This is a genomic window from Actinoplanes sp. KI2 (assembly GCF_025630775.1).
Lineage (GTDB): Bacteria > Actinomycetota > Actinomycetes > Mycobacteriales > Micromonosporaceae > Actinoplanes.
The window spans coordinates 222,525-280,195 of sequence record NZ_JAOSZE010000004.1 but is presented as its reverse complement, the minus strand read 5'-3'; the positions used below and the strand labels follow the sequence as shown (position 1 = coordinate 280,195).

Genomic DNA, 57,671 nt, shown 5'->3' with positions numbered 1-57,671 from the left:
GGATGGCGCCGCTCACCGTGATCCTGCTGGGTGCGGCCGCGGTGATCTCGTTCGGCTTCATCGTGCACGACGGGATGCGGGCCAGCCTGCTGGCCGCCGCGGTGATCGTCGGCGCGGTCCTGCTGATCAAGCGCAACAACGGGAGCTCCACGGCGCCGCCCGACCCCGGGCAGGCCGCCACATTTCCGCCACCGCCCGGCCAGGTTCCGCCCCCGGGTGCGCCCACCGCGCCGACGGCCGCGTTCCCGGCGCCGGGCGCCGGCGCCCCGGCGGCCGAGGAGCCGGTGACCGCGCCGATGCCCCCGGTCTCCCCGATGCCGCCGATGCCGGCCGCGCCCGGCGGGTACCGGCCGCCGTTCGCGCCGCACGGCCCCTGGGCCAGCAGCAACCTGCCGCCGGCCTACCAGCCGCCGCAGCCGCAGCCCCGGACGCCCAAGCCGCCGAAGCCGCCGCGCGAGCGCTCCAAGCTCGGCCGCCTCACGTTCTTCGCGGTGCTCCTGGTGATGGGCGTGATGGCGGTGCTCGGCATGGCCGGGGCGCACCTCACCGTCTCCGCCTACTTCGCGGCCGCGCTGGTCACGATCGCGCTCGGCCTGATCGTCGGCGCGTGGTTCGGCCGGGCCCGCGGGCTGATCGCGCTGGCCATCCTCGCCTCGATCGGCCTGGGCATCTCGACCGGCGTCGAGCGCTGGGGCGGCCAGGTGGGCAACAGCGTCTACCGCCCGCAGACCGTCGCCGCGATCGCCGACCGGTACGACTTCACCGCCGGCAACGCGACGCTCGACCTGCGCGACGTCGACTTCACCGGCCAGTCGCAGGCGGTCACCCTGACCATGAAGGTGGGCCAGCTGCGAGTCCTGCTCCCGGCCAAGGTCGACACGACCGCTTCGCTGTCGCTGGACACCGGGCGGGCGCTGATCCTGGGCAAGGAGTACGACGGGGGGACCGTGCACAACGAGACCGTCACCGACCTCGGCTCGGACGGCACCGGTGGCGGCACCCTCAAGCTCGACCTGCAGATGGACACCGGGAACGTGGAGGTCCTCCGATGAAGCCGCACCGTACCGACGGCGTCTCGCTGAGCTTCGGTCTGATCTTCCTGATGGTCGCCCTGTGGTGGGCGGTCTCCCGGGCGGTCGACATCCACCTGCCGGCCGTCGGCTGGCTGGTGGCCGGCGCCCTGATCATGTTCGGCGTGATCGGGCTGCTCGGGGCGATCCGCTCCGGGCGCACCCCGGCCCCGCAGCCCGTGCCGGTCGCCGCGCCGCCGGCCGAGCCCGAGATCCCCGGCGGGCTGCCGCCCGAGATGCATGCCTCGATCGTCCGCGAGCTGCTCGAGGAGCCCGGCGAGCGGTTCCGCAAGGAGCACCCCGAGGCCACGACGGAGCGGCCTCACCAGGACTGACGCCGGAGGTCAGGAGGCCGGGCAATATGCTCGGCCTCATGACCCCGTTTCCGTCCGTGTCCAAGGCACCCATCGTCGGCGTCGGCGCCACGGCCGCCCGCGCCCTCACCGCCGAGTTCGCCCGGCACAACGCGTCCACGTCGGCGCTGCTGATCGGCGCCGACCAGGCGTCGCTCACGGTGGCCTGCGCGGTCGAGGCGCTGCTGCCCGGCGACACGCTGACCCTGGTCGCCGGCGAGCGCAGCACCGCCGACCTGCTGCGCGACCACATCGCCGGCCTGGGCAGCTGGATCGCCGACCGGGTCCGGGTGGTGGACGCGCTCGACGAGGCGCAGCCGGCCGACGTGGTGATCCTCGGCGAGCCGGTCACCGGCACCGCCCAGGAGGTGCGGGTCCTGCTGGACAAGCTCGGGAAGTACCTGAACGACGGCGCGGTGATCACGCTCGCCACGCCGGCGGTGCCGGGGCGTACCGGCGGGGCGGCGGCCGAGTTGTTCCGGCAGAGCGCGCTGTTCGGGGTCGGGTCCGACCTGGTGGTGCGCAACTCGCCGCCACTGCGGGTGCACAGGCTGCGGTTCACCCCGGCCGACCCGAAGGTGGCGGCCACCCTCGCCCCCGCGTACCGGCCGTCGAGCGTGCCGGTGACCCGCGGGATGCACATCGACTCGAACGGCGTGGCGGCCGGTGGCATCGCGCTCGGCCTCGCCCTGCTGGCCCGCGCGGCCCGGCCGAAATCGAAGCTGTGGCTGGTCCCGGCGCTGGCCGCGGGCCCGGTGGCGGCGTTCTTCCGAGACCCGGAGCGCGAGGTGCCGACCGATCCGGCCGCGGTCGTGGCGGCGGCGGACGGCAAGGTGCTCTCGGTCGAGCGGATGACCGACTCGCGCTTCGGCGACGGCGAGTTCCTGCGGATCGCGGTGTTCCTGTCGGTGCTCGACGTGCACGTGAACCGGGTGCCGGTGGCCGGCCGGGTCGCCGACTACTTCGTCGAGGACGGCGGGTACGCGAACGCGATGACCGCGGCGGCCGAGCACAACGTGGCCGCGTACACGGTGCTGGACACCGAGCACGGGACGGTCGTGGTCGCCCAGCGCACCGGGCTGATCGCGCGGCGGATCGTGCAGCGGACGCCGGTCGGCACCCTGGTGGCCCGGGGCGAGCGGATGGGCCTGATCCGGTTCGGCTCGCGCACCGACGTCTACCTGCCCGCGGACCGCGCCGAGCCGCTGGTCACGGTCGGCGAGAAGGTGGTCGGCGGCGCCTCGGTGATCGCCCGCTGGCTCTAGCCGGACAGCAAAAGGGCCGCCCCCACGCGGGGGCGGCCCTTTTCGGGTATCTCAGGCGCGCTTGGCGCGGGCCCACATCACCGGGCCGCTGACCAGGTACGCCATCACCACGGCCGCGAAGGTGAGCCGCGGGTCGACCAGGGCGCCCACCGCGGGGAGCAGCCAGAGCCACGGCGGCAGCTTCACCAGGCGGGCCAGCTTCGCGTACGGGAAGCTGGAGACCATCGCGAACGCCAGCACCGCGACACCGCCGAGCAGCACCGGGCCGGGCAACGGCAGGTCGATCAACACCGTCACGGCCAGCACCGCGGCGGCCATCGTGGTGGGGACGCCGCAGAAGAACTTGCCGTCCTTCGGCGAGACGTTGAAGCGGGCCAGCCGGATCGCCGCGCAGCCGGCCACCAGCACGCAGGCCACGGCCGCGGCGGCGGTGGGCACGGTGTGCGCCAGCGACGCGTAGACCACGACCGGGGCGGCCAGGCCGAACGAGCACATGTCGGCCAGCGAGTCCATCTGGGCGCCGAACGGGCTCGCCACGCCCAGCTTGCGGGCCAGGGCGCCGTCGAGGCCGTCGAACGTCACGCAGGCCACCAGGCAGGCGGCCGCCTGCCGGACGTCGCCCTGCATGGCCAGGAAGATGGCCAGCAGACCGAGGGCCAGGCTGGCCAGGGTGCAGGCGTTGACGAGGGCGAAGCGCAGTTTGCGGGCCGCGGTCTGCTCGCCGGGAAGCAGGGGTACGGTGGTCGCGACCGGCTCGCCGGGCTCGATCGGGACGAGCACATCGGCAAGCTCGGGGTAGGACAGAACCGAGATGGGCTGGACGGGCTCCGGCCCGGTGTAGATCACCTCGGCCCGGGTGGCGGTGGCGGCGCGCCCGGAATCTCCGGTACGGCGGCTCACGCGCACCAGCAGGGCTTGCCGGGCGAGAGTGCCGCCGCGGCGTAAACGGCCTGCCCAACGGCGACCGGCGGGACGGGGACTATCCGTCGTGCGACGCCGGCGCCAAGGGGTACTCGGCACGTGTTTCCTCCATGGGATCGGTATGCCTACCAGCACTTTCGGCAGTAGGTAGTGGCCCCCTTACCCACCGCTCTCCGTCGTCACCGGATCGCGGGGGTTACACCATTGCACAGCCAAGCGATCTTGGCGAGAGACCAATCGACTGGCCCTTACTACGAGCGCTCGCAGGGGATCGGGTCATTCCGCCCGTTCCCTGTGAGGATTTTAACTCCTGAGCTCCTGGTCGATTCGGTCCACGGCCTCGCGGGCCAGCTCGGTCAGGTCGATCTTGTCGATCGCCGCCCGCGGGAACCACGCCGCCTCGGCGGTGGACCCGCCGGCGTCCTCGGTCACCACGGGCTCCGTCGGCCCGTCCACCCGGACCCGGAACAGCACCCGGATGACGTGCCAATCGACCGGCCTGCCCTCCGGCCCCACGGCCGCAGGGTCGTACCGGTGCGAAATGCCCAGCAAGCCGGTCACCCGCCCGTGTTGCGACGTCTCCTCGTACAGCTCGCGGGCCAGGGCCTGCTCGGGGGTCTCGCCGTGGTCGGTGCCGCCGCCGGGCAGGTGCCAGCGGCCCGCGCCGGGGTATCCGCCGGAGATCTTGGCGAGCAGGATTCGCCCGTCCGGGTCGGTGGCGGCCGCGTACGCCCCGAAACGCTGCACCCGCTCCGGCCGGAAGATTTCCTCGTTTTTATCGGTTATGTCGTGGAATGCGCCCGGACGGCCGAGCTGGGCCGCCGTGAACGGCATGAGCGGCCGGTCCCCCAGCTCCGCCGGGCCGGCCCAGTCGACCAGGTCGGTCGTGCCGTCGGTCTCGGCGCGCAGGTTGCCGCCCACCACCGAAACGTCATAGATGATCCGGTCGGTGTGCTCGAGGTCGCCGCCCGGCAGCCGGGCGAGGTCGGCGGTCACCGCGCGCAGACCCTCCCGGCGCACCATGAAGCCGGTCTCCTCGGCGAACTCGCGCACCACGGCGTCGTCCGGGTGCTCGCCCTGCTCGACACCGCCGCCCGGCAGCGTCCAGAGGCCCGGGAACTCGCTGGCATCCGAGTTCCGGGCGAGCAGCACCCGCCCGGCCTCGTCACGACAGATTCCGTACGCGCCGACTCGCCTGATCTTCACCCGACTAGGTTAGTCGCGCTTTCCCGAGCGCCTCGGCGGTCACCTCGGTGAGCTGGTCGTCGCCGAGCGCGGCCACCTCGGTGAGCGGCATCCAGCGCGCCTCGGAGGTCGAGCCGCCGACATCCTTGACGGTCACCTCGGTCGGCGCGTCGACGATCACCCGATAGAAGGCGCGAACGCCGTGCCAGTCGATCGGGTAACCCTCCGGGCCCAGCGAGGCCGCGTCGCGGTGGCTCGCCACGCCCATCAGCTCGATCAGCCGGCCCAGCTGGCCGGTCTCCTCGACCAGCTCCCGGATCAGTGCGGTGCCCGGCTGCTCGCCGTAGTCGGTGCCGCCGCCGGGCAGGTGCCAGCGGCCCTCGCCCGGGTAACCGGGGGCGATCCGGGTGAGCAGCAGGCTGGTCGCATCGGCGTCGGTGGCGATCGCGTACGCCGCGAAGCGCTGCGCGCGGTGCAGACCGTCCGGGCCGGGGTAGGCGTAGAACGACGGGAAGTCGGGCGCCTCCTCCGGCCGCAGGTCGGCGCTGGCCGCGCCCAGGCCCAGGGCGGCCGCGGTGAACTGGCGGAGCTTGAGCTTGGCCGCCTCGGCCGGCGTGTGCCAGCGGGCCAGGTCGGTGGGGTGGCCGACCCGGTCGACCAGCGTGCCGCCGCGGATCGAGACCGAGTAGATGAGGCGATCGGTGTGGATGGTGACGCCGCGATGGGGCATGGACCGCATGTCGGCCAGCACGTCGCGCAGCCCGGTGACGGCGACGGACAGGCCGGTCTCGGCCGCGGTCTCGCGGACGACGGTGTGGTTGGGATCTTCACCATGATCGACTGCGCCGCCGGGGAGCGACCAGACACCGGGGGTACCGGAGCGGCTCGAGGCACGGACGAGCAGCACGCGACCGTCGTCGTCGGTGGCGACGGCGTACGCGGCGATTCGCCGAAGTGGTTCCAGTGCGGGGGTCACGGGCCGCAATTCTGCCCGGAGTCGGTTACCCGCAGAAAACGTCTGTCGGATTCCTGACAGCGTGAACGCGCTGCGTAATAGCAGGTAGCGAGCTTGCTGATCACTCTTCGTGCCCGGAAACGCACCCCTGGTGTCGGGAATTTCCCACCTTGGTGGCGCCAGATTTCAGGGTTGTTATCGGGGCAGTCACCGAGGTTGCGGCGTGGTTCCGCGGCCAGCATGGAGGCATGACTGACGCACCGTACCGCCGCCTCCTCCGCCCCCTGGACGACCGGATTGTCGCCGGCGTCTGCAGCGGCATCGGGCGGTATTTCCGAGTCGACCCGGTGCTGGTCCGGGTCGCCTTCGTCATCTTCGCCGCCGTCACCTGGGGTGCGGCGCTGCTCGCCTACCCGGTGGCCTGGTTCCTCATGCCGGAGGAGCAGCCGGTCGTGCCCGCCCCCACCACCTGGCGCGACCCCTCCGACCCGACCTGGGGCCGGCCGGCCGCATAGCCGGCGGCCCGGGGCCGGGTCACTCCCACTCGATGGTGCCCGGCGGCTTGCTGGTGACGTCGAGGACCACCCGGTTCACCTCACGCACCTCGTTGGTGATCCGGGTGGAGATCCGGGCGATCAGGTCGTACGGGAGGCGGGACCAGTCGGCGGTCATCGCGTCCTCGCTGGAGACCGGGCGCAGCACCACCGGGTGGCCGTAGGTGCGGCCGTCGCCCTGGACGCCGACGCTGCGGACGTCGGCCAGCAGGACCACCGGGAACTGCCACACCTCCCGGTCGAGGCCGGAGGCGGTGAGCTCCTCGCGGGCGATCAGGTCGGCGGCCCGCAGGATGTCGAGGCGATCCCGGTCGACCGCGCCGATGATCCGGATCGCCAGGCCCGGGCCCGGGAACGGATGCCGGTGCACCATCTCGTCGGGGAGCCCGAGCTCCTTGCCCAGGGCGCGCACCTCGTCCTTGAACAGCGTGCGCAGCGGCTCGATCAGGGCGAACTGCAGGTCGTCGGGGAGGCCGCCGACGTTGTGGTGGGACTTGATGTTGGCGGTGCCGGTGCCGCCGCCGGACTCCACCACGTCGGGGTAGAGCGTGCCCTGCACCAGGAACTCGATGTGCCGCTCGGCATCCAGCTCGCGGGCCGCGGCCTCGAAGGTGCGGATGAACTCCCGGCCGATGATCTTGCGCTTCTGCTCGGGGTCGGTCACCCCGGCGAGGTGGCCGAGGAAGACGTCGGCGGCGTCGACGACCTTGAGCCGGATGCCGGTGGCGGCCACGTAGTCCTTCTCCACCTGCTCGGCCTCGCCCGCGCGCAGCAGGCCGTGGTCGACGAAGACGCAGGTCAGCTGGTCGCCGATGGCCCTGTGCACGAGCGCCGCGGCGACCGCCGAGTCGACACCGCCGGAGAGCGCGCAGAGCACCTGCTTGTCGCCGACCTGCTCGCGGATCGAGGCCACCTGGTCGTCGATGATGTTGCTGGCGGTCCAGGTCGGCTCGAGACCGGCGATGTCGTACAGGAAGCGCCGGAGCATCTCCTGGCCCTGCTCGGTGTGCGCCACCTCGGGGTGGAACTGCACGCCGGCCCGCTTGGCGGAAAGATCCTCGAAGGCGGCGACCGGCGCGCCCGGCGAGGAAGCGGTGACCGTGAAGCCCGAAGGGGCGACCGAGACGCTGTCGCCGTGACTCATCCAGACCGGAAGGCCGGCCGGCAGGTCGCGCAGCAGGCTGCCGCCCTGGGCGGTGAGCAGGGTGCGACCGTACTCCCGGGCGCCGGTGTGCGCGACCGTGCCGCCCAGCGCCTGGGCCATCGCCTGGAAGCCGTAGCAGATGCCGAAGACCGGCACCTCGTTGTCGAACAGCGCCGGGTCGAGTGACGGGGCGCCGGCCTCGTACACGCTGGACGGGCCGCCGGACAGGATGATCGCGGCGGGGTTCTTGGCGAGCATCTCCGCGACCGGCATCGAGTGCGGCACGATCTCGGAGTAGACCCGCGCCTCACGGACGCGGCGGGCGATCAACTGGGCGTACTGGGCGCCGAAGTCGACGACGAGGACGGGACGCGGGGTGCTCACCCGGCGAGCTTACCGGCGCACCCCGGCCACCCGGACGTTGCCCGCCTTGTCGTACGCGCGGACCTGCACGTTCTTGGCGCGGGCCGGAACGGAGAACTTGCGCACGGATCCGCTGTACCGGCTGGTGACCTTGCCGTTGACCACGAGCTCCAGCCGGGCGATGCCGGACGCGTCGGTGGCGCGGACGGTGACCGACGTCGCAGCCTTGGCGAGCTTGACCGCCGGCGCGAGGTTGTCGGCGCGGACGTAGCGGCGGGTCTGCGTCAGGTTGCCGGCCCGGTCATAGGCGCGCAGGTCGAGCGGGACCACGCCGTTGCGCGGGGCCGACTGCCAGCGGAACGTGTACGGGGCCGAGACGTCGGTGCCGATCAGCTTGCCCCCGGCGTACAGCTCGACCCGGGAAACGCCGTGCTGGTCCGCGGCGGCGGCGGTGACGGTGACCACGCCCCGAGCTTGCGCGGGGGTGGCCCCGAAGGCCAGGACGGGCTTGGTCTTGTCGCCCGCGTACGGCAGGGCCGCCAGCGAGCGCAGCGCGTCGAGCCGCCCCCCGGTCAGCGCGACCCGGATCTGCGCGGCCGTCGGGGCCGGGTCGGTGGACGCCAGCAGGCCCGCGACGCCCGCGACGAACGGGGTCGCCGAGGAGGTGCCGCAGTACTCGTCGGTCACGCCGTCGCGGCGCTGGGCGAGGTTGCAGCCGGGCGCGGTGACGTTCACCCAGCTGCCGTAGTTGGACCACGAGTAGCGGTGGTCCTGCTGGTCGACGCCGCCGACCGAGAGCACCGACGGGATCGCGGCCGGGTAGTGCGGCAGCGGCGAGCCCGCGTTGCCGGCCGCGGCCACGACGAGCGAGCCCTTCTGGTCGGCGTAGCTGACCGCGTCGCTGAGGATCTGGCTCTTCTCGGAGCCGCCCAGCGACAGGCTGATGATCGCCGCACCCTGGTCGGCCGCGTAGCGGATGCCCTCGGCGATGGTGTCGTACCCGCCGTCGCCCTTCGCGTTCAGGACCTTGACCGGCAGGATCTTGCAGCTCCAGCAGACACCGGCGACGCCGGTCTTGTTGTTGCCGGTGGCCGCGGCGACCCCGGCGGCCATCGTGCCGTGACCGTTGTCGTCGGCCGGGTCGTCGTCGTCGTTGACGAAGTCGTGGCCGGTGAGCATGCGCGGGGCCAGGTCGGGCAGGCGGTTCACGCCGGTGTCGACGATCGCGATCGTGACCCCCGAGCTGCCGCGGACCGTGGACCAGGCGTCGTTGACGTGGGTACGGGTGATGCCCCACTGGCGGGCGTACCCGGGGTCGTCGGGGCGGACGGCGTCGGTATGCGCTACGGGTTCGATGGCGGCCTGGGCGGGGACGGCGGGCAGCACGGCGCCACCGGCGAGCAGGAGACCAAGGAGTACACGCAAGTGACCGCCCCCGAACGTGAAGGAGCCGGCCACCGTTGGTCGGCTCCTTCATCTGTTCGGTCCGCTGGTAGGCATTTCGGGTTCGCCGAGGGTGCACCCCGGTTGCCCCCGGCGGTGGTACGCGGCTGATCTTCTTGCCCGCGCCACCCGGCCGACCTGCGGGGCGATCTTCATGCCATTGAGGGAAAGAATTCAGTCCTCTACTGTTCCGCTGTGCAAAACCGGAAGTTGGTGTGGTGGATCGTCGGCGCCCTGGTGGTCGTCCTGCTCAGCGGCGGCGGAATCGCCCTCGCGGTCTCCGGCGGCTCCGGGCCGAAGCCGCAGGCGGCCCCGATCGCGTCCGTCTCCGCACCGTCGTCGGCCGAGCCGACGCCGTCGGCCTCGCCGGCACCCTCCCCGGGGGCGGACATCGACGGCCCGCTCGACCTGGTGCTGCTCGGCGTCGACACCCGGGTGACCATCCCGGACTGGGAGCCGCACTCCGACACGATCATGTTGCTGCACGTCGAGCCGGGGCTGCGGAAGGCGTACCTCTACTCGCTTCCGCGTGACCTGCGGGTGACCATGCCGGCGTTCCCGAAGGCCGGGTTCGGCGGCGGGACGTACAAGCTGACCGAGGCGATGAGCCGCGGGTCGCGGGTGCCGGGCACCAAGAAGACCAACGTCGGCCAGGGGTATGAGCTGCTCACCAGGGTGCTCAGCGGGTACACCGGGATCAAACGGTTCCAGGCCGGCGCGATCCTCAACTTCGGCGGCCTGGCCCAGCTGGTCGAGCGGCTCGGCGGCGTCGACATGGTCGTCGACGAGAAGGTGAAGTCGCACCACCGCAAGCCGGACGGCTCGATGCGGCCGCTGGTGCCGGGCGGCGGCGACTACTCCGGGCCGCAGGCCGTGTACCTGCCGGGGCGGCGGCACTTCGTGGGCTGGCAGGCGATCGACTACGCACGGCAGCGGTACGGCCTGCCCAACGGCGACTACGACCGCACCCGCCACCAGCGGCAGCTGGTCCGGGCGATCCTCGGCAAGGCGCTCGACCAGGGGTTGGCCGCCGACCCGCAGAAGCTCCAGCAGGTGATCACGGCGCTCGGCAAGTCGCTGGTCTACGTGGGCGGCCGGACGCCGCTGGAGTACGCGTACGCGCTGCGCGATCTCACGCCGGCCGACCTCACGCTGGTCGGGCTGCCCGGCCACGGGGTGGGCAGCGGCGGCTCCTACAAGGGCGAGGCACTGACCCCCGAGGGCAGGGGTTTCCTCACCGCGGTCGCGAAGGATCAGATCGCGCCCTACCTGGCCGCGCACCCCAAACTGGTCAACAAGTAGGTCTCACGGCCGGGGCGGGGCGGTCTTGCCGTACAGCCAGTCCTGGAAGAATGTGCCGAGGTTCTTCCCGGACACCTGCTCGGCCATCTTGATCAGCTCGGCGGTGTCCGCGTTGCCGTCCCGGTACGTGCTGGTCCAGGTGGTGAGCAGCCTCGCGAAGGCGGCGTCGCCGATCGTCTCGCGCAGCGCGTACACGGTCATTCCGCCGCGGCTGTAGACCGCGTCGCCGAACAGGTGCTCCACCCCGGGGTTGCCGGGCGTCTGGCTCCAGTCGAAACCGTGGTACGTCCGGTCGAAGATCGCCTTCATCGTGTCGGTGCCGGCGTGCTCCTGCCACAGCCACTCGGCGTACGTGGCGAAGCCCTCGTTGAGCCAGATGTCCTGCCAGCGGTCGAGGGCCACGCTGTCGCCGAACCACTGGTGGGCGAGTTCGTGCGCGATCACCACCGAGTCCGGGTCGTCGGCGAAGAACGACTGGCTGTAGGTGGGGCGGGACTGGGTCTCCAGCGCGTACCGGATCCGGTCGTCGTTCACCACGATCCCGCCGTACGCGTCGAACGGGTACGGCCCGAACTGGGTGGCCAGAAAGTCGGCGATCTCCCCGGTGCGGGCCAGCGACTTGGCGGCCGGCCCGTCGGCGGGCAGCGAGTCGGGGACCGCGGTGATCATCGGCTTGCCGTCGTGCGTGGTCGTGCTCATCCGGTACTTCCCGATGATCACAGTGGACAGATAGCTGGCCAGCGGCGAGCTCTCCGTCCAGCGCCAGGTGGTCCAGCCGCCGGTGCTGGTCTTCGGGCCCGGCACGCCGATGCTGAGCACGGTCAGCCCGTCGGGCACGGTCATCGCGAGCTTGAAGGTGGCCTTGTCCGAGGGGTGGTCGTTGACCGGGAACCAGGTGCTGGCCGACTCGGGCTGGCCGAGGGCGATCGCGCCGTCGGCGGTGCTCAGCCAGCCGCCGTCGCCGAGGCTCTTGTTGGCCAACTGGGTCGGCGTACCGCCGTAGTCGATCACGGCGGTGAATGTCCGGTTCTTGCGGATGCCCGCGGTCGGAGTGATCACGAGCTCGTTGCCCTGGGCGGCCGAGGTCGCCACCGCACCGTCCACAGTGACTTTCGAGGCAGCGAGGTGGGCGAGATCGAGATCGAACCGGGACAGGTCCTGGGTCGCCGCCGCGGTGATCGTCGCCGTCCCGCGCAGGGCCTTCGTGCCCGGGTCGTATCGGAGATTCAGGTCATATCCGGCTACGTTGTAGCCGCCGTTGCCGTAGGTAGGGAAGTACGGATCGCCGGCGCCCGGGGCTCCGGGTTGGAAGTCGGCGCCACCGGGCGCGGACGGTGTGGAGCACGCGCCCAGCAGCACCACGGCCAAAGCCGCGAGCAACGGCCTACTTGTCCAGAACAAGCGCTACCTTCTGGAACTCCTTGACGTCGCGGTACCCGCACTTGGCCATCGCCCGTCGCAGGCCGCCGAACAGGTTGAGCTGCCCGTCGGGCCGGTCGGCCGGGCCGAACAGCAACTCCTCCAGCGTGCCGTCCGGCTCGCCGGCGATGCAGAAGCCGCCGCGCGGCAGGGACGGGTGACTCGCCGACGAGTGCCACCAGGCGCCCCCGGCCGGCGCGCCCTCGGCCAGCGACAGCGGCTCGCCGAGCATCACCGCGTCGGCGCCGCAGCCGATCGCCTTCGCGATGTCGCCCGACGTGCTGATCCCGCCGTCCGCGATCAGGTGGACGTAGCGGCCGCCGGTCTCGTCCAGGTAGTCGCGGCGGGCGGCCGCGGCGTCGGCGATCGCGGTGGCCATCGGCACCCGGATGCCCAGCACGGTGTCGGTGGTCGACCACTCGTCGGCACCGACGCCCACGATCACGCCGGCCGCCCCGGTCCGCATCAGGTGCAGCGCCGTCTTGTAGTCGGTGCAGCCGCCGACGATCACCGGCAGGTCGAGGTCGGCGATGAACTCCTTGAGGTTCAGCGGCTCGTCGGTCGTCGAGACGTGCTCGGCGCTGACCAGCGTGCCCTGGATGACCAGCAGGTCGACGCCGGCGTCCAGCACGACCGGGGCGAGCGCCAGCGTGTGCTGCGGCGACACCCGGACGGCGACGGTGACGCCGCCGTCCCGGATCGTCTTCACCCGCTCGGCGATCAGCTCCGGCTTGATCGGCTCGGCGTACACCTCCTGCAGGCGCTTGGTGGCGTCGGCGTCCTCGCCGAGCGACGCCAGCTCCTCAAGGATCTTGGTGGGGTCCTCGTACCGCGTCCACAGGCCCTCGGCGTTGAGCACGCCCAGGCCGCCGAGGCGGCCCAGGGAGATCGCCGACTGCGGGCTCATGGTCGCGTCGGACGGATGCGCGACGCAGGGGATCTTGAAGGGGTACGCGTCGACGCGCCACTCGGTGGACACGTCGTCCACGTCGCGGGTGCGCCGGCTCGGGACGATGGCGATGTCGTCCAGGTGGTAGCCGCGCTGGGCGGTCTTGCCGAGACCGATCTCCACGACGTCACGCATGATCTGTCCTCTTAGCGGGAGTGATAGTTCGGGGCTTCCACGGTCATCTGGATGTCGTGCGGGTGGCTCTCCTTCAGACCGGCAGCGGTAATCCTGATGAGCTGCCCACGCTCCTGCAAGTCGGTGATGGTCTCGGCGCCGGAGTAACCCATCGCCAGCCGCAGGCCGCCGACCAGCTGGGCGACCACCCGGGACAGCGGGCCGCGGTAGGGCACCTGACCCTCGACGCCCTCGGGCACCAGCTTCTCCTCCGGCACGTCGTGCTGGAAGTAGCGGTCCTTCGAGTACGACTTGGCCTGGCCACGGCTCTGCATCGCGCCCAGCGAGCCCATCCCCCGGTACGACTTGTACTGCTTGCCGTTCAAGAAGATCAGGTCGCCGGGGCTCTCCTCGGAGCCGGCCAGCAGGCCGCCCAGCATCACGGTCTCGGCGCCGGCCACGATCGCCTTGGCGATGTCGCCCGAGTATTGAATGCCGCCGTCGGCGATCACCGGGACGCCGGCCGGGCGGCAGGCGCGGGCCGCCTCCATGATCGCGGTGATCTGCGGGACGCCGACGCCCGCCACGATGCGCGTGGTGCAGATGGCGCCCGGGCCCACGCCGACCTTCACCGCGTCGGCGCCGGCCTCGACCATCGCCTTGGCGCCCGCGAAGGTCGCCACGTTGCCGCCGACGATGTCGGTGACCGTGTCTCGCTTGAGGCGGGCGATCATGTCGAGCACCTGGCGCTGGTGGCCGTGCGAGGTGTCCACAATGATCACGTCGACACCGGCCTCGATCAGGCCGCGGGCCCGCTTGTACGACTCGTCGCCGACGCCGATCGCGGCCGCGACCCGCAGCCGGCCCTGCTCGTCCTTGGTCGCCAGCGGGTACTGCTCCGACTTCGTGAAGTCCTTCACCGTGATCAGGCCGCGGAGCCGGCCGCTCTCGTCGACCAGCGGCAGCTTCTCGACCTTGTGCCGCTGCAGCAGCGCGAGCGCCTCGTCCTTGCTGACCCCGACCGGCGCGGTGTACAGCGGCGACCTGGTCATCACCTCGCGCACCTTGACCTCGTGGTCGGTGACGAAGCGCATGTCCCGGTTGGTCACGATGCCGACCAGGGTGCCGTCGCCGTCCACCACCGGGACGCCGGAGATGCGGTAGCGGGCGCAGAGCCCGTCGACCTCGCGCAGGGTGTCGTCGGGGCTGCAGGTGACCGGGTTGGTGATCATGCCGGACTCGGAGCGCTTCACGAGGTCGACCTGGGCGGCCTGGTCCTCGGCCGAGAGATTGCGGTGCAGCACGCCGATGCCGCCCTCGCGCGCCATCGCGATCGCCATGCGCGCCTCGGTCACCGTGTCCATCGCGGCGGACAGCACCGGGATGGTGAGGCCGATGTTCCGCGTGAGGCGGGTGTTGGTGTTGACCCGGCTGGGCACGATGTCCGATTCGCCGGGCTGGAGCAGCACGTCATCGAAGGTCAGACCGAGTGGAACCGTACGGGCCGAGTCGCTTTCCACGGAGCATCCTTAACTGCCGGAAGACGGATGGTTCATCGTACCCATCCGGCTGGAGCGCTCCCGTGGGACGGACAGGACGTGCGGGCCAGCACACATCCGTCCGAGGTGAGTACCGTAAGGGGGTGCAGGATGAGCCCATTGACCCGTTCAACGGTGACCCGACCGACCCGGCCGCCGGTCTCGAGGACATCGACGAGGACGCCGAGGCCGAGCCGCTGACCGAGGCCGAGCGGCAGGATGTCCTCGAGGACCTCTCCGACCTGGAGATCTACCAGGCGCTGCTGAGTCCTACCGGCATTCGTGGGCTGGTCATCGAGTGCGAGGACTGCCACGAGCCACACTACTTCGACTGGGACCTGCTGCGCGGCAACCTGCGTCATCTGCTCGAGAGCGGTCGCCCCCGGGTGCACGAGCCCGCCTACGACCCCGACCCCGATCACTACGTGACGTGGGAGTACGCGCGAGGCTACGCCGACGGCGTGCACGACACCTTGACCGAGGGGACCGACGACGAGGGTTAGGCAGAGCTGGCTGGCTCCGCTTCGCTCCGCGGCAATTGCCTTGTAACCGGTGACTTGGCAGGCGGTTTTCCGAACCCCGCAAACCCCGCGGGCTTCGAAAAACCGCGTGCCAAGTCACCGGCGGCAATTGCCGACCGTTCGGGTCAGGCCACTAACCCGGCCCGGAAGCCCGCCGCGACAGCGTGCGCCCGGTCGCGGGCGCCCAGCTTGCGGAACAACCGCCGGGCGTGAGTCTTGACCGTGTCCTCCGAGACGAACAGCTCGCGCCCGATCTCGGCGTTGCTCTTGCCGTCCGCCATTCCGCGCAGCACCTGCAGCTCGCGCTCGGTGAGCGTGAGCCGCCGCCCGGTGGGTGCCGCCTCGGCGACCCCGACCCCGGCCTCGTTGCCGGGCCAGGCCACCATCGGCCGGCCGGTGGCCGGGTCGATCGGGGCGTCGCCACGCTGTGACGGCACCATCGGCGAGCTCGGCAGCATGGCCGGCACCGCCGCGGAGTTCGGCGCGCCCACGCTCAGACCGTTCTGATAGGCGCGCGCGGCCGGGGAGTTGTTGTTCCGCGCGCCGCCGACGACCCCCGCCGGCTGCGCGTTCGTTCCGTTGATCGGCATGCCCTGCGGCCGGACCGGCAGCAGGAGGAGCAGTAGCGCCTTGGCAACGACGCTGACCAGGTCGTGCTCGACGCCACGGATGACGCCACGGGCGCCGGCCGCGACGGCCGCGGCGGCGACCCGCGGGTCTTCGGCGCCGAAGAGCACCACCTGCGCCTGCGGGGCGCGGGCGAGGACGCGCCGGGTGAAACCGACGCTGTCGGGACGGGTCACGGCGGTGTCGGCGAGGACCACTTCGGCCGGCCGTTCAGCCAGTCGGATCATGGCCTCGGTCTCGCTGACCGCGGTCCGGACGACGCCGGTCATGCCGAGCCGGGCCGCGGTGGACGCGACGGTCTGGGCCGCCAGCGGGGTACGGACGCACACGAGGACGGTACGCACAGCGATCCTCCTTCTCTCTCAGAGGAGATCACGCGAGGGCCGCAGCATTACGCGCTTTAGATGGAAAAAATGGGAAAGATCGGCATCAGTTGGTCGGCCGATGTCATGCGCTTCGAGAAGACATCGAAGATCCGGGTGTGAGCCGGGGATCACCGGGGTAACACCGCGACAGGCCTGAGCAAGGCCCCTCATGACGACACGCGGCGGCGCCGCGCGGGAGGAGGGTGTTTGATGTCGAACGTTCGCAGACTGCCCGGGCCCATCGCCGATCTGTGGGACTGGCAGCGACTCGGGTTGTGTCGAGGCCGCGACAGCTCGCAGTTCTTCCACCCCGACGGCGAGCGCGGATCGTCCCGCAATCGCCGCGAGGCGAAGGCCAAGGCCATGTGCGGCGCCTGCCCGGTCCGGGCCGAATGCGCCGCGCACGCGCTCGCGGTGCGTGAACCCTATGGCGTCTGGGGAGGCTTCAGCGAAGCGGAGCGGCTGCGGCTGCTCGCCGTCGGCTGGGAAGACCTCGCCGACCGCCATCACGGACGAGTCGACCTTGTTCGGCTCGAGGCGCGCCTGGGGCGGCCCCACAAGACGGCCGTGCCGGCACAGCGGCAGGCCCCGGCGGCCTGAGGCCGCCGGCCGGGAGGCGGCAACAGCACGCGGGTTCCAGGGTTGGACGGTTCTTCGACAACCGCATCGGTGGACATGCAAGCCACCGTATGAGCGACTTGCGCACCGGAGTCGGACCGGTAGTGCGTCCTTCAGCCAATGACACTCAGCCGACAGTGACCTGCACGGAGTGCCATCCGGTGGCACCGTTCGGGGCCGGATCGGCGGGGGTACTCGTCTGCGTCTGACCGGCGCCGTCGGTCGCACGTACCCGGATCGTGTGGTTTCCCGCGGTCGCCTGCCAGGGGTAACTCCACTGCCGCCAGGTGTCGCTGGAGACGGTATCGGCGAGCGTCGCCGCCACCCATGGCCCTTGATCGATCTGCACCTCGACCTTGCTGATCCCCCGATGCTGCGCCCAGGCCACCCCCGCCACCACGATCGTCCCCGGATCCCGCTGCGCACCGTCGCGCGGCGTGTCGATCCGCGACTCCGTCTTGATCGGCGCCTGCTGCGACCAGCCGCGCGGCACCCAATACGCGTCGAAATCGGCGAACCGCGACAGCTCGATCTCGGTGATCCATTTGCAGGCGCTCACGTAGCCGTAGAGGCCCGGCACCACCATGCGCACCGGAAAGCCGTGCTCGACCGGCAGCGCCTCGCCGTTCATCCCGACCGCGAGCAGCGCGTCCCGCCCGTCCCGCAGCGTCGCCGTCGGGCTGCCACAGGTCCAGCCGTCCACCGACCGCTGCACCACCTGATCGGCGCCGGGCAGCGGGTCCGCCTCGTCGAGCAGTTCCCTGATCGGCGTGCCCAGCCACAGCGCGTTCCCGACGAGATCTCCGCCCACCTCGTTCGAGACGCAGGTCAGCGTGACATATCGCTCGATCATCGGCCGCTGCAGCAGCTGCGCCCAGGTGATCGTGATCGGATTCCGCACCATCCCGTGGATCCGCAACTGCCAGGTCGAGGGATCCACCTGCGGCGGGTACAGCGACGTGTCGATCCGATAGAAGTCCTTGTTCGGCGAGACGTAGGGCGTCGCACCGGGCGCCTGCACCGTGGCCGGCAGCGGGGGCGGCGTCTGCCGCGGCGCCGGCAGCACCAGCGCCGCACGCGCCGCGGTGACCGCCTTCCGCGAGGTCAGCAACCGTCCGGCGACGCCGGAGACCAGAGCAACGCCGGCCGTGATCGCGAGGGCTTTGAGGAAGCGCCGCCGGCTTTCCGCATTGATCTCATCGTACGAGTGGGCACGAGTCCCCTGGTTTGAGGCGACGGCTGCGTCGTGGTCCGGGCCGTCTCCCGGCGCCGGGTTGTCCTGGGTGGTCACCCCCGCGGCCGAACCGCCGCCCGAATCGCCGGCCGCCGTGACCGCCCGCCCGCCGCCGGCACCGACCGCGGCCGGCACCGCTTTCGTTGCCGTCGTGCTCGTCGCGATCTCGGCGCCCGCCAGGTCGAGCAGATAGCGCAGGACCCAGACCGCCGCACCGGCCCCGATCAGCGTCGGCAGCGCCGCGAGCAGGCCCGCGTCGTGCCGGGTCAGCGCCGACGCCACCCCGACCGCCGCGAACAGCCCGATCCCCACCAGCGCCAGCCGCCACGACCGCACCGCCACCACGCCGAGCCCGAACGCGTAGACCGCCAGCAGGATCGCGGTGCCGGTGATCAGCGCGGTCTTGTCGTGCACCCCGAAGACCTGCACCCCGAAGTCCTTGACCGCCGGCGGCACGTGGTCGACCACCACGGAACCGACCGCGAGCAGCGGCGCCGACAGCGGCCCGGTGAAGACCGCCACCACCTCGGCGACCCCCACCGCCACCCCGGCGGCCGCCACGCCGGAGAGCCCGGCGCGCACCGAAAGATTCACCCCCTCATCGTGCTCCCCGAACGCCCCGGCGACGACTCCCGTCATCAGGCTGTAAGGAAGTCCTGAGGTCCGGCCCCTCGGGCCGCACGCACCGCCACCGACGGGATCGCTGCCATCGACGGCGACCTGCGTGAAGGCCGAGATCGGGGGCGAGGACCTCCGATCAAAACGACGCAGCCCCCATGGCCGGCTGGGGCCATGGGGGCTGCGACGCGCAACACGTCGGAAGGGTCAAGCGTGGCGCGAAGCAAAGGCAAAGTCGGACACTACGAACGGCCGCCGCCGGCGCGAATCTGCCTGGGCCGACATCATCGGAGTATCTCAGCGCGCCTTTTGCCGTTACTCGTGATCGATCGGCGCGCTACGTCAGCAAACGACGCTGTAGATAAGCACGCCGGAGGGGTTGGAAATCTTCACCCACAGCGGCGTTGAATTTCCCTTGTTGTTGTACACCTGGTTCGCCCCACCATTGTCAGACTCGGTGAGCACACAGCCGGCGTCGACCCGGAAAGCGTCAGTGTCGTAGTACTTGGGGTAGTTGTTCGTCGTGTCCGGGTGCCCCAGCGCGAAGTACGCGTTTGACGCGTAGGCAGACCACTGCGTGGCGCACGACGGGATATTCCCACGCCAGGTGCCGGGGTTGCTGCTCAGCCAGCAGTTGACAACATACACCAGCCGGGAACTGTGGTTGGTGACCTCCCCGCCGCAGCCCTTCGTCGAGCAGGTGCTGGCCATCGCCGGGCTCGACGGAGTCAAGCCGACCAAGCCGCTGAGCAGAACGACCGCGGCAGCGGTCCGCGCCAATAGTTTCTTCACGCAGGATCCCCCTTGAATGGACTGAACAAAATCGACACATTCCTATGCATGATAGGAATGGGTGCGGTGGACTCTACCGAAGTCCTGCCCCATTGTCCAGCGCCCGGCCAAGCAGCGGTCAACGGGGAATCGGGTCTGCAAAATTTGACGTCGGTGGGGGCGTCCGGTTGGCGCACCGTTCGGCGAAGAATGTAGTCAACCGATCGCAGCGAGCCATTCCGAGAAACGGTTTTCTGCCCGCGACAGGCAGGGTGTCCGGGAAGACCGAGAAGCGCCCGACGGGCACGGTCACGTAAAAGAGACGTAGAACACCGATAAACGGGTGGCCGCCCTCACATCTCGACTCTCAAAGGTTTGCGCGCAGACCATGAGTGAGCTGGTCCGAGTGACCACCCAAGGCGCAATGTCCGTCAGCCTGAGCCGAGCAGGGGGTCGTCCAGGAGGTGCTCGAAGGCCAGTTCGGCGGCGCCGATCAGGGCGGCGTCGTAGCCGAGTTCAGGCGTACGCAACCGGATGTGCTCGCGGCACGCCGGCAGCGCGATCGCGTTCAGCCGGCTGCGGATCTGCGCGGCCGCGACCAGGTAGACGTCCCGGAGCGTGCCGCCGAAGATGACGGCCTCGGGGTTGAAGATGTTGACCAGGTTGCCGACGCCGAAGCCGATCCACTCGCCGACCTGGCGCACCGCGAACTGGGCCTGGCTGTCTCCGCGCGTCGCCGCGTCGACCACCGCGAGCACCGCCTCGCGGCCCGCCTGCTCGGCGCGGCCGGCGTGTTTGAGCAGCGCGTACTCACCGATCTCGGTCTCCCAGCAGCCGCGCGAGCCGCAGCTGCACTCCCGGCCGTACGGGTTGACCACCATGTGGCCGACCTCGCCGCCGTACCCGCCGTGGCCGGCCACCCGGCGGCCGTCGGCGATGATGCCGGCGCCCACGCCGACGTCGCCGTATAGATAGACAACGTTGTCGCAACCGGCCGCTGCGCCCCGGCTGTGCTCGACCAGCGCCGACACGTCGGCGTGGTTGCCGACGGTCAGCTTGCCGGCGTCGCCCAGCTCGTCGCGCAGCGCGGCACCGACCGGCTCCTCGACCCAGCCGATCGTCGGCGCGAGGCGGACCATGCCGTCGACCCGGCGGACCATGCCGGCCACGGCCACGCCGGTGCCCACGTAGCGCGCGTCGTCCGGCACCTCGGCGCGCATCTCGCGGACGAAGCCGGCCAGCGGCTGCACCGCGTCGAGCACCTGCATGCCGCGCGGCCGGTCGGTCTCCCGCCGGTCAAGGATCTGACCGCCGAGCCCGACCCGCGCCGCGCGCAGCCGGTCCACCTCGATGCTCAGGGCGTACGCGTAAACCTTCGACGACTCGGGCCGGACGACCAGCGAGGGTCGTCCGGCTCCTCTCGTTTCTCGAGGCGCCGCCTCGCTGACCAACCCTGCCGTGGTCAGCTCGGCGGTAAGTGCCCCGATGGTGCTGCGGTTGAGCCCGAGCCGGCTGGTGAGTTCCGCCCGGGAGGTCGCACCGTGCACGTGCACGTAGCGCAGCAGGGTCCCGAGATTGTGCCGACGGACCTCCTCCTGGCTGGGGCCGGCCCGCATCAGCGTGCCGCCCCCGCGCCGAGGATCTCTCTCATCGGTTTCCGGTAGCCGCCGCTCTGCGCCGTGCCAGGGCATCGACGCTCGCGGCGATCAGCAGGATCAGACCGGTCACCATGTACTTGGTGCCCGCCGAGAAGCCCATCAGGCCCATGCCGTTGTCGATGACGGTGATCACCGCACCACCGATGACCGCGTTGATCGCCTTGCCCTTGCCGCCGAAGAGGCTCGTGCCGCCGATGACGGCCGCGCCGACGGAGTAGAGCAGGACGTTGCTGCCGCCGGTGTTCGGGTCGACCGAGTTGGCGCGGCTGACCGCGAGGATGCCGCCGACCGAGGCCATGAACGAACAGATGATGAAGACCGAGATGCGGATCCGGTCCACCGGGATACCGGCCCGGCGGGCCGCCTCGGTGTTGCCACCGACCGCGTAGATGTGCCGGCCGTAGGTGGTGCGGCCGAGCACGAACGTCCAGATCACCAGGAAGACAGCGATGATCGGGGCCACGATCGGGATGCCCTTCACCGAGGTGAGCACCGGGTTGATCGAACGCTCCTGGGTGAGCAGCGAGGTCGCCACGATCAGCACGACGGCGAGCCCGAGGATCCGCGCCGCGACGATGCCCATCGGGACGTTGACCAGGCCGCGGGCGGCTCGGCTACGGACCTGGTTGAGCTGGGCGAGTGCGTAGCCACCGATGGCGACGGCCGTGACGATCCAGCTGACGACCACCGAGAGGTTGCCGTTGGCCAGCTTCAGCACGAACGGGTCGGTGACCGAAATGTTCTTGCCGCCGCCGAGGAGGAGCAGCAGGATGCCCTGGAACGCGAGGAACGCCGCCAGGGTGACCACGAACGACGGGATGCCGAACTTCGCCACCAGGAAGCCGAGCACGAAGCCGATCACGATGCCGGTGAGCATGGCCGCCGGGATCGCGCCGTACCACGGCCAGCCGTACGTGGTCAGCAGGATCGCCATGATCGCGCCACAGACGCCGGACGCGAAGCCGGCGGAGAGGTCGATCTCGCCCAGCAGCAGGACGAAGACCAGGCCCATCGCGATGAAGACGTAGTGAGCGCCCTGCGAGAACATGTTCGCGAAGTTGAGCGAGCTGAAGAACGTGTCGCGCGCGACGCCGAAGATCAGGCTGAGGAGGACCAGACCCAGAACCGCAGGCAGGCTGCCGAGGTCACCGCCGCGCACCCGGCCCAAGTAGTCGTGGACGTAGCTGGACACGGTCGGCTTGACGACCTTGACGCCGCCGGCCGTGGTGGTCGTGGTTGTGCTCACAGGTCGCCTCCGGGCGTGATGTCGACGACGTCGCCGTTGAAGTCGGATGGCTTCTCGGGCGGCAGCCCGATGTTGCCGCTGCGGCCCGCGGTGATCAGCTCGACGACCTGGGAGTGCGTCACCTCGGTGGCCTTGACCTGGGCGGCCATCCGCCCGAGGTAGAGCGCGGCGATCCGGTCGGACACCGCAAAGACGTCGTTCATGTTGTGCGAGATCAGCACGACCCCGAGGCCGTTGTCCGCGAGGCGGCGGACCAGCTCCAGTACCTGGGCGGTCTGCGCGACGCCGAGCGCGGCGGTCGGCTCGTCAAGGATCACGATGCGGCTGTTCCAGAGGACCGCCTTGGCGATCGCCACGGTCTGCCGCTGGCCGCCGGAGAGGCTGGCCACGAGCTGCCGGAGCGACTTCACCGTACGGACCGAGAGGCTGGCCAGGGTGTCACCGGCCATCTGCTCCATGGTCGGCTCGTCGAGGACGATGCCGCGCTTCTTCTCCCGGCCGAGGAACATGTTCTGGACGATGTCCAGGTTGTCGCAGAGAGCGAGGTCCTGATACACGACCTCGATGCCCAGCGCGGACGCGTCGCGCGGGCTGTGGATCGCCACCGGGTTGCCTTCGAAGGCGATCGTGCCCGAGTCGATCGTGTAGATCCCACTGACGCACTTGACCAGCGTCGACTTGCCGGCGCCGTTGTCGCCGACCAGGGCCGTGACCTCGCCAGGGTAGACGCTCAGGCCGACGTCGTGCAGGACCTGAACAGGACCGAAGCTCTTGTCGATCCCGCTGAGCTCCAAGAGGGGTGTCGCGGCCACGATGGTTCTCCTTCGCTTAGTGACCGGGTGTCGTCGTCGTGGCTCCGCCAACGGCGATCGGGTTGGGGGGCGACCCGACTCCGGCGCCGCCCACCCCAGAGTGCCCAGGGGTGAGCGGCGCCGTCGTCAGCCGTTCGGGACTAGCCCGTCACTCCGGTCAGCTGATGCCCGCGGCGGCGCAAGCCTTGGCGTAGTCGGCGGTGCAGAGCTCGTCCTTGGTGACGAACCCGTCATCGACAACGTCCTTGACGTTGGCCTTGGTGATCGACTTCGGGGTCAGCAGCACGGCGGCAACCGTCTTCTTCGACTCCGGGTCGGTGACCGAGCCGGTCGCCGTGGTCGGCTTCTGGCCCTTCGCGATCGCGATCGCCAGCGCGGACGCCGCGTCGGCCTCCTGCTTGATCGCCTTGTAGACCGTCATGCACTGGTCGCCGGCGAGGATGTTCTGCAGGCCCTGGACGGTGGCGTCCTGGCCGGTGACCGGCACCTGGCCGTTGAGCTTGTTCTTCTTCAGCACCGAGATGGCCGCGTTGCCGAGGCCGTCGTTCGCCGCCAGAACACCCTTGATGTTCTTGTTCTCGGTCAGCATCTGCTCGAAGATCGTGCCGGCCTGCGCGTTGTCCCAGTCCGGAACGGGGTGGTTCGGGCCCTTGGTCAGGGTACCGTCCGCGTACAGCGGGTTCAGCACCGAGTCGTAGCCCTGGGCGAACAGGGTGGCGTTGTTGTCGGTCGGGGAACCGTTGAGCTCGGCGACGACCGGCTTGGTGTAGTTCTTGGCCTTCAGGCAGTCGACCAGACCCTGGCCCTGCAGCTCGCCGACCTTCACGTTGTCGAACGACACGTAGAAGTCCGCGCCACCGTTGAGGGTGAGACGGTCGTAGTCGATCGTGGCGATACCGGCGGCCTTGGCCTTGTCCAGCACGGCCTTGCCGGTGCCGGAGTCCAGGTTGACGATCATGAGGACCTTGACGCCGCTCGAGATCATGCCGTCGGCGATGGTCTGGAACTGGGTCTTGTCACCCTGCGCGTTCTGGATGTCGGCCTGGACGCCGGCCGCCTTGAAGGCGTCGGTCAGGTACTTCTGGTCGGCGGTGGCCCACCGGGCCGAGCTCTTGGTGTCGGGCAGAATGACACCGACCTTGCCAACGCTGGCGGTGCTTCCGCCGTTGCTGCCGGAGCCGCTGTCGTCCTTCTTGCCACACGCGGCCATGCTGCCGGTCGCCAGGAGGCCGACCGCAGCAAGGGCGAACAGTCCCTTACGCATTCCTTTGGTTCCTTTCGGGTAATCCGGGCCTTCGATCGGATTCGATGGTGTGCGTTGCCGGGAGTGTCGCTCCCCGAGACGCCGAATGATCAGTTTCTAGTTTGTTGTGCCCGGCAACGTATTCCGGTTGTGGCCCGTCGCACAAGCCGTGGGCCAGCACGATCTCGTAACCCGGCATAACAATCCGGCAACACGGCAGTGATACAGGGATTCCGGCGTCGCCGAAGACCCGGTACCGGTACCGGGTGATCACCCAACTCCCTCACATGGTGACGCTAGGTCACCTCAACGCCCGATCTCTCCCATTCTCGGGAGAAAGATCCCGGGCGACCAGTCACGTTGTCGTAACGGACCTGCGGTCGCCGGTAATTTCTGATCTTATGTCCGGATAGCAGCGGTAACGGCATCGGTCAGCCGAATCAGATCGGCAGGCGCGAGCGCCACCTGAAGGCCTCGGCGGCCCGCCGACACGTACATCCGGTCGAGGTCCAGCGCGGACGCGTCGACCACCGTCGGCAGGCGCCTGCGCTGCCCCAGCGGGCTGATCCCGCCACGGACGTAACCGCTGCTCCGCTCGGCCGCGGCCCGGTCGGCCAGGGTGGCCCGCTTGCCGCCGGCCGCGCCCGCGAGGGCCTTGAGGTCGAGGTCGCCGGTCACCGGCACCACCGCGACGACCAACCGGCTGTCCACCTCGGCGATCAGCGTCTTGAAGACCCGGGCCGGCTCGATCCCCAGCGCCTGCGCCACGAGCGCGCCGTAGTTCGGCGCGTCCGGGGAGACGTCGTACGGGTGCAGGGTGTGCTCGACGCGCTCCTGGGTCAGGACGGCGGTCGCCGGAGTCCCGGCCGCGGGCTTCTTCGCCATGTCAGCAAGCTACCGCCGGAGACGATCTCGTGAACCGGGTGATAACTGCCCGTTTGCGCACCTGCGCCTGCCCCGGCGCGCGCCTACACCGGCCGGCAGAGCAGCGCGGTCGGTGCGCCGGCCACCCGGGTGAGCACGAGCGACGCCGCCTCGGAGCCGGAGAGCCGCAGGTCACGGCGAAGCTGATCAGGCTCGAGCGCGGAGCCGCGCTTGCGGATCTCGAGGCGGCCGACGCCGCGCTCGCGGAGCAGGGCACGCAGCCGCTTCAGCGAGAACGGCAGCACATCGGTTATCTCCAGGCGGCGTCCGAAGGGCGTGTCGACCGGGTCGTCGGCGTAAACGTAGGCGATCGCCGGGTCGGCCAGGCGGCCGCCGACCGCCGCCGCGAACTCGGCGACCAGATGCGAGCGAACGACGGCCGGATCCGGATCGAAGAGGTACGCACCGACCGGGCCGACCGGCGCCGCCTCGACCCCGCTCCCGGTCAGCTCGTGTCCACCGGGGAGCAGCGTGGCCCGCCGCGGGACGGTCGCCAGCGGTCCACACCAGAAGGCCGCCTCGACCAGATCGCCGTCCACGCTCACCCACTCCCCCTCGGCGCCCGGCGGCAGCAGCTCGTGATCGACACCGGGGGCGAGCTTGAGCACGGTGCGCGGCACCCGCTCGGCCAGGCCGGCCACGAAATCCCAGGGCGGCGAGTACGACTTCGGGTCGAACACCCGGCCGCGCCCGGCCCGGCGGCGAGCCGGATCGGCGAAGACCGCGTCGTAGCCCTCGATCGGGATCGCCCGGGCGTCCGCACAGTCGACCTTGATCAGTTCACCGAGGCCCAGCGCAGTGGCGTTCGCGGCGGCCATCACTGCGGTCACCGGGTCGGCCTCTACGGCGTACACGAAAATGCCGCGGGAAGCCGCCGCCAGGGCATCGGAGCCCAGCCCGCATCCCAGATCGGCCAAGGTCTTGACCCCGGCGGCCGCGAGTCGCGCCGCGCGGCGCTCGGCCACCACCGCTCGCGTCGCCTGCTCGAGCCCGGCCCGGGTGAAGAACATCCGTTCGGCTGCCGGGCCGAACTTCGAGGCCGCGCGGCGGCGCAGATCGACCTGCGTCAGCGCGGCCGCCGCCAGCTCCGGGCCGACGCCGCGGGACCGCAGCGCCGAGGCTGCCGCCAGCGGGTCTCCGGTCGCCACCTCATCGGCCGCGGCCAGCGCATTCACCCCTTCGGGCGTACGCAGAAGGGCGAAAGTCTCGGGGGTCACGAAGGCATTCTCCCCGGCGTGACGACACTGGCACTCTGGTTGACGGAGTGCTAGTTCCGGCATAACCTCGCGGTTAGCACTCTCAACATGAGGGTGCCAGCCGTTCACCCGACGGGCGGACGGTTAGGCACCAGGCGGACCGGCACCCGCGACGACGGCCCCGCCCGGTGGCATGAGGCATGACCGGCCATTTCCTTGGCCGGCGAAACCTGTACCCAGGAGGGTATGCCCGTGACTACCGCGACCAAGGTTGCGATCAAGCCGCTCGAGGACCGCATCGTGGTCCAGGCGAACGAGGCGGAGACCACCACGGCGTCGGGCATCGTGATCCCCGACACCGCCAAGGAGAAGCCGCAGGAGGGCACCGTCCTCGCTGTGGGCCCGGGCCGTATCGACGACAAGGGCAACCGCGTTCCGATCGACGTGAAGGTCGGCGACACGGTTCTCTACTCGAAGTACGGCGGCACCGAGGTCAAGTACGCCGGCGAGGAGTACCTGGTGCTCTCCGCCCGTGACGTCCTCGCGGTCATCGAGAAGTGACCTACTGACAGTGCGCACCGCCCTGGCCCGTACGCATGGGTCAGGGCGGTGGTGCTTGAAAGGACCTAAAGATGGCGAAGATTCTCAGCTTCTCTGACGACGCCCGGCACCTGCTGGAGCACGGCGTCAACACGCTCGCCGACACGGTCAAGGTCACTCTCGGCCCGCGCGGCCGCAACGTCGTCCTGGACAAGAAGTTCGGCGCGCCCACGATCACCAACGACGGCGTCACCATCGCCAAGGAGATCGAGCTCACCGACCCGTACCAGAACCTCGGCGCCCAGCTGGTCAAGGAGGTGGCGACGAAGACCAACGACGTCGCCGGCGACGGGACCACCACCGCGACCGTGCTCGCCCAGGCGCTCGTGCGCGAGGGCCTGCGCAACGTCACCGCCGGGGCCAACCCGCTCGGCCTCAAGCGCGGCATGGACCAGGCGGCCGAGGCCGTCTCCAAGGCGCTGCTGGCCAAGGCGGTCGGGGTCGACGACCACAAGGCGATCGCCAACGTGGCCACCATCTCGGCCCAGGACGCCACCATCGGCGAGCTGATCGCCGAGGCGATGGACCGGGTCGGCCGCGACGGCGTCATCACCGTCGAGGAGGGCTCGGCGATGCTGACCGAGCTCGAGGTCACCGAGGGCCTGCAGTTCGACAAGGGCTTCATCTCACCGAACTTCGTGACCGACCCGGAGTCGCAGGAGGCCGTCCTCGAGGACGCCTACATCCTGCTGACCACGCAGAAGATCGCCAGCCTCGAGGAGCTCCTCCCGCTGCTGGAGAAGGTGCTGCAGGCCGGCAAGCCGCTGCTGATCATCGCGGAGGACGTCGAGGGCCAGGCCCTGTCCACCCTGGTGGTCAACGCGATCCGCAAGACCTTCAAGGTCGCCGCGGTGAAGGCGCCGGGCTTCGGCGACCGTCGCAAGGCGATGCTGCAGGACATGGCGATCGCCACCGGCGGCGAGCTGGTCGCTCCCGAGCTCGGCTACAAGCTCGACCAGGTCACCCTCGACATGCTGGGCACCGCCCGGCGGGTCGTGGTGGACAAGGAGAACACCACCATCGTCGACGGTGGCGGCAAGACCTCCGAGGTCACCGACCGGGTCGCGCAGATCCGCAAGGAGATCGAGGCGTCCGACTCCGACTGGGACCGCGAGAAGCTCGCCGAGCGCCTCGCGAAGCTCTCCGGCGGCGTCGCGGTGATCAAGGTCGGCGCGGCCACCGAGGTCGAGATGAAGGAGCGCAAGCACCGCATCGAGGACGCCATCGCGGCGACCAAGGCGGCGGTCGAGGAGGGCACCGTCCCCGGCGGCGGCGCGTCCCTCGCCCACGTCGCCAAGGAGCTCGACGGCAATCTCGGCCTCACCGGCGAGGAGGCGACCGGCGTCGGCATCGTCCGCAAGGCGCTGGTGGAGCCGCTGCGCTGGATCGCGCAGAACGCCGGCCACGACGGCTACGTCGTGGTGGGCAAGGTCAACGAGCTCGGCTGGGGCCACGGCCTCAACGCGGCCACCGACGAGTACGTCGACCTGGCCGCGGCCGGCATCATCGACCCGGTCAAGGTGACCCGCAACGCGGTCTCCAACGCCGTGTCGATCGCCGGCCTGCTGCTGACCACGGAGAGTCTCGTGGTCGACAAGCCGGCTGAGCCGGCGCCCGCCGCCGCCGGCGGCCACGGGCACAGCCACGGTGGCCACGGCCACCAGCACGGCCCGGGCTTCTGATCCGGTAGTTGTTCCATCGAAGGGCGCGCCGCACGGCGCGCCCTTCGCTTTTCGCGGCGCCTTCGCTTTCGCTCTCGCGGCCCTTCGCGTCGCGGCCCGTTCGCCTCGCGGCCCGGTTCGCGTCGCGGCCCGGTTCGCGTCGCGGCCCGGTTCGCGTCGCGGCCCGGTTCGCGTCGCGGTCCGGTTCGCGTTGCACCGTGGCGGCCCTCATCGTGGGCATCTTCATCGCCGTCACCCGTGGAACCCGCCGTCGATCGCGCGAAGCCGGCCCTCACCCACGAAGCCGGCCCTCACCCACGAAGCCAGCCCTCACCCGCGAAGCCGGCCCTCACCCGCGTAGGTCGCCGCCAGCCGCCGAGCCGCCATCACCCGCGCGGGCCGCCGTCAGCCGCGAACCCGGGCCAGCGGCTCGTCGGTGTCGTCCGGGGTGCGCTCGCCGTGCCAGGAGCGCCACAGCGACGCATACGGCCCGTTCGCCGCGACCAGCTCGTCGTGCGAACCAAGCTCGGTGATCCGCCCGTCCTCGACCACCGCGACCCGGTCGGCGTCGTGCGCCGAGAAGAGCCGATGCGCGATCGCCACCACGGTTCGCCCGTGCAGCACCGCCGCCAGCGACCGTTCCAGGTCGCGAGCCGCCCGCGGGTCGAGCAGCGATGTCGCCTCGTCCAGCACCAGCGTGTGCGGGTCGGCCAGGACGAGCCGGGCCAGAGCGACCTGCTGGGACTGCGCCGCGGAGAGTGCATGGCCCCCGGCACCCACCTCGGTCGCCAACCCGTCCGGCAGGGCCAGTGCCCAATCCAGCGCGTGCACCGCCGCCAGCGCCGAATGCACTTCCGCCTCGGCCGCGCCCGGCCGGACCATCGCGACGTTGTCCCGCACCGAGCCGATGAAGACGTGGTGCTCCTGGCTGACCAGCGCCACCTCGGTCCGCAACCGGTCCAGCGGCAGGTCGCCGAGCGGCGCCCCGCCCACCGTGATCGTCCCCGCGGTGGGCTGGTGCACGCCGGCCAGCAGCCGCCCGAGCGTGGACTTGCCCGCCCCGGACGGCCCGACGATCGCCAGCCGCTCCCCCGGCTCGAGAGTCAACTCGATCCCGTGCAGCACCTCGCGCCCCGGCTCATACCGGAAGCGCACCCCGCGCACCTCGATCCGCCCGTCGGCCGGCAGCAGCACAGCCCCGGTGGGACCCGGCTTCTCCCCGCCAGGCGCCGGCGACGACACCGCCCTCAAGGGGCCCGGGTTCTCCGCGCCGCCCGCAGGACCGGTCGCCCGCGACGGCACAGGTTCGGTACGGTCTGGGTCGCTTTCCGCCACGCCGAGCAGCCGGGCCAGCGACGCGGCGCCGATTTGAAGCTCGTCGAGCCAGCTGAGCAGCCGGTCGACCGGGTCGATCAGCATCTGCACGTAGACCACCGCCGCGGTCAACTGGCCGAGCGTGACCGCGCCGTTCAGGTAGAGCAGGCCGCCGACCAGCAGCGTCGACACCACCGGCAGCACGTAGCCGACCTCGACCATCGGGAACCAGACGGTCCGCAGGAATCGGGTGTACCGCTCGGCGAGCCAGGTGCGGTGCAGGTCGTGGTCGGTGCGCTCGATACGTACCCGCCGGCGGCGCAGCGCGTCCACGGTGCGCGCGCCGTCGACCGTCTCGGCGAGCCCGTCGGTGACCAGCGAATAGCGGGCGTTCTGCTCCAGGTACGCCTTCGGGGCGCGGCGGAGATACCACCGGGTGCCGCCGACCAGGATCGGGACGGCGACCAGCAGCGGCAGAGCCAGCAGCGGGGTCACCACGACCAGTGCGCCGACCACGAGCACCACCGTGATCAGCGCAATCGTCGTCTCCGGCACGGCCAGCCGCACGCATCGGGAGAGCGCGTCGACGTCCCTGGTCGTACGGGTCAACAGGTCGCCGCTGCCGGCGCGCTCCACGGTGGACAACGGCAGGGCGAGGACCCGCTCGACGAACTCCTCGCGCAGCCGGGCCAGCACCCCCTCGCCGAGCCGGGCCGACGCCAGGTACGCGAAGCGGGTGAGTATCGCCTGCACCAGCACGGATCCAGCGATCAGCAGCCCGAGCCGGTCGATCGCCGCGGCGCCGCGCTCGTACTGCAGGCTCTCCACCAGCTCGCCGAGCAGACGCGGCCCGACCAGCCCGGCGATCGCGGCGGCCACGTGCAGCGCGACCGCGCCGCCGAGCGCCCGCGGGTACCGCCGGAACAATTCCACCACGTACCGCCGGACCTGGGCGTTGTCGGCCACCGGCAACAGGCCGCTCACGGCTGCTCCGCCCGAAGCACCGCGCGGGCGCAACGCGGCTCGGTCGCCACCGGGCCGCTCACGTCCGCTCCACCCCAAGCACCGCGCGGGCGCAACCCGGCTCGGCCGCCACCAGGCCGGTCCCGGCCGCTCTGCCCGGAGCAGGGGCGCGGCCGCAACGCGGCCCGGCCGCCCGCAGGCCGCTCACGGCTGGTCCGCCCGGAGCACGGCGCGGGCATAGCGCGGCTCGGCCGTCAGCAGGCCGTGATGGGTGCCGGCCGCGACCAGCCGGCCCGCCTCGACGAAGCAGACCCGGTCGGTGCGGTCGAGCACCAGCGGGCTGGATGTGCAGATGACCGTGGTGCGCCCGGCCCGGGCGGTGATCAGCCGCTCGGCGATGCGGGCCTCGGTGTGCGCGTCGACCGCGCTGGTCGGCTCGACCAGGATCAGCGTGTCGGGATCGGCGACCAGCGCGCGGGCCAGCCGCAGCCGCTGCTGCTGACCGCCGGAGAACGACCGGCCGCGCTCGGCGACCTCGCTGTCCAGCCCGTCGGGCAGCGCCTCGACGATGTCGGTCGCCGCCGCGGTGTGCAGCGCGCCCGGCAGGCGGCCGCTGTCGAACGGGTCCAGATCGGAGCGCAGCGGACCGGAGAAGAGGTGCGCGTCGTTGTCCGCCACCAGGATCCGCTCGCGGACGGTGGCCATCGCGAACTCCGCCAGCGGGCGGCCGCCGATCGTGCCACCCTCCGCGTACCGTCCCAGGCGGTCGGAGATCAGCGCGGCCTCGGCGGGCTGCGCCGACACGATCGCGGTGATCTCACCGGGGCGAACGACCACACCGGACCGCGGGTCGGCCAGGTCGCCGGCGAAGCCCTCCGGGTCGGCCGGGTACGCCGGGTCGGGCAGGTCGGTCACCGCGTTCAGCATGGTCACCACGCGACGGCCGGCGACGTGCCCGCGGGTGAGCTTGTCGAGCGCCTCGGTGAGCTGGCGCAGCGGGGTGACCAGGAACGCCGCGTAGGCGTAGAACGAGACCAGCTGCCCCACGGTGATCTGCCCGGACAGCGCGAAGTGCGCCCCCAGCCAGGTGACCAGCACCAGAAAGATGCCGGGCAGCAGCACCTGGGCCGCCTCGAGCAGCGCCTCGACCCGGGCGGTGTGCACCCCCGCCGCCCGCAGCGACTGCGACTCGGCGCGATAGCGCTCGGCCAGCACCGCCTCGCCGCCCACCCCGCGCAGCACCCGCAGGCCGCGCACCAGGTCGGCGGCGCGGCCGGTCAGCAGACCCTGCTGCTCGCGGGAGGCCTGCTGGCGACGGTGCAACGGCTTGATCAGCAGGCCCACCACGGCCATCAGGATCGGCACGCCGAGCACCACGACCAGGCCGAGCGGCACCGAGGTGACCAGCAGAATCACGGTCACGGCGAGCACGGCGACCAGCGAGCCGGTGCCGCGGGCGGTGATGTCGAGGGCCGCGCCGAGCGCCCGGATGTCGGCGGTGCCGATCGCCACCACCTCGCCGGTGTCGAGCCGGCGCGACAGCGCCGAGCCGAGCCGGCCGGCCTGGCGCACCGTCACCTGCACGGTCACGAACATGGCGCTCAGGAAGTTGACCACCGCGAATCGGTGGCGGGACACGCCCGTCCAGGCCTGGCCGGCGCCGACCAGGAACAGCACGAGACACCAGCGCAGCAGGTCGTCGCGGTCGTGCCGGGTCGCGGCGTCGATCGCCTTGCCCACCACGGCGGGCACGAAGGCCTGCAGGAGCATCCAGAGGACGGCCAGCACGATCGCGGCGAACACGGTCACCCGGTATCGCCGGACCAGCCAGCCGAGGTAGCGGGTGGCGGACCGGTCGTCGGGAGCGCCGGGGTCGGCGTCGGGCAGGTTCGTCATCAGGGGCCCGACGTTACGGGCGGGGTACGACAGAACGCGACGCGTTTTCCCGGCCCGCGGTCAGCGGTCGACGGGGCTGAAATCCCAGACGTGCGGCGCCCGCGCGACCAGCTTGGCCGGCGGGGCGGGCAGGCTTTCCGGGCTGCTGCGCCACTTGGAGATGACCACGATCCGGCGGTCGGTCGACGAGAACACCTCGCTCGCCACGTGCTGCGGCAGCACCTCGATCCGGGGCACCGCCACGTCGCAGACCCAGGTCAGCAGCTCGTCGAAGCCGCTTGCCGAGGCCCGCACCTCCCACATCCGCGCGATCATGCTGGATTCCTATCCCGCCACACTGACCGAGGTCAATGCCATCGCGGAATCGGCAGGCAGATCGAGACGCGAGGGTGCGACGCCGGCCGCGACCAGCCGGGAGCCGAGGGCGGCCACCATCGCGCCGTTGTCCGTACACAGTGCGGGGCGCGGCACGCGTACGCGAATCCGGTGTTTTTCCGCTCTTTGCTCGGCCAGCACCCGCAACCGGGAGTTGGCCGCGACGCCCCCGCCGATCACCAGCGTCTGCACCCCGTTGGCCAGGCACGCATCGATCGCCTTGGCGGTGAGCACGTCGCAGACCGCCTCCTGGAAGCTCGCCGAGACGTCGGCCACCGGCACCGGCTCGCCGTCCCGCTCGCGCGCCTCCACCCAGCGGGCGACCGCGGTCTTCAGCCCGGAGAAGGAGAAGTCGAAGCGGTGCGCGGCGAGGTCCTTGGGTGCGGTCAGGCCACGCGGGAACGCGATCTTGCGAGGGTCGCCGTCGCGGGCCTGCCGATCGATCACCGGGCCGCCCGGGAAACCGAGCCCGAGCAGCCGGGCCACCTTGTCGAACGCCTCGCCGGCCGCGTCGTCGATGGTCGCGCCGAGCGGGGTCACGCCGTTGGTCAGGTCGTCGACCAGCAGCAGCGACGAGTGCCCGCCGGAGACCAGCATCGCGACCGCGGGCTCGGGCAGCGGGCCGTGCTCCAGCGTGTCCACCGCCACGTGCGCGGCGAGGTGGTTGACGCCGTAGATCGGCTTTTCCGCGGCCAGCGCGTACCCCTTGGCCGCGGCCACCCCCACCAGCAGCGCGCCGGCCAGCCCGGGCCCGCTGGTGACCGCGATCGCGTCGACGTCGGCCAGGGTCACCCCGGCCTCGTCGAGCGCGCGCCGCATGGTGGGCACGATCGCTTCGAGGTGGGCGCGGCTGGCCACCTCGGGCACCACGCCGCCGAACCGGGCGTGCTGCTCCACACTGGACGCGAGCGCGTCGGCGAGCAGCGTGTGCCCTCGTACGATGCCCACGCCGGTCTCGTCGCAGGAGGTCTCGATCCCGAGGACCAGGGGCTCGTCAGGCATCGCGCATCATCACCAGGGCGTCCGTGTTGCTGGGTTGGTAGTAGCCGCGCCGGATACCGACCGGCTCGAAGTCGTAGGTCGCGTAGAGCCGCTGGGCCGGCGCATTGTCCACCGCGACCTCGAGCAGCGTCTGCTTGATGCCGCGCCGCTCGGCCTCGGCCAGCAGCGCTTCGAGCATCAACCGGCCCACTCCGCGGCGCTGGGCCGTGCGGCGTACCGCGATGTTCTGCACCCAGGCCTCCTCGCCGGTGGCGGACAGGCCGGCGTAGCCGAGCAGTTCGTCGCCGTCGACCACGACGATGTAGAAGTTGCGCTGCGCCAGCTCGTTCCAGAACATCGCCGACGACCACTTCTCGGCGCCGAAGAGGTCTTCCTCGATCGGCAGCACCTCGGCGATGTGCCACCACCGAAAGCGTTGGATCTCCATCAGGTCAGCACGGACTTCCGGCTCGTCGGCTCGACCGCGTCGGGGCGCCGCAGGTAGAGCGGCGTGAGCGGTTCGCTCGGCGCGGCCTCGCGAATCCGCTCGGCCGCGAGGGCGACGAGGGCCGCGCCGGGTGGATAAAGCAGGTGCTCCTCCACGGGTACGCCGAAGACGTCGCCGTACTTGAGGCCGCCCTCGCCGACCACCCTCTCCTGGTCTTCTACGCGGAACGGCTTGCCCACCTCGGGGCCCGTGACGCGTACACCGTCCAGATAGGTCGCCCAGTAGACCTCGCGGCGGCGCGCGTCGGTGGCGACCAGTACCCGGCCCGGCCCGGCGGCCCGGCCCAGACCGTCCAGCGAGCACACCCCGTACGTCGGGATGCCCAGCGCCTGGGACATGCTCGCGGCGGTGGCCAGCCCGACCCGCAGACCGGTGAACGGGCCCGGCCCGGTGCCGGCCACGATCGCGGTCAGCTCCCGCGGCCGGACGTCGTGGTCGGCGAGGATCGCCGCGATCTCGGGCGCCAGTCTCTCCCCGTGCGCGCGGGGATCGACGGTACGGCGCTCGGCGAGCCCGCGCAGGCCGTCGGCGGTGACCTCCACCAGCGCGGCCGTCGACGCGGGGGTCGCGGTGTCCAGAGCGAGTACGAGCACGAGCCGACCCTAACGCGGATCCCAGTCGACCAGCGGGCGGCCGCCGTCGGCGAGGGCCTTGTTGGCCGCGCTGAACGGGCGGACCCCGCGGAAGCCCTCCCGGTTGAGCGGGCTCGGGTGGCCCGCCTCGAGCACCGCGTGCGCCGGATTGGTGACCAGGGCGGCCTTCTTCCGCGCGTACCCGCCCCAGAGCAGGAAGACGACCCGGTCGGTACGGGCGTTCAGCGCCCGGATGGTGGCGTCGGTGAACGCCTCCCAGCCCTTGCCGGCGTGCGAGGCGGCCGCACCGGCCCGGACGGTGAGGACCGCGTTGAGCAGCAGCACGCCCTGCCGGGCCCAGCCGGTGAGGTCGCCGGAGGCCGGCGGCGCGACCCCGGCGTCCTCGGCGAGCTCCTTGAAGATGTTGCGCAGCGACGGCGGGATCCGCACCCCGTCCCGGACGCTGAAGCTGAGCCCGTGCGCCTGGCCCGGCCCGTGGTACGGGTCCTGCCCCAGGATCAGCACCCGGGTCTCGGCCGGCGAGCACAGCCGGTACGCCGCGAACAGGTCCTCGATCGGGGGATAAATGGTGTGCGCCGCGTACTCGGCGGCCACGAACGTGCCCAGCGCCACGGTCGCCTCGGTGTCCAGGAACGGGGCCAGTTCGTCCCGCCACTCGGCCGGCAGCAGGTCAGGCAGGTTCACGTGGTCTCCAGTCGTCGTGTCCGGGCGGCCCAGTCGCCGCCGTGCGGCACCAGCTCCACCACCCGGGTGTCGTCGTCCAGCCGGTCGAGGCGTACCCGCAGATATTCGTCGTTGCCGAGCTCCTCGACCAGGCCCTCGCCCCACTCGACGACGGTGATCGAGTCTTCGATCGAGGCGTCCAGGTCAAGGTCGTCGATCTCGGCGCGGGGATCGGGCCGGTCGCCGAGACGGTACGCGTCGGCGTGCACCAGCGGCACCGGCCCTCGATGCACCCGGGCGATCACGAAGGTCGGCGAGGTGATCGCGCCCTCGACCCCGAGCCCGGCGCCGATGCCCTGCACCAGCGCGGTCTTGCCGGCCCCGAGCGGACCGGTGAGCAGCACGAGGTCGCCGGCCCGCAGAATGCCGGCCAGCCGCCGCCCGAAGGCCCGGGTGTCCTCCACCGTCGCGAGCTTCATGAGATCTTCTCGACGAACGGCAGGATGGCGGCATTGACCTCGGCCGCCTTCTCCAGCATCACGACGTGGCCGCTGTTCTCGATCTTGACCATCCGCGCGTCGGGCAGCCGCTTGATGATCTCCTCGGAGTGGCTCACCGGCGTCAGGTAGTCCGTGTCGCCGACGATGACCAGCACCGGCACGCCGCGCAGCGCCGCCAGCGCCGGGTAGCGGTTGTGGTTGTACAGGGTGTTCAGATACTTGGTCAGCGTCTCGACCGAGGTCTTGGAGTTCATCCCCTCCACGAAGGAGACCAACGACGGGCTCGGTTTCGCGTCGCCGAAGCCGTATCGCCGGGTGAGCAGCCAGGCCAGGTCGGAGGAGGCGAACCGGGCCCGCTCGATCACGTTGCCGCCCAGCTGCGCGGCAGTGCCCCAGAGCGGGAAGAACGGGGCGCTGGCCCGAGCGACCAGCGATGGGAGGGCCAGCTTGGCCCGATCGACCAGCCGGGCCGACGTGGAGATCAGCACCACGCCGGTGACTCGGTTGCCGAACCACTCCGGGTACTTCTCGGCGAACGACATGATGGTCATGCCGCCCATCGAGTGGCCGACCAGGATGATGTGACCGTCCGGCACGGTCGCGTTCAGCACCGCGGCCAGCGACTCGCCGAGCGTCGCGATGTCGTAGTTGCCGGACTTCAGTTTGCTGGACTTGCCGTGTCCGGGCTGGTCGTAGAAGACCAGCCGGTGGTCGCCGCGCTCGGTGAACATCTTGCGCTGGAAGTAGAAGGTGCCCATGTCCAGCGCGAAGCCGTGCACGAAGACGATCGTCGGCTTGCCGGTGGGCGCGGCCGGCTCGACGATCTCGACGTACAGCTCGGTGCCGTCGGCCGCGGTGACGGTCAGTTCCTCGTCGAACGGCTGGTCGGCGAACGGCTCGTCGACGTACGGGTCGCCGGGGGCGTTGACCGAGCGGCGCACCAGGGTGCGCTCGACCGCGAACGCCGTCGCCACCCCGGCCGCCACCACGCCGATCGCGGCGCCGGCGATGCCGACCTGCTTGGCCCGCCGCCGCGGGATCTTGGGGCTCATGCGGGCGCCTCGGCCGCCACGGCGCCGTCGTACCGCCGGGGCACCCGGGTGCTGCCGAACCGGGTGACGATCTCGTAGTTGATCGTGCCGGCCGCCTCGGCCCAGTCGTCGGCGGTCGGACCGCCGTCGTCGCCCGGCCCGAACAGCGTCGCCACGTCACCCGCCGACACCTCGTCGTCGCCGACGTCGAGCACGATCTGATCCATGCAGACCCGGCCGACCACCCGGCGCCGCTTGCCGCCCAGCTGCACCGGGCCGGCGTTCGAGGCGGCCCGCGGCACGCCGTCGGCATAGCCGAGCGGCACCAGGGCGAGCGTTGTCTCCCGCTCGGTGTGGTAGGCGTGGCCGTACGAGACGCCCTGCCCGGCCGGCACCCGCTTGGTCTGCGCGACCCGGGCGCGGGCGGTCATCGCCGGCCGGAGCCCGAACGTCTGACCCGCGACCGGCGACAGGCCGTAGACGGCGATGCCCGGCCGGACCAGGTCGTAGTGGGAATCCGGGCGGGTCAGCGTGGCCGCCGAGTTGGCGATGTGGCGATACCGCGGGCTGATGCCGTACCGCTCGGCCACGGCGAGCCCCTCGGCGAACGCGGCCAGCTGCTGGTCGATCGTCGGGTCGCCGGGGAGATCCGAGCTGATGAAATGGCTCCACACGCCGACCACGTCGACGTCGCCGTCGGCCTGCGCCTTCGCCGCCGCCTCCAGCACCGCGGGCCAGTCGCCCGCGGTGGCGCCGCCGCGGGCCAGCCCGGTGTCCAGCTTGAGGTGGACGCGGGCCTGCCGCTCGGCCCGGCGCGCCGCCGTGACCAGCTCACCGACCAGCCCGAGCGTGCTCGCCGACAGGTCGATGCCGGCCGCCACGCCCTCGTGCAACGCCAGCCCCGGCGAGTGCAGCCAGGCCAGCACCGGCACCTCGAAGCCGGCCCGGCGCAGCGCGAGCCCCTCGTCGAGGGTCGCCACGCCCAGCCAGGTCGCCCCGCCGGCCAGCGCCGCCCGGGCGGACGGCAGCATGCCATGCCCATAGCCGTCGCCCTTGACGACCGCCATCACCTCGGCGGTGGTGCCGGCGCGCATCAGCGCCACGTTGCCCCGAATGGCGTCCAGATCGATCCGGACCTCGGCCTGCCACATGATCCCAGCCTACTGATCGGTTTTTCCTTCAGCTCAGAGCAGCGCGGCGAGCGTCGGGCGCAACGCCGCGGCCACGTCGGGCGAGGTGACCGGCCCATCCTCGGCGGCCCACCGGCCGGCGAGACCGTGCACATACGCCGCCGCCACCGCCGCCCGCTCCGGCGGCAGACCGCCGGCCAGCAGCGAGCCGAGCAGCCCGGCCAGCACGTCGCCGCTGCCCGCGGTGGCCAGCGCCGGGCTGCCGGTCGGGTTGGCCCAGATGTCGCCGGCCGGGGTCGCCACGATCGTCCGGTCGCCCTTGAGCAGCACCACTGCGTTGATCCAGGCGGCCAGCCGGCAGGCGGCTCCCATCCGGTCGGCGCCCGGCGACTCCCCGGCGAGCCGCTTGAACTCGCCGTCGTGCGGCGTGATCACCAGCGGCGCGTCCCGGCGCAGGTCACTGGCGTGCCTGCCGTCCACCAGCAGGGTCAGCGCGTCGGCGTCGAGAACCACCGGCACGGCGGTGGCCAGCACGCTGCGCAGCGTGGTCCGGGACGCCTCGTCGGTGCCGAGCCCGGAGCCGCACACCCAGGCCTGCACCCGGCCGGCCGCGCCCACCTTGTTTACCGCGACGACCGAGGGGTGCGCCCGGACGACCTCGCCGTACGCGCTGCCGGCGTAGCGCACCATGCCGGTCGGGCCGGCCAGCGCGCCGCTCACCGAGAGCAGCGCGGCGCCCGGGTATTTCGCCGAGCCGGTCGCGATGCCGACGACACCGCGGGTGTACTTGTCGGACTGCGGACCGGGGACCGGCCACCAGCCGGCGATGTCCTCCGCATCCGGCACGTGCACCGCCGGGTCGGCCCGCAGCGCCGGCGCGAGACCGATGTCGACCAGCTCGACCTGGCCGCAGCGCACCGCGGCCGGCCCGGCCACGTGCGCCGGCTTGAGGCAGCCGAAGGTGACCGTGACGTCGGCGGTGACCGCCGCGCCCGGCACGTCGCCGGTGTCGACCGCGACCCCGCTCGGCACGTCGACGGCGACCACCGCGGGGCGTCGGCCGGAGCGCCCGCGCAGCTCACCCAGCCGGGCGACCAGCTCGACGGCCGGCCCGCGCAGGCCGCCGCTCGCACCGATACCAACGATGCCGTCGACCACCAGATCGGTCCGCTGCGGGAGGTCGCGCACGGTGAAGCCGCCGGCCGCGCGCAGCGCCGCCAGGCCGGCCAGGTGGACCCGATCGGGCCGCAGCAGGATCGCTCGCACCTGGGCGCCGCGCCGGGCCAGGGCGGCCCCGGCGTAGAGCGTGTCGCCGCCGTTGTCGCCGCTGCCGACCAGGAGCAGTACCCGGGCGCCGTAGACCCCGCCGTCGTCCGTCAGCAGCAACGCGCAGCGGCGGGCCAGACCGGCCGCGGCCCGCTGCATGAGCGTGCCCTCCGGCAGCGTCGCCATCAGCGCCTTCTCGGCCGCCCGTACGTCCGCGACCCGCCATGCCTGCCGCATCTGCCCTCCAAAGCCGTTCGTGTGTCGTCGGTTTTAGGCCGGGGGTACGACAGTTTCGCGTTCGCACTGGTCAGGACTCTGCTACGACCATCGCCGAGGCGATCCCGCCGTCGTGCGAGAGGGAGAGATGCCACCGCGAGATGCCACGCGCCGCCGCAGCCGCGGCGACCGTACCCGAGACGGTCAACCACGGACGGCCGTCCGGGTCGGCGACGATCTCGCAGTCGTGCCAGAGCAGCCCGGCCGGCGCGCCCAGCGCCTTCGCCACGGCCTCCTTCGCGGCGAACCGAGCGGCCAGCGACTCGGCCGACCGCGGGTTGCCGGAGCCGGTCACCCGCTCGCCCTCGGTGAAGAGGCGAACTCCCAGCAGCGGGGTCCGGTCGAGGGCTCGGGCGAAGCGGTCCACCAGGACGACATCGATGCCGACAGCCACGATCACGGCCCCACCCTATCCGTACGCCGTGGCGCAACGCCTGTGGAAAACCCGCTGCCGGAGCCCGCGCGGTTGTCCACAGGCGTCCCTGATCATGACCGCCGGCCCCTAACGTCGGCGCATCCGTTGCCCCGCTTGGAGGTTGCCGTGAATCCCGATCTCGAGGTCCACACCGAGGAACTGCGTCGCACCGCCTCCGCCCTGACCACCACGGCCGTCGAGACGGCCGCCACCGCGACGGCGACACCGCCGGCGGAGCGCACGCCGCGCTGGCGGACGACCGATGCCGCGGCCCTGGCCGTCGAGGCAGTCCAGCAGCAACTGCGACATCTCGGCGCCGGCGTCGAGGAGACGGCACGCCTGGTCACCGCCGCGGCGGCGGCATATGCGGAAGCCGACGCCCGGGCCGCCGTTCGCCTGCGGCTGACCCGATGAGCGCCGCCGTCTACGCCCGGCTGCGGGTCGCCGACCCGGCGCGCTGGCGGGCGATCGCCCGAGCTTGGCGGCGGTGGGCCACCCTGGCCGGCCGGCTTGCGGACCGTTTGACTGCCGATCTCGTACGCCTGGGCCAGGCCTGGTCCGGTGCGGCGGCATCGGCGGCCGCGGCCCGGGTGGCGACATTGCGCCGCGGTCTGATCGTCGTCCGCCTCCTGTGCTGGCAGGCCGACCAGACGGCGAGCGAGTTCGCGGCGGCCCTCGATCGGGCGAAACGGCTGCTCGCCCGCGCCCTGGCCGCCGCACACCGGGCCGGCCTGACCATCGACGACGACGGCCGGGTCCGGGCCAGCTCGGCGACGCTCGCCGTTCCGCAGGCGGCACACCTCGGCGCGGCGGCCACCGGCACGGCGGCAAGCGGCACGGCGGCAAGCGGCACGGCGGCAAGCGGCACGGTTCCAAGCCGGCCGACGGCAAGCAGCGGGGCCGCAAGCGGACCGGCGGCAAGCGGACCGGCAAGGGGTGGGATTCCGAGCGACGCGGCAAACGGCGTGGCTGCACACGGCGCGGCAATCTCCGCCGAGCTGAGTGTGGCGCTCGCCATCGCGGCCCGGGCCGACGAGGTGGCGGCCGAGCGGCTGGCCGGCATCGAGGCCGCCGTCCGGCTGCCGCCCACCGCGCCCGGACCGGAGCGGCCGGCCTGCACGGCCACCCCGGCCGAGGTGCGCCGCTGGTGGGCGGCCCTGACCCCGGCCGAGCGCCAGTGGTTGCTGGTCACCGAGCCGGGCTGGCTGGCCCCGCTGGACGGCCTTCCGGTCGCCGACCGGGACGCGGCCAACCGCCTGCTGCTCGACGATCGGCGGACCGAGCTCGATCAGGCCCTGGCCACCGCCGCCGCCGGCGACCGGCGCCGGTTGCGGGAGCTGCGGCACGGGCTGGACGCGCTGGCCGACCGGCTGGACGACGACCACGGTCCGCGTGCCTACCTGCTCCGGCTCGACCTGCACGAGGAGGGCCGGGTGGTGATCGCGCTCGGCGACCCCGACCACGCCGACAACGTGGTCACCCACGTGCCCGGGATGACCGCCGAGCTGGCGAGGTTCGACGGCGAGCTGACCCGGGCCGAGCGGGTCGCCGACCGCGCGACCGAGATCTCCCCGGCGGCTTCGACCAGCGCGGTGCTCTGGCTCGACTACGACGCCCCCGACTTCCTCGACGAGGCGGCGAGCGCACGCCGCGCCGAGGCGGGCGCGCCGGCGCTACGGCGGTTCCAGGACGGGCTGCGAGCGGCCGGGCCCGCACGACAGACCGTGATCGGTCACAGCTACGGCTCGCTCGTCGTCGGCAAGGCGGCGGCCGGCGGCTTCGTCGCCGACAACGTGGTGTTCGTCGGCTCGCCGGGCGTCGGCGTCGACTCGGCGCGCGACCTGACCGGCCGGGTCTGGTCGACGACCTCGGGCAGCGACGTCATTCAGTACGCGGCGCCCGCGCCCGCCGCTCTCGCCCGCGACCTGGTGGTGGGCCCCGTCTTCCCGGTCGTCGGGCTGCCGGAGAAGGACCTGTGGTTCGGCCACAACCCGAGCGATCCGGCTTTCGGCGCGCACACCTTCGCGAGCAGTCCCGGCGCGGGCCACCTCGGCTACTGGGACCGAGGCAGCCCGTCGCTGGAGACGATGGCGGCCATCACGCTGGGCACCGCCCGATGAGCGCTTGCCGCCGCCCGATGAGCGCTGGGCCGCCGCCCGACGAACGCTGGCCGCCACCCGACGAGCGCTGGCCGCCACCCGACGAGCGCTGGCCGCCACCCGACGAGCGCTGGGCACCCCCGACAAGCGCTGGGCAACGCCCAATGAGCCATGGACACCCCACGACGAGCGCTTGCCGCCGCCCGATGGGCCGTGGGCACCGCCCGGTGGGATTGCGGCGGCTACTCGACGGTGACCGACTTCGCCAGGTTGCGCGGCTGGTCCACGTCGAGGCCGCGGGCCGCCGCGATCTCGCAGGCGAGGATCTGCAGCGGGACCGTGGTCATCAGCGGCGCGAGCAGGGTCGGCGTGTGCGGGACCACGATCAAGTGGTCGGCGAAGGGTCGGACGCCCTCGTCGCCCTCCTCGGCGATCACGATGGTGCGGGCGCCGCGGGCGCGGACCTCCTGGATGTTGGAGACGACCTTGTCCCGCATGACGCCGCGGCCGGCCGGCGACGGCACCACGCAGACGACCGCGGTGCCCTGGTCGATGAGCGAGATCGGGCCGTGCTTGAGCTCGCCCGCCGCGAATCCCTCGGCGTGCATGTAGGCGAGCTCCTTCAGCTTGAGCGCGCCCTCCAGGGCCACCGGGAAGCCGACGTGCCGGCCGATGAACAGCACCGTGGAGGCCGTCTTCAGGTCGCGCGCCAGCTCGCGTACGTCCTCCATCTGGCCCAGCAGGTGGGTCAGGCTCTCCGGCGTGCTCTGCAGCTTTTCCACCACGGCGGCGACCTCGTCGGCGTACATGACGCCACGGATCTGGGCCAGGTGCAGGCCGATCAGGTAACAGGCGACCAACTGGGTGAGGAACGCCTTGGTGGACGCCACCGCGATCTCGGGGCCGCCGTGGGTGTAAAGCACCGCGTCCGACTCGCGCGGGATCGTCGAGCCGTTGGTGTTGGAGATGGCGAGCACCCGCGCCTTTTGCTCCTTGGCGTGACGCACGGCCATCAGGGTGTCCATGGTCTCGCCGCTCTGGCTGATCGCGATCACCAGCGTCGAGCGGTCGAGGATCGGGTCGCGGTAGCGGAACTCGCTGGCCAGCTCGACCTCGCAGGGGATGCGCACCCAGTGCTCGATGGCGTATTTCGCGACCATCCCCGCGTGGTAGGACGTGCCGCAGGCGATGATGAAGATCTTGTCGACGTCGCGGAGGTCCTGGTCGGTGAGGCGGACCTCGTCGAGGATGATGTCGCCGCGGTCGGAGAGCCGGCCGAGCAGGGTGTCGGCGATCGCCTGCGGCTGCTCGGCGATCTCCTTGAGCATGAAGTAGTCGTAACCGCCCTTCTCGGCGGCCGACGCGTCCCAGTCGATGTGGAACTCCTGGCCCTCGGCGGCGGCGCCGTCGAACCCGGTGATCTCGATGCCGTCCGGGGTGATCAGCACGACCTGGTCCTGGCCCAGCTCGATCGCGTCCCGGGTGTGCTCGATGAACGCGGAGACGTCGCTGGCCAGGAAGTTCTCCCCGTCGCCCCGGCCGACCACCAGCGGCGAGTTGCGCCGGGCGGCGACCACCGCGTCGGGCACCTCGGTGTCCACGGCGAGCAGCGTGAAGGCGCCCTCGAGCCGGCGGACCGTGCGGCGCATCGCCTCGGCGAGCAGCTGCGGCCCGGCGACCGTGCCGGCCTCGCGCAGCGTGCGGACCTCGGCGGCGAGCAGGTGGGCCGCGCACTCGGTGTCGGTGTCGCTGGCGAACTCGACGCCGGTCGCCTCGAGCTCGCTGCGCAGACGGGCGAAATTCTCCAGGATGCCGTTGTGGATGACGGCGACCCGGCCGTCGGCGGACAGATGTGGGTGGGCGTTGCGGTCGGTCGGGCCGCCGTGCGTGGCCCACCGGGTGTGCCCGATCGCGGTGCTGCCGGTGGCGATGCCGTCGTGGGCCCGCTCGGAGAGCGCCTTCTCCAGGTTGGCCAGCTTGCCGGCCTTCTTCTCGGTCAGGACGGTGCCGTCGTCGACGACGGCCACCCCCGCGGAGTCGTACCCGCGGTACTCGAGCCGGCGAAGGCCGTCGAGAACGATGCTGAGCGCCGGCCGACTGCCGACGTAACCCACGATGCCACACATGGGGGGCAGCCTAACCGACGACCGCTCACCTGGCATGCGCAAGAGGCACACTTTCAAGCAACGGATCTGCTCGAAAGAGTGTTCGGGTGGTGACCGAAGAGTGGATGCCCCGCGCTCCGGCGGTGGCGTAACAGGCGTACCGTCGGCTTGCGCGCCGAAGGGCTGCGCCGTACCGGGAGAGACGCGTGACCAACCAGCCCGACAACCCGCCGCCGGATCCGACCGCCGGCGCCCCGATCTCGGGGCAGCCCTGGCCGACCCCCTCCGGGGACGCGCTTTCGGAGCAGCCGCAGGCATATCAACCGCCCGCGTACGCGCCCGGGCAGGCCTCGATCCCCGAGCCGGACAATCCGCCGACCTCGCAGTTCCCGGCCCAGCCGCCGGTCGACTACCCGGCGCCGGGCCACACCCCCGACTACGGCGGCTACCCGGGCGGGCAAGGGCCGCAACCCGGGTACGCAGCGCAACCGGGGTACGCGCCACCACCGGGTTACCCGCCACAATCGGGTTACCCGCCGCCGGGATACGCGCCGCAACCCGGATACGCGCCGCCGGGATACGGACAACCGGGATATGGACAACCGGGATACGGGCGACCGCCTCGCAAGAGCAACACCCCGATCGTCGCCGTGATCCTGGCGGTCACCCTGCTGCTCTGCGGCGGCATCGTGACGGCCGGCGTGCTGATCGCCCACAACCTGGCCGAGAAGGCCAGGGAGACCGCCGAGGCCCCGTTCGACAACCTGCCGACCGCGGTGCCCACCCTGCCGGGCCTGCCCACCGACCTGCCGACCGACGGCACCGGCCGGACGATCACGGTGACCTACGAGGTCTCCGGCGACGGCCCGGTCTCGATCGTCTACCTGCAGAAGGTGGGCGACACCCCGGTCCGGCTCGACGACGTGCCGCTGCCCTGGAAGTTCAGCGCCCAGGTGCAGACCCCGGCTCTGCTCTCGGTGATCGTGGTACGGCTCGGCGCCAACGACGGCTCGGTCAAGTGCCGGGCGCTGATCGACGGCGCCGAGGTCAAGGCCAGCACCTCGGGCAGCTCCGCGTTCGCCACCGTCACCTGCACCCACCTGGCGCTGGCATGACCCGGGACCCGCTGGTCGAGCGCATGCGCGCGTTCGGCACGACGATCTTCACCGAGATGTCCGCGCTGGCCCTGAGCACCGGCTCGATCAACCTGGGCCAGGGCTTCCCGGACACCGACGGCCCCGCCGAGATGCTCGACGCGGTGGCCCGGCACGGCCTCGCCAACCAGTACCCGCCGCTCTACGGCATCCCGGCCCTGCGCACGGCCATCGTCGGCCACGAGCGCCGGTTCTGGGGCCTCGACCGGGACCCGGACGGCGAGGTCGTGGTCACCGCGGGCGCCACCGAGGCGGTCGCCGCCGCGATCCTCGGCCTCTGCGAGCCGGGCGACGAGGTGGTCTGCTTCGAGCCGTACTACGACTCGTATGCGGCCTCGATCACCCTGGCCGGCGCCGTACGACGGCCGGTCACCCTGCGCCCCGGCCCGGACGGCCGGTACCGGTTCGACGAGGACGAGCTGCGCGCCGCCTTCGGGCCGCGAACCCGGATGGTGTTGCTCAACTCGCCGCACAACCCGACCGGCAAGGTCTTCACCCGCGCCGAGCTCACCCTGATCGCCGAGCTCTGCCAGGAGAACGACGTGTACGCGGTGACCGACGAGGTCTACGAGCACCTGGTCTTCACCGACGCCGCCGAGCCGCACGTCCCGCTGGCGAGCCTGCCCGGCATGGGCGAGCGCACGCTGCGGATCTCGTCGGCCGGCAAGACCTTCTCGTGTACGGGCTGGAAGGTCGGCTGGGCGACCGGCCCGGCCGCCCTGGTCGCCACGGTCGCCCGGGTGAAGCAGTTCCTGACCTTCGTCAACGCCGGCCCGCTCCAGCCGGCCGTCGCGGTCGCCCTCGGGCTGCCCGACGAGTACTTCAGCGGCTTCCGGGCGGGCTTGCAGGCTCGCCGCGACCGCCTGGTCGGTGGCCTGACCGAGGCGGGCTTCGCCGTGCTGCCCTCGGAGGGCACCTATTTCGTGACTGCCGACATAACGCCGCTGGGCGGAACCGACGGCGCCGACTTCTGCCGCGGCCTGCCCGCCCGGTGTGGCGTGGTGGCGGTGCCCACCCAGGTCTTCTACGACCATCAGGAGGCCGGCCGGCACCTGATCCGCTTCGCCTTCTGCAAGCGCGAGGAGGTCATCGACGAAGCGGCCCAGCGGCTGACGAAACTGAGCCGCTAGGAGTGCCTCGTCAGAAGGCCTTGACCTCGTCGGCGATCCGGGTGGCGACCGCGCGAGCCTGCTCCTCCGTGGCGGCCTCGACCATCACGCGGACGAGCGGCTCGGTCCCCGACGGGCGCAGCAGCACCCGCCCGGTCTCGCCCAGCTCCGCCTCGGCCGCCGACACCGCGGCCAGCACGGCCGGCGCGGTGGCACCGGCCTCGCGGTTGGCGACTCGCACGTTGATCAGCACCTGGGGCAGCTTGTGCACCACCGCGGCCAGGTCGGCCAGCGACTTGCCGGAGGCCGCCAGCTGCGCCATCAGGTGCAGCCCGGTCAGCACGCCGTCCCCGGTGGTCGCGAACGCCGGCATCACGATGTGCCCGCTCTGCTCGCCGCCGAGCGCCAGCCCGCCGGAGTTCAGCTCCTCGAGCACGTACCGGTCGCCGACCTTCGCCTCGATCAGCTTGATGCCGGAGTGCTTCATCGCGATCCGCAGGCCCAGGTTGCTCATCACCGTGGCCACCAGCGTGTCCTCGGTCAGCGTCCCGGCGTCACGCATGGCCAGCGCCAGGATCGCCATGATCTGGTCGCCGTCGACGATGTCACCCGATGCGGTGACCGCGAGGCACCGGTCGGCGTCGCCGTCGTGCGCGATGCCCAGGTCGGCGCCCTCGGCGATGACCCGCTCGCGCACCTTGTCCATGTGCGTCGAGCCGCAGTCCTCGTTGATGTTGAGGCCGTCCGGCTCGGCGTGGATCGCGATGACCTCGGCGCCGGCCTCCTCGTACGCGGTCGGCCCGACCTCGCTGGCCGCCCCGTTCGCGCAGTCGACCACGACCTTGAGGCCGTTGAGGGTGTGTGGAACGGACCCGACCAGGTGCTTGACGTAGTGCTCGGCCCCGTCCAGCAGGTCGTGCACCCGGCCGATGCCGGCGCCGGTGGGGCGGCCGATCAGCCCGTGCCCGTCCTCGATCGCCTGCTCGATGCGTGCCTCGAGCTCGTCCGGCAGCTTGGTGCCGCCGGCCGCGAACAGCTTGATCCCGTTGTCCGGCATCGCGTTGTGGGAGGCGGAGAGCATCACGCCGAGATCGGCGTTGGTCTGCGCGACCAGGTAGGCCACGGCCGGCGTGGGCAGCACCCCGACCCGGACGACGTTGGCTCCGGCGCTGGTCAGCCCGGCCACGACGGCGGCCTCGAGCATCTCGCCGCTGGCCCGCGGGTCCCGCCCGACGATCGCCAGCGGCCGGTGGCTGCTGTCGCTCTCGACGAGGACCCGGGCCGCCGCGACCGCGACGGAGAGGGCCAGTTCGGGGGTGAGGTCGCCGTTGGCGAGCCCGCGCACGCCGTCGGTACCGAACAGTCGCCCCATCGGCGCCGTCCTTTCAGAGAATCGCCAACGCTTTCAAGGAAAACGCAAAACGGCCGGACACGCCCCCGACTTGGAGGGGGCGAACCCGGCCGCCTGGCAAATGATCAGCGCTTCGAGTACTGCGGAGCCTTACGGGCCTTCTTGAGACCGTACTTCTTGCTCTCCTTGACCCGGGCGTCCCGGGTGAGGAAGCCGGCCTTCTTGAGGGCGGGACGATCGTCCGGGTCGCTGGTGATCAGCGCGCGGGCGATGCCGAGGCGGAGAGCGCCGGCCTGGCCGGTGATGCCGCCGCCGCGCAGGTTCGCGATCACGTCGAACTGCTCGGCCTTCTCGGCGGTGGTCAGCGGCTCGCGGATGAGCTGCTGGTGCACCTTGCTCGGGAAGTAGTTCTCCAGGTCACGGCCGTTGCAGACGATCTTGCCGGAGCCGGGGACGAGGCGCACCCGGACGATGGCCTCCTTGCGGCGGCCGACGGTCTGGATCGGACGGTCACCGGGACGCGGGGCGCGGACCGGGGCCGGCGCGGGCGTCTCGACCACGACGACCGTCTCAGCGGGCTCCTCGACGGTCTCGACGACCTCGGGCTCGATGATGTCGGACATGCTGCTGCCTTCTCCCGCGCTCACTGCGCGATCTGGGTGATTTCGAACGGCTTCGGCTGCTGAGCGGCGTGCGGGTGCTCGGCGCCCGGGTAGACCTTGAGCTTCTTGATGATCTGCCGCGCGAGCTTGTTGTGCGGGAGCATGCCCTTCACGGCGAGCTCGATCGCCTTCTCCGGGCGCTTGGTCAGCAGCTCCTCGTACCCGACCTGCTTGAGACCGCCGGGGTAACCGGAGTGGCGGTACGCCACCTTGGTCTGCCGCTTGTTGCCGGTGAGCGCCACCTTGCCCGCGTTGATGATCACCACGAAGTCGCCGGTGTCGACGTGCGGCGCGAAGGTCGGCTTGTGCTTGCCACGCAGAAGGTTGGCGGTGTGGGTAGCCAGGCGGCCCAGGACGACGTCAGAAGCGTCGATAATGTGCCACTGACGCTCGATCTCACCCGGCTTCGGGCTGTACGTACGCACAGAATTACCTTGTCTTGTCGTCGGTCTGGGGTCGCGCGCTGGTCGCGTCGAGCGCGAACGTCAAGCGTACCCGAGTGGGGACGCTCGCAGCTGTCACACAACAGCAGGCAACAATACCCGGCCGCGCGGCGCGTGGTCAAAACGATGGCGGCCCTGCCGGACCCCCAACAATATGCGCAACAAGCATACTCCGCGTCCCCGACGCACCCGACCCCGGGATCCGGAACTGCCGACCTCAGCTCTTAGCAGGTTCGAAACAAACGGGACGTCACGTCGAAATCCCCCACCGGCAGGCTTCGGTCATGGCCAATGGTGCGCACCCGTCGAGGACGGCGGCAGGGCATAGCCTCGGCGTGCCCCGACAGCGCACTATGGGAGGGCCACCGTCAGGGTTGAGGACGGACCTGACGGTGACCGCCGTTCCGGTACGCCGGTTCGGCGAAGAGGAGTCGCGGTGTGCGCCGGACGGAGGTACGGCGGAGATCGCAGGCGTGACATGGGAGCGGGTCGACGCTGAGGACGGCGAGCTCCGAGCGTGCCCTTCGGTGGACCGCCCGGCCACGCCGCGACTTCTGAATACCGGGATCTTCGATATCGGAGCCCCCGCCGGATGACCTACCGGACTCCGGGACCGCGACGGACGGTGATCAAGGCCGCCGCCCTGGCCGAGCCGACCGCCGCCCTGTCCGGTTACACGGTCGGCGTCACCGCCGACCGCCGGCGGGACGAGCTGGCCGGGTTGCTGGAGAGCCGCGGCGCCCGGGTGGTGCTGGCGCCGGCGCTGCGCATCGTCCCGATCGCCGACGACGCCGAGCTGCGCGCCGCCACCCGAGCCTGCCTCGACTCACCGCCCGACATCGTGCTGGTCAGCACCGGTATCGGCCTGCGCGGCTGGCTGGAGGCGGCCGAGGGCTGGGGCCTGGCGGAGCCGCTGCGGGCGGTGCTCGCCCGGGCGTACCTGATCAGTCGTGGCCCCAAGGCCCGGGCCGCCATCCGCTCGGCCGGCCTGCACGATCACTGGTCGCCCGAGGGCGAGAGCTACGAGGAGGTCGTCGACCACCTCACCGCCCGGGATGTGGCCGGACTCACCGTCGCGATGCAGCTGCACGGGGAGAGCCAGCCCGAGTACACCGAGGCGCTCGAGGCGGCCGGCGCCCGGGTGCTCGAGGTGCCGGTCTACCGGTGGGCGCCGCCCACCGACCCGGCGCCGCTGCACCGCCTGGTCGATCTGATCGCCGGTCACCTGGTCGACGCCGTGACGTTCACCTCGGCCGCGGCCGTCAACGCGCTGCTGCGGGCCGGGGAGCCCGCCGGGGAGGATCTGGTCGCGGCGCTGCGCACCGACGTCCTGGTGGCCTGCGTGGGCCCGGTCACCGCGGCTCCGCTGCGCCGGCTCGGCGTGCCGATCGTGGCGCCGGCCCGGGCCCGGCTCAGCGCCCTGGTCCGCACGATCGTGGAGGAGCTGCCGAAACGGGCGGTCTCGCTGGAGGTGGCCGGTCACTCGCTGACCCTGCGGGGACACGCCGCGATCGTCGACGGCGACCTGCGACCGCTCGCCCCGGCCCCGATGGCCGTGCTGCGCGCGCTGGCGGCCGCGCCCGGGCGGGTGCTCTCCCGGGCGGCCCTGCTGCACGCTCTCCCCCGCGGCGCCGACGAGCACGCGGTGGAGATGGCGGTGGCCCGGCTCCGCGCCGGGCTGCGAGCGCCCGGCGTGGTCCAGACCGTGGTGAAGCGCGGCTACCGCCTGCCCGCGTAACCAACCGACAAGCGCGCTAAGCAACAAGCGCGCTAAGCAACAAGCGCGCTAACCCGCGACCGCGCCAACCGACAAGCGCGCTAACCGGCGACCGCGCTAAGCAACAAGCGCGCTAACCGGCGACCGCGCCAACCGACGGGCGCGCTACCCGACGACGGCCGGGTAGCCGCCGCTCTGCTCGGCCACCAGGGTAGCCATCGCGTGCTCGACGACATGCACGAGCACCTGCTTCACCGAGTCCCGATGCCGGGCGTCGCACATCACCAGCGGCACGTGCGGCGGGATGGCCAGTGCCTCACGTACCTCGTCGGGCTCGTACCGCGGCGCTCCGTCGAAGCAGTTGAGGGCCACGATGTACGGCAGATGCCGGTTCTCGAAGTAGTCGAGCGGCGCGAACGCGTCCGCGATCCGCCGCGTGTCGACCAGCACCGCGGCGCCGACCGCGCCCCGGATGAGCTCGTCCCACATGAACCAGAAGCGGGTCTGCCCGGGCGTGCCGAAGAGGTAGAGGATCAGGTCCTCGGCCATCGTGATACGGCCGAAGTCCATCGCCACCGTGGTGGTCTCCTTGCCGGGCACCTTGGACGCGTCGTCGACGCCGTGCCCGGCCGAGGTCATGATGGCCTCGGTGGTCAGCGGCTCGATCTCGGAGACCGACCCGACGAGCGTCGTCTTGCCGACGCCGAAGCCGCCCGCAACCACGATCTTCGCGGAGGTGATCTCCTTGGGCTGCGCCCCCGCTCGCTCAGAGCTTGCGAAGTCCACTCAACACCCTTTCCAGCAGATCCATCCGCTCCGTGAAGCCCTTCTTGGGAGCGGCGCTGTGCAACGACAGCAGTCCGTCGGTCACCATGTCCGCGACCAGCACCCGCGCGACACCCAGCGGCAGCCGGGTGAGGGCGGAGAGCTCGGCCAGGGACTGCGCCTTCGTCTCGCAGAGCACCGCGATGCGGTACTTGTCATGCCCGGCGAACCGGGCCTCCTGCACGGCTGCCTGGCTGGCTACCAGGACCGCCTCGATCGGTATGTCACGGCGTGGCTCGGTCCGTCCGCGAGTGACCGCGTACGGGCGAACCAGGTTGCCCCGTGGGTCCTGTGGCTGCCCCATGACGCGATCACCCCCTCTCCGCCGACCGCCGGCTAATGATTCACGGCCTCGCGTGGGGCGGGGGTGAGCGCGGCGCCGACCCGCTCGACGAGCAGCGCCATCTCGTAGCCGACCTGGCCGACGTCGCAGCTGCGGGCGGCGAGCACGGCCATCGACGAGCCGTCGCTGACGGACATGAGGAACAGGTAGCCGCTCGCCATCTCGATGATCGTCTGCTGGACGGCGCCGGCGTGGAACATCCGGGAGGCGCCCTCGGTGAGGCTCACGACGCCGGACGCGATCGCGGCGAGCTGGTCGGCCCGGTCCGACGGCAGGTCGCGGGAGCAGGCCAGCAGCAGCCCGTCGGCCGACACCGCCACGACGTGCGCGATGCCCGCGACGCTGTTGGCGAAGTTGTTGAGCAGCCATCCCATGTCGTGCATGGTCGAGGGCCTGGTCACTGGTCGTTCTCCTTAGCCTGGAGGGCGTTCTCGGCCGTGCCGTCCGTCCGCCCTCGTTGCACACCACGGTGGTACGCGGACAGGAGTCCGCGGACCTCGTCGGGGCTGCGACGGTTCTGGTTGGGCGGGCCGGCCTGCACGCCGCCGGGCACCAGCTGTGCCTGCGGTACGCGCTTGGGCAGACCCGACCGCGTGGTGCCGGCGTCGACCGGAGCGGCCGCCGCCATCGCCCGCTTCCACCCGTCGTCGGCCGCCGTCCGCCACCGGTCTTCCGCCGCCGGTCGCGGCTTCGGCACCGAGGCTCCGTTGTGTCCGTTCGTCTCCGCGGCGGGCACCGACGGGGCCGTCTCCCGGACCGGAGCAGCGGGAGCGGGAGCAGGAGCAGGAGCAGGAGCAGCCGGAGCAGGAGCAGCCGGAGCAGGAGCAGCCGGCTTAGGAGCGGAGGTAACGGCCGACGACTTACCCGAGTTGGGCGGTGGTGCGTACCCGGCGGTCGGCATCCCCCACTCCTCGGTGGCCGCCGCGTCATGGTTCCGGAACCAGCTCTGCTGCATCTGTACGAAGATCGGCGCCTCGGTGCGCTCCGGCTCGGGCGCGACCTCGGGTTGCGCCGGCACCGGCGGCATGGCCGCCAGGGCGGCACCCCAGCTGCCCGAGTCCGGCTGAGCCGGCTGCGGGGTCGGCGACATCGGCGAGGGCGTGAAGCCGTTCATCGACGGCGTGGTCTGCGCGGTGATCGGCTTCGCCACCCGGGTGGGCAGCGGCGGCCGGTCCGGCGTCGGTGTGGTCATCGGTGGCCGCTGCGAGGGGAAGGCCGGCAGCTGCGGGTGCGCCGACGGGTCCCGCCACTGCTCGGACGCGGAGATCGCCGGCAGGGTGGCCGTCGCGGCCCGCGAGCTCGCCCATCCGCCGGGCGCCGCGCCGAGCTCCGGGGCGGGCGGCGGGCTGGGCAGCGCGCCGCCGCCGCGGTGCGGGAGCACCACGATGCTGTTCGGCAGGATCACCTGGGCGACGGTGCCGCCCTCGATGTTGGCGCGCAGCTCGACCCGGATGCCGTACCGGCTGGCGAGCCGGCTGACCACGGCCAGACCCATCAGCCGGAACGCGGCCACGTCCACGTCGGGCGTCTCGGCGAGCCGCCGGTTCAGCTGGTCCATCTGCTGCTCGGACATGCCCAGGCCGCGGTCCTCCACCTGGATCACCACGTAGTCGCGGATGCGCCGGCCGTCGGCGACCACCGTGGTGGTCGGCGGGGAGAACCGGGTGGCGTTGTCGAGCAGCTCGGCGACCAGGCGGACGACGTCGTTGACGGCGACCGCGGCGATCGCGACGTCGGTGTCGACGGTGCCGAACTCGATGCGGTTGTAGAGCTCCACCTCGGACTGGCTGGCCCGCAGCGCGTCGACCAGCAGCGCGTCCTCGCGACGCGGCGCGCTGGAGTCGGCGCCCGCCAGCACCAGCAGGTTCTCGTCGTTACGGCGCATCCGGGTGGCGAGGTGGTCGAGCTCGAAGAGCCGGGCCAGGCGCTTCGGGTCCTCCTCGGTGCGCTCGATGCTGTCCAGCTCGCCGATCATGCGGTCGACCAGCGACTGCGAGCGGCGGGCCAGGTTGAGGAACATCGCCGAGACCGTGGTGCGCAGCGCGGCCTGCTCGGCCGCGATCCGGACCGCTTCGCGGTGAACCACGTTGAACGCCTGGGCGACCTGGCCGATCTCGTCGCGGTTGGTGAGCCGGATCGGGTCGCGCAACTGGTCGACGATCTCCTCGGCGCCGCTCTCGCCGAGGGTGCGGGCGTCGCGCAGCCGGGCGACGGCGTCCGGCAGGTCGCGGTTGGCCACCGCGAGCGCGCCCTCCCGGAGGCGGCGCAGCGACATGTTGAGCGACCGGGCCAGAATCACCGCAAGCGCCACCGCGACGACGAGCACCAGCAGCACGAGGGTGGCCTCGAGCGCGGCCTGGCGGGTCACCGCACTGCGCTGGTCGGCGGCGAGCGCGAGGTTCTTGCCCTCCAGCTGCACCTCGGCCCAGCGCATCAGGTCGACGACCGCGCCGAGGGCGTTGGTGACCTCGACGGCCGGCACGGCCACGCCGCGGCCGAGCTGGATCGAGACCTCGTCGGCGAGGTTGACCGCATCGCCGGTGACCACGTTGTCCACGAGGGCCTGCTGCTCGGGTGTGGCGAACGAGGCGAAGGTGAGCAGGCCTTCCTGCTGGCCGGTCTGCGCCGCGATGAACGAGGACCGCTGCTCGGGGCTGAGGTCCCCGGAGATCAGGGCCGAGTACGAGTCCGCCTCGAGATCGGCGGCCCCCGACTTGGCCTTGGCGAACGCACTGGTCGCCCGCAGGCTGTCGCCGACCTTGTCGTCGCCGGCGAACTGGCTGACCGCGTCGCCGTAGCCGAGCAGGTCGGTGAGCACCACCCCGTACCGTGACATGGCCTCGGCCACGCTGATCCCGTCCCGCTTGCTGACCGCGTTGCGGGTGGTGTCCAGCGTGGTGAGGTTGTCGTCGATCTGGACCAGGCGGCTCTGCACCGCGACCGGCGGGTCTTCGAGGGCTTGCCGATGGGTCCGGTAGGAGGCGACCGCCTTGTCGGTGGCCTTGACCGCGTCGTCGTACGCTGTGGACGGTCCGGTTCCCGAGGCGAGGTACGCGGCAGCTTGCATCCGTTCGCCGTGCAGGAGCTGGGTGAGATCGGAGACGTCGGTGCCGAGCTCGGTCAGTTTCTCCACCTGGCCGGCCGAGGTGGCCTGACCACTGACATCAACGAGGCGGGCGGTCGCAAGCACGATGACGGCGGCCAGCGGAACGAACAGGATGAGAGCCAGCTTGGCCCGGATCCGCGCGTCCCGCAGCCGTGGGAAGACACCACGGCGTGTCACCTGGGTCGAAGATCCGGTGCTCACGACTTCTCCTCCGTGCCATCCCCGTGTCTCTTCGCGCGCCAGAGGCTGCAGCCCGGCGATTTCATCAGAGACAGTTGGTGTTTGGGAAGTCTGAGTCCGCCCGGAAACAAACTTGTTGTCCGTTCAGTAACAACACTTTCAGTTCCACATTCGACAGCCTTGAGGCGTTGACGTGCACGAATGTCCGGGCGAATACGCACGGTAATTTTCCGATTACAGATCAACGTCAAGATTCCAACCAATATATGAGACGGTTGTCTCGGAACGCTGATCCGCACGAGCTTGACCAGGTGCCTTCCCGTTGGCAAGGTTTGTCGCGATCGGACGGACATGCTGTCCGAATCGACGCGCCGCGGCGGTTGCTCTTGCCGCCGGTGCACCGCGTTTCCGCCCCTCGAGGAGGCACCGCAGTGAGGCTCCCCCGCCTCGCCACGGCATCCGTCGTGGCCTCGACGCTACTGCTCGCCGGGCTGACCGGCTGCACTTCGGACGGTGCGGGCTCGGACGGTGGCGGCAACACCATCGTGATCGGCGCCGACCTGGACAACTCGTCCCCCGTGGACATCGCGTACGGCCGCGCCCTGCAACTGCGGATCGAGCAGGAGAACGCGTCCGGCCGGCTGGGCGACAAGAAGCTGGTGCTGCGCACCCAGGACAACCGCTCCGACCCCGCCACCTCGGTACGCAACGTCAGCGCGCTCGCCGACGACCCGACGGTGGCCGCGATGGTGATGGGCTCGTGCAACGACTGCGTCGTCGAGGCCGCCCGCACGATCGGCACGAAGAAGGTCCCGACCATCGCGCTGGCCGCCGCGGACGAGGTCGCCCAGCCGGTTGCCGACCGGCAGTACGTCTTCAAGCTCGGCCCCAACTCGTCCGACAGCTCGGCCACCCTGGTGGCCGAGCTGAGCCGGACCAAGGTGCCGAACGTCGCGGTCCTCTACACCGACGACCTGTACGGCAGCGGCGGCGAGAAGGTGCTGACCGCCGAGCTCGCCAAGGCCCACATCCCGATCACCCTCGCCCGCTCGGTCAAGCCCACCGCCACCGACATCAGCCAGACGGTCGGCACGCTCACCGACACCAAGCCGGCCGCGCTGCTCGTGCTGACCGGGCCGGACCAGGCCGCGCTCGCCGCCATCGGCGCCAAGGCCGCCGCGTTCAAGGGCGCGCTCTATCTCGATGCGGCCGCCGCGAGCGACATGTTCATCCCGAAGGCATCGGCCGCGGCCACGGACGATGCCACGATGGTGTTCACCCAGATCCTGGCCATCGACGACGTGATCGCGACGACCCCGGCCAAGGCGGCCCGCAAGGAATGGTTCCGCGACTACATCTCGCGGTACGGCAATTACTCCGGCGTGGCCGCATTCGCGGCCGACGCGGTCGATCTGATCGCCGCGGCCGTCACCCGGGTGGGTAACAACCACGACCAGATCCGGGCAATTCTGGAGACCTCGCAGATCGACGGGATCTCCGGCCCGATCCGCCTGACCCCGGCCAATCACTCCGGGCTCATGCCGCAGGCGATGACTCTGCTGGTGGCACGGGCCGGCCGCTGGCGACTCGCGTCCTAGGAACTACGAAGCGTGAGCCGCCAAAAGCTTTCTTAAGAAACGGATGTGGAGTGGCGTGCCGGGGCCCCCATTCCGTAACGTGCGCGGCATGGCTTTCCGGACCTCCGTCAAACTGGTAGGAGTCGCGCTCGGCGTTGCCGCGCTGGCCGGCGCCAGCCAGCTCGGGCTGGCTTACGGCCTCGGCATCGTGGTGCTCAGCCGCACTCTTGACATCACCATGCGTGACCACTGGACCGCCCAGCTGGCCTGGGTCGCCTGGTTCGCGATGACCGCGGCCGTGGTCGGTGGCATCGCCGCCCGGCGCCATCTGCCCAGGGGGTCCGGCGCGGGTACCCGGCTGGTCAGCTCGGTGGCCGCGGGGATCGGCGCGGCGGCGGTCGCGCCGCTGACCATGCAGCC

53 protein-coding genes (2 of these 53 cut by a window edge) are annotated in these 57,671 nt (G+C 71.5%); 16 read left to right on the top strand and 37 right to left on the bottom strand.

The window, feature by feature from the left end:
• The 3 genes in view from ODJ79_RS06330 to ODJ79_RS06320 are tightly spaced (at most 38 nt apart) and all read left to right on the top strand, a layout consistent with a single transcriptional unit that may run on beyond the window.
• On the top strand, positions 1-1,052 hold the 3' portion of the coding sequence (locus ODJ79_RS06330; protein WP_263022352.1) for a PspC domain-containing protein. Its footprint begins 406 nt before the window's first position; 1,052 of the gene's 1,458 nt are visible here — the last part of the coding sequence; its start codon lies off the left edge, out of view; it ends in the stop codon at positions 1,050-1,052.
• Positions 1,049-1,405, top strand: coding sequence for a hypothetical protein (locus ODJ79_RS06325; protein WP_263022351.1), 357 nt, complete (start codon positions 1,049-1,051; stop codon positions 1,403-1,405). The genes ODJ79_RS06330 and ODJ79_RS06325 overlap by 4 nt, the downstream gene beginning before the upstream one ends.
• Before the next feature lie 38 nt (positions 1,406-1,443).
• Positions 1,444-2,688: a phosphatidylserine decarboxylase gene (locus ODJ79_RS06320; protein WP_263022350.1), complete on the top strand. Its 1,245-nt coding sequence runs from the start codon at positions 1,444-1,446 to the stop codon at positions 2,686-2,688.
• A 51-nt stretch (positions 2,689-2,739) separates the two neighbouring features.
• Here ODJ79_RS06320 and ODJ79_RS06315 read toward each other — a convergent pair whose 3' ends face one another.
• The 3 genes from ODJ79_RS06315 to ODJ79_RS06305 form a co-directional block, all read right to left on the bottom strand.
• Positions 2,740-3,597 (bottom strand): CDP-alcohol phosphatidyltransferase family protein, encoded by an 858-nt coding sequence (locus ODJ79_RS06315; protein WP_263022373.1) that lies wholly within the window; start codon positions 3,595-3,597, stop codon positions 2,740-2,742.
• A 315-nt stretch (positions 3,598-3,912) separates the two neighbouring features.
• Complete coding sequence (locus ODJ79_RS06310; protein WP_263022349.1) at positions 3,913-4,815, bottom strand: NUDIX hydrolase; 903 nt, start codon at positions 4,813-4,815, stop codon at positions 3,913-3,915.
• A 4-nt stretch (positions 4,816-4,819) separates the two neighbouring features.
• Positions 4,820-5,770, bottom strand: a complete 951-nt coding sequence (locus tag ODJ79_RS06305; RefSeq protein WP_263022348.1) for an NUDIX hydrolase — start codon at positions 5,768-5,770, stop codon at positions 4,820-4,822.
• Positions 5,771-5,997: 227 nt separating this feature from the next.
• Between ODJ79_RS06305 and ODJ79_RS06300 the strand changes: the two genes are divergently transcribed.
• On the top strand, positions 5,998-6,264 hold the full coding sequence (locus tag ODJ79_RS06300; protein ID WP_263022347.1) for a PspC domain-containing protein: 267 nt from the start codon (positions 5,998-6,000) through the stop codon (positions 6,262-6,264).
• Positions 6,265-6,283: 19 nt separating this feature from the next.
• On the opposite strand, the gene guaA is transcribed toward ODJ79_RS06300, so the two are convergent.
• On the bottom strand, positions 6,284-7,831 hold the full coding sequence (guaA, locus tag ODJ79_RS06295) for a glutamine-hydrolyzing GMP synthase (protein WP_263022346.1): 1,548 nt from the start codon (positions 7,829-7,831) through the stop codon (positions 6,284-6,286).
• 9 nt (positions 7,832-7,840) lie between these two features.
• Positions 7,841-9,235, bottom strand: coding sequence for a S8 family serine peptidase (locus ODJ79_RS06290; protein WP_263022345.1), 1,395 nt, complete (start codon positions 9,233-9,235; stop codon positions 7,841-7,843).
• Positions 9,236-9,448: 213 nt separating this feature from the next.
• On the opposite strand from ODJ79_RS06290, the gene ODJ79_RS06285 reads away from it, so the two are divergent.
• Positions 9,449-10,555, top strand: coding sequence for an LCP family protein (locus ODJ79_RS06285; protein ID WP_263022344.1), 1,107 nt, complete (start codon positions 9,449-9,451; stop codon positions 10,553-10,555).
• A gap of 3 nt (positions 10,556-10,558) precedes the next feature.
• Here ODJ79_RS06285 and ODJ79_RS06280 read toward each other — a convergent pair whose 3' ends face one another.
• From ODJ79_RS06280 to guaB, 3 genes are read right to left on the bottom strand one after another with little or no spacing between them, the layout of a single operon-like run.
• The gene (locus ODJ79_RS06280; RefSeq protein ID WP_263022343.1) at positions 10,559-11,935 is read right to left on the bottom strand and encodes a M1 family metallopeptidase; all 1,377 of its coding nucleotides are present in this window, start codon (positions 11,933-11,935) and stop codon (positions 10,559-10,561) included.
• A gap of 4 nt (positions 11,936-11,939) precedes the next feature.
• On the bottom strand, positions 11,940-13,058 hold the full coding sequence (locus tag ODJ79_RS06275; protein ID WP_263022342.1) for a GuaB3 family IMP dehydrogenase-related protein: 1,119 nt from the start codon (positions 13,056-13,058) through the stop codon (positions 11,940-11,942).
• A gap of 11 nt (positions 13,059-13,069) precedes the next feature.
• The gene (guaB, locus tag ODJ79_RS06270; RefSeq protein WP_263022341.1) at positions 13,070-14,557 is read right to left on the bottom strand and encodes an IMP dehydrogenase; all 1,488 of its coding nucleotides are present in this window, start codon (positions 14,555-14,557) and stop codon (positions 13,070-13,072) included.
• 122 nt (positions 14,558-14,679) lie between these two features.
• Here guaB and ODJ79_RS06265 point away from each other — a divergent pair, with 122 nt between their 5' ends.
• On the top strand, positions 14,680-15,078 hold the full coding sequence (locus tag ODJ79_RS06265; RefSeq protein WP_263022340.1) for a DUF5319 domain-containing protein: 399 nt from the start codon (positions 14,680-14,682) through the stop codon (positions 15,076-15,078).
• 143 nt (positions 15,079-15,221) lie between these two features.
• On the opposite strand, the gene ODJ79_RS06260 is transcribed toward ODJ79_RS06265, so the two are convergent.
• Complete coding sequence (locus ODJ79_RS06260) at positions 15,222-16,067, bottom strand: response regulator transcription factor (RefSeq protein ID WP_263022339.1); 846 nt, start codon at positions 16,065-16,067, stop codon at positions 15,222-15,224.
• Positions 16,068-16,298: 231 nt separating this feature from the next.
• On the opposite strand from ODJ79_RS06260, the gene ODJ79_RS06255 reads away from it, so the two are divergent.
• A complete protein-coding gene (locus ODJ79_RS06255; RefSeq protein WP_263022338.1) occupies positions 16,299-16,688 on the top strand; it encodes a WhiB family transcriptional regulator in 390 nt (129 codons plus the stop codon).
• A 145-nt stretch (positions 16,689-16,833) separates the two neighbouring features.
• Here the strand turns inward: ODJ79_RS06255 and ODJ79_RS06250 are convergent, their stop codons facing one another.
• From ODJ79_RS06250 to ODJ79_RS06215, 8 genes are all read right to left on the bottom strand, one after another.
• Positions 16,834-18,441, bottom strand: a complete 1,608-nt coding sequence (locus ODJ79_RS06250; protein ID WP_411267265.1) for a molybdopterin-dependent oxidoreductase — start codon at positions 18,439-18,441, stop codon at positions 16,834-16,836.
• Between the two features lie 459 nt (positions 18,442-18,900).
• Positions 18,901-19,350 carry a hypothetical protein gene (locus ODJ79_RS06245; RefSeq protein WP_263022336.1) on the bottom strand — a complete coding sequence of 150 codons (450 nt, stop codon included), beginning with the start codon at positions 19,348-19,350 and terminating at the stop codon, positions 18,901-18,903.
• Positions 19,351-19,760: 410 nt separating this feature from the next.
• Positions 19,761-20,945 (bottom strand): ROK family protein, encoded by a 1,185-nt coding sequence (locus ODJ79_RS06240; protein ID WP_263022335.1) that lies wholly within the window; start codon positions 20,943-20,945, stop codon positions 19,761-19,763.
• Positions 20,946-20,976: 31 nt separating this feature from the next.
• The gene (locus ODJ79_RS06235; RefSeq protein ID WP_263022334.1) at positions 20,977-22,233 is read right to left on the bottom strand and encodes a sugar ABC transporter permease; all 1,257 of its coding nucleotides are present in this window, start codon (positions 22,231-22,233) and stop codon (positions 20,977-20,979) included.
• A complete protein-coding gene (locus tag ODJ79_RS06230) occupies positions 22,230-23,045 on the bottom strand; it encodes an ATP-binding cassette domain-containing protein (RefSeq protein WP_263022333.1) in 816 nt (271 codons plus the stop codon). The genes ODJ79_RS06235 and ODJ79_RS06230 overlap by 4 nt, the downstream gene beginning before the upstream one ends.
• Positions 23,046-23,202: 157 nt before the next feature.
• A complete protein-coding gene (locus ODJ79_RS06225; RefSeq protein WP_263022332.1) occupies positions 23,203-24,309 on the bottom strand; it encodes a sugar ABC transporter substrate-binding protein in 1,107 nt (368 codons plus the stop codon).
• 378 nt (positions 24,310-24,687) lie between these two features.
• Positions 24,688-25,173 (bottom strand): Cys-tRNA(Pro) deacylase, encoded by a 486-nt coding sequence (ybaK, locus tag ODJ79_RS06220; RefSeq protein WP_263022331.1) that lies wholly within the window; start codon positions 25,171-25,173, stop codon positions 24,688-24,690.
• 83 nt (positions 25,174-25,256) lie between these two features.
• A complete protein-coding gene (locus ODJ79_RS06215) occupies positions 25,257-26,429 on the bottom strand; it encodes a class I SAM-dependent methyltransferase (protein ID WP_263022330.1) in 1,173 nt (390 codons plus the stop codon).
• A gap of 225 nt (positions 26,430-26,654) precedes the next feature.
• On the opposite strand from ODJ79_RS06215, the gene groES reads away from it, so the two are divergent.
• Positions 26,655-26,969: a co-chaperone GroES gene (gene groES / locus ODJ79_RS06210; RefSeq protein WP_018222648.1), complete on the top strand. Its 315-nt coding sequence runs from the start codon at positions 26,655-26,657 to the stop codon at positions 26,967-26,969.
• A 71-nt stretch (positions 26,970-27,040) separates the two neighbouring features.
• Positions 27,041-28,690, top strand: coding sequence for a chaperonin GroEL (groL, locus tag ODJ79_RS06205; protein ID WP_263022329.1), 1,650 nt, complete (start codon positions 27,041-27,043; stop codon positions 28,688-28,690).
• A gap of 384 nt (positions 28,691-29,074) precedes the next feature.
• Here the strand turns inward: groL and ODJ79_RS06200 are convergent, their stop codons facing one another.
• The 12 genes from ODJ79_RS06200 to ODJ79_RS06145 form a co-directional block, all read right to left on the bottom strand.
• The gene (locus ODJ79_RS06200; RefSeq protein WP_263022328.1) at positions 29,075-30,967 is read right to left on the bottom strand and encodes an ABC transporter ATP-binding protein; all 1,893 of its coding nucleotides are present in this window, start codon (positions 30,965-30,967) and stop codon (positions 29,075-29,077) included.
• 183 nt (positions 30,968-31,150) lie between these two features.
• Entirely contained in the window at positions 31,151-32,842 is a 1,692-nt protein-coding gene (locus ODJ79_RS06195; RefSeq protein WP_263022327.1) for an ABC transporter ATP-binding protein, read from the bottom strand.
• 60 nt (positions 32,843-32,902) lie between these two features.
• Entirely contained in the window at positions 32,903-33,157 is a 255-nt protein-coding gene (locus tag ODJ79_RS06190) for a hypothetical protein (RefSeq protein WP_263022326.1), read from the bottom strand.
• A 9-nt stretch (positions 33,158-33,166) separates the two neighbouring features.
• A complete protein-coding gene (tsaD, locus tag ODJ79_RS06185; RefSeq protein ID WP_263022325.1) occupies positions 33,167-34,219 on the bottom strand; it encodes a tRNA (adenosine(37)-N6)-threonylcarbamoyltransferase complex transferase subunit TsaD in 1,053 nt (350 codons plus the stop codon).
• Positions 34,212-34,646, bottom strand: coding sequence for a ribosomal protein S18-alanine N-acetyltransferase (gene rimI, locus ODJ79_RS06180; protein ID WP_263022324.1), 435 nt, complete (start codon positions 34,644-34,646; stop codon positions 34,212-34,214). Before rimI ends, tsaD begins: the two co-directional genes overlap by 8 nt.
• Positions 34,646-35,299: a tRNA (adenosine(37)-N6)-threonylcarbamoyltransferase complex dimerization subunit type 1 TsaB gene (gene tsaB / locus ODJ79_RS06175; RefSeq protein WP_263022323.1), complete on the bottom strand. Its 654-nt coding sequence runs from the start codon at positions 35,297-35,299 to the stop codon at positions 34,646-34,648. The genes rimI and tsaB overlap by 1 nt, the downstream gene beginning before the upstream one ends.
• 9 nt (positions 35,300-35,308) lie before the next feature.
• Entirely contained in the window at positions 35,309-35,983 is a 675-nt protein-coding gene (ung, locus tag ODJ79_RS06170; protein ID WP_263022322.1) for a uracil-DNA glycosylase, read from the bottom strand.
• Positions 35,980-36,441 (bottom strand): tRNA (adenosine(37)-N6)-threonylcarbamoyltransferase complex ATPase subunit type 1 TsaE, encoded by a 462-nt coding sequence (gene tsaE, locus ODJ79_RS06165; protein WP_263022321.1) that lies wholly within the window; start codon positions 36,439-36,441, stop codon positions 35,980-35,982. Before tsaE ends, ung begins: the two co-directional genes overlap by 4 nt.
• Entirely contained in the window at positions 36,438-37,514 is a 1,077-nt protein-coding gene (locus tag ODJ79_RS06160; protein WP_263022320.1) for an alpha/beta fold hydrolase, read from the bottom strand. The genes tsaE and ODJ79_RS06160 overlap by 4 nt, the downstream gene beginning before the upstream one ends.
• Positions 37,511-38,644, bottom strand: a complete 1,134-nt coding sequence (alr, locus tag ODJ79_RS06155) for an alanine racemase (RefSeq protein ID WP_263022319.1) — start codon at positions 38,642-38,644, stop codon at positions 37,511-37,513. Before alr ends, ODJ79_RS06160 begins: the two co-directional genes overlap by 4 nt.
• Before the next feature lie 33 nt (positions 38,645-38,677).
• Entirely contained in the window at positions 38,678-40,126 is a 1,449-nt protein-coding gene (locus ODJ79_RS06150; RefSeq protein WP_263022318.1) for an NAD(P)H-hydrate dehydratase, read from the bottom strand.
• A gap of 70 nt (positions 40,127-40,196) precedes the next feature.
• A complete protein-coding gene (locus ODJ79_RS06145) occupies positions 40,197-40,565 on the bottom strand; it encodes a holo-ACP synthase (RefSeq protein WP_263022317.1) in 369 nt (122 codons plus the stop codon).
• Between the two features lie 141 nt (positions 40,566-40,706).
• Here ODJ79_RS06145 and ODJ79_RS06140 point away from each other — a divergent pair, with 141 nt between their 5' ends.
• Together ODJ79_RS06140 and ODJ79_RS06135 are read left to right on the top strand one after the other, a co-directional pair.
• Positions 40,707-40,994, top strand: coding sequence for a type VII secretion target (locus ODJ79_RS06140; protein ID WP_263022316.1), 288 nt, complete (start codon positions 40,707-40,709; stop codon positions 40,992-40,994).
• Positions 40,991-42,700: an alpha/beta hydrolase gene (locus ODJ79_RS06135; RefSeq protein WP_263022315.1), complete on the top strand. Its 1,710-nt coding sequence runs from the start codon at positions 40,991-40,993 to the stop codon at positions 42,698-42,700. Before ODJ79_RS06140 ends, ODJ79_RS06135 begins: the two co-directional genes overlap by 4 nt.
• A gap of 221 nt (positions 42,701-42,921) precedes the next feature.
• Here ODJ79_RS06135 and glmS read toward each other — a convergent pair whose 3' ends face one another.
• Positions 42,922-44,805: a glutamine--fructose-6-phosphate transaminase (isomerizing) gene (gene glmS / locus ODJ79_RS06130; protein WP_263022314.1), complete on the bottom strand. Its 1,884-nt coding sequence runs from the start codon at positions 44,803-44,805 to the stop codon at positions 42,922-42,924.
• 185 nt (positions 44,806-44,990) lie between these two features.
• Here glmS and ODJ79_RS06125 point away from each other — a divergent pair, with 185 nt between their 5' ends.
• Together ODJ79_RS06125 and ODJ79_RS06120 are read left to right on the top strand one after the other, a co-directional pair.
• Positions 44,991-45,899 (top strand): MmpS family transport accessory protein, encoded by a 909-nt coding sequence (locus tag ODJ79_RS06125; protein WP_263022313.1) that lies wholly within the window; start codon positions 44,991-44,993, stop codon positions 45,897-45,899.
• Positions 45,896-47,068 (top strand): pyridoxal phosphate-dependent aminotransferase, encoded by a 1,173-nt coding sequence (locus ODJ79_RS06120; RefSeq protein ID WP_263022312.1) that lies wholly within the window; start codon positions 45,896-45,898, stop codon positions 47,066-47,068. The genes ODJ79_RS06125 and ODJ79_RS06120 overlap by 4 nt, the downstream gene beginning before the upstream one ends.
• Before the next feature lie 10 nt (positions 47,069-47,078).
• On the opposite strand, the gene glmM is transcribed toward ODJ79_RS06120, so the two are convergent.
• The 3 genes from glmM to rplM all read right to left on the bottom strand — a co-directional run bounded on the left by glmM (position 47,079) and on the right by rplM (position 49,485).
• Positions 47,079-48,419, bottom strand: coding sequence for a phosphoglucosamine mutase (gene glmM / locus ODJ79_RS06115; protein ID WP_263022311.1), 1,341 nt, complete (start codon positions 48,417-48,419; stop codon positions 47,079-47,081).
• A gap of 104 nt (positions 48,420-48,523) precedes the next feature.
• Positions 48,524-49,021, bottom strand: a complete 498-nt coding sequence (rpsI, locus tag ODJ79_RS06110; RefSeq protein WP_263022310.1) for a 30S ribosomal protein S9 — start codon at positions 49,019-49,021, stop codon at positions 48,524-48,526.
• A 20-nt stretch (positions 49,022-49,041) separates the two neighbouring features.
• Positions 49,042-49,485, bottom strand: coding sequence for a 50S ribosomal protein L13 (gene rplM, locus ODJ79_RS06105; RefSeq protein ID WP_263022309.1), 444 nt, complete (start codon positions 49,483-49,485; stop codon positions 49,042-49,044).
• Between the two features lie 610 nt (positions 49,486-50,095).
• Here rplM and ODJ79_RS06100 point away from each other — a divergent pair.
• Complete coding sequence (locus tag ODJ79_RS06100) at positions 50,096-51,241, top strand: uroporphyrinogen-III synthase (protein WP_263022308.1); 1,146 nt, start codon at positions 50,096-50,098, stop codon at positions 51,239-51,241.
• Positions 51,242-51,385: 144 nt separating this feature from the next.
• Here the strand turns inward: ODJ79_RS06100 and ODJ79_RS06095 are convergent, their stop codons facing one another.
• The 4 genes from ODJ79_RS06095 to ODJ79_RS06080 are packed head-to-tail and all read right to left on the bottom strand — an operon-like array spanning position 51,386 to position 55,695.
• Positions 51,386-52,006 (bottom strand): GTP-binding protein, encoded by a 621-nt coding sequence (locus ODJ79_RS06095; protein WP_263022307.1) that lies wholly within the window; start codon positions 52,004-52,006, stop codon positions 51,386-51,388.
• Positions 51,987-52,349 carry a DUF742 domain-containing protein gene (locus tag ODJ79_RS06090; protein ID WP_263022306.1) on the bottom strand — a complete coding sequence of 121 codons (363 nt, stop codon included), beginning with the start codon at positions 52,347-52,349 and terminating at the stop codon, positions 51,987-51,989. Before ODJ79_RS06090 ends, ODJ79_RS06095 begins: the two co-directional genes overlap by 20 nt.
• A gap of 32 nt (positions 52,350-52,381) precedes the next feature.
• Positions 52,382-52,789, bottom strand: a complete 408-nt coding sequence (locus ODJ79_RS06085; RefSeq protein ID WP_263022305.1) for a roadblock/LC7 domain-containing protein — start codon at positions 52,787-52,789, stop codon at positions 52,382-52,384.
• Entirely contained in the window at positions 52,786-55,695 is a 2,910-nt protein-coding gene (locus ODJ79_RS06080; RefSeq protein WP_263022304.1) for a nitrate- and nitrite sensing domain-containing protein, read from the bottom strand. Before ODJ79_RS06080 ends, ODJ79_RS06085 begins: the two co-directional genes overlap by 4 nt.
• A 410-nt stretch (positions 55,696-56,105) precedes the next feature.
• Between ODJ79_RS06080 and ODJ79_RS06075 the strand changes: the two genes are divergently transcribed.
• Both ODJ79_RS06075 and ODJ79_RS06070 read left to right on the top strand, forming a co-directional pair.
• Positions 56,106-57,272: an ABC transporter substrate-binding protein gene (locus ODJ79_RS06075; protein WP_263022303.1), complete on the top strand. Its 1,167-nt coding sequence runs from the start codon at positions 56,106-56,108 to the stop codon at positions 57,270-57,272.
• An 88-nt stretch (positions 57,273-57,360) separates the two neighbouring features.
• Positions 57,361-57,671 carry the 5' portion of a hypothetical protein gene (locus tag ODJ79_RS06070; RefSeq protein WP_263022302.1) on the top strand. 853 nt of this gene lie beyond the right edge of the window, so only the first 311 of its 1,164 coding nucleotides appear in the window; its start codon is at positions 57,361-57,363; its stop codon lies off the right edge, out of view.

Coding starts and splice junctions, on each gene's coding strand:
- ODJ79_RS06325 (WP_263022351.1), top strand. CDS start 1,049: ATGAAGCCGCACCGTACCGACGGCGTCTCGCTGAGCTTCGGTCTGATC.
- ODJ79_RS06320 (WP_263022350.1), top strand. CDS start 1,444: ATGACCCCGTTTCCGTCCGTGTCCAAGGCACCCATCGTCGGCGTCGGC.
- ODJ79_RS06300 (WP_263022347.1), top strand. CDS start 5,998: ATGACTGACGCACCGTACCGCCGCCTCCTCCGCCCCCTGGACGACCGG.
- ODJ79_RS06275 (WP_263022342.1), bottom strand. CDS start 13,058: ATGCGTGACGTCGTGGAGATCGGTCTCGGCAAGACCGCCCAGCGCGGC.
- ODJ79_RS06255 (WP_263022338.1), top strand. CDS start 16,299: ATGTCGAACGTTCGCAGACTGCCCGGGCCCATCGCCGATCTGTGGGAC.
- ODJ79_RS06240 (WP_263022335.1), bottom strand. CDS start 20,945: ATGCGGGCCGGCCCCAGCCAGGAGGAGGTCCGTCGGCACAATCTCGGG.
- ODJ79_RS06225 (WP_263022332.1), bottom strand. CDS start 24,309: ATGCGTAAGGGACTGTTCGCCCTTGCTGCGGTCGGCCTCCTGGCGACC.
- ybaK (WP_263022331.1), bottom strand. CDS start 25,173: ATGGCGAAGAAGCCCGCGGCCGGGACTCCGGCGACCGCCGTCCTGACC.
- groES (WP_018222648.1), top strand. CDS start 26,655: ATGCCCGTGACTACCGCGACCAAGGTTGCGATCAAGCCGCTCGAGGAC.
- groL (WP_263022329.1), top strand. CDS start 27,041: ATGGCGAAGATTCTCAGCTTCTCTGACGACGCCCGGCACCTGCTGGAG.
- ODJ79_RS06195 (WP_263022327.1), bottom strand. CDS start 32,842: ATGACGAACCTGCCCGACGCCGACCCCGGCGCTCCCGACGACCGGTCC.
- ODJ79_RS06190 (WP_263022326.1), bottom strand. CDS start 33,157: ATGATCGCGCGGATGTGGGAGGTGCGGGCCTCGGCAAGCGGCTTCGAC.
- tsaD (WP_263022325.1), bottom strand. CDS start 34,219: ATGCCTGACGAGCCCCTGGTCCTCGGGATCGAGACCTCCTGCGACGAG.
- rimI (WP_263022324.1), bottom strand. CDS start 34,646: ATGGAGATCCAACGCTTTCGGTGGTGGCACATCGCCGAGGTGCTGCCG.
- tsaE (WP_263022321.1), bottom strand. CDS start 36,441: ATGAAGCTCGCGACGGTGGAGGACACCCGGGCCTTCGGGCGGCGGCTG.
- ODJ79_RS06160 (WP_263022320.1), bottom strand. CDS start 37,514: ATGAGCCCCAAGATCCCGCGGCGGCGGGCCAAGCAGGTCGGCATCGCC.
- alr (WP_263022319.1), bottom strand. CDS start 38,644: ATGTGGCAGGCCGAGGTCCGGATCGATCTGGACGCCATTCGGGGCAAC.
- ODJ79_RS06150 (WP_263022318.1), bottom strand. CDS start 40,126: ATGCGGCAGGCATGGCGGGTCGCGGACGTACGGGCGGCCGAGAAGGCG.
- ODJ79_RS06135 (WP_263022315.1), top strand. CDS start 40,991: ATGAGCGCCGCCGTCTACGCCCGGCTGCGGGTCGCCGACCCGGCGCGC.
- glmS (WP_263022314.1), bottom strand. CDS start 44,805: ATGTGTGGCATCGTGGGTTACGTCGGCAGTCGGCCGGCGCTCAGCATC.
- ODJ79_RS06120 (WP_263022312.1), top strand. CDS start 45,896: ATGACCCGGGACCCGCTGGTCGAGCGCATGCGCGCGTTCGGCACGACG.
- glmM (WP_263022311.1), bottom strand. CDS start 48,419: ATGGGGCGACTGTTCGGTACCGACGGCGTGCGCGGGCTCGCCAACGGC.
- rpsI (WP_263022310.1), bottom strand. CDS start 49,021: ATGTCCGACATCATCGAGCCCGAGGTCGTCGAGACCGTCGAGGAGCCC.
- ODJ79_RS06100 (WP_263022308.1), top strand. CDS start 50,096: ATGACCTACCGGACTCCGGGACCGCGACGGACGGTGATCAAGGCCGCC.
- ODJ79_RS06090 (WP_263022306.1), bottom strand. CDS start 52,349: ATGGGGCAGCCACAGGACCCACGGGGCAACCTGGTTCGCCCGTACGCG.